General features: G+C 57.8%; 48 protein-coding genes and 1 other RNA gene (1 of these 49 running past the window's edge). 37 read left to right on the top strand and 12 right to left on the bottom strand.

Annotated elements, in window-relative coordinates; translation table 11 throughout:
- The 3 genes in view from F568_RS0119690 to F568_RS0119680 are tightly spaced (at most 11 nt apart) and all read right to left on the bottom strand, a layout consistent with a single transcriptional unit that may run on beyond the window.
- Positions 1-452, bottom strand: partial view of a sensor histidine kinase gene (locus tag F568_RS0119690; RefSeq protein WP_019020489.1) — the beginning only. It extends 913 nt beyond the left edge of the window; the window shows 452 of its 1,365 coding nt (coding positions 1-452); it begins with the start codon at positions 450-452; its stop codon lies beyond the left edge, outside the window.
- Complete coding sequence (locus tag F568_RS0119685; protein WP_019020488.1) at positions 449-1,111, bottom strand: response regulator transcription factor; 663 nt, start codon at positions 1,109-1,111, stop codon at positions 449-451. Before F568_RS0119685 ends, F568_RS0119690 begins: the two co-directional genes overlap by 4 nt.
- Positions 1,112-1,122: 11 nt before the next feature.
- Positions 1,123-1,719: a helix-turn-helix domain-containing protein gene (locus F568_RS0119680; protein WP_019020487.1), complete on the bottom strand. Its 597-nt coding sequence runs from the start codon at positions 1,717-1,719 to the stop codon at positions 1,123-1,125.
- Positions 1,720-1,939: 220 nt separating this feature from the next.
- Here F568_RS0119680 and F568_RS0119675 point away from each other — a divergent pair, with 220 nt between their 5' ends.
- Genes F568_RS0119675 through F568_RS0119665 form a run of 3 tightly spaced genes read left to right on the top strand, consistent with a single transcriptional unit; the run spans position 1,940 to position 4,901 of the window.
- Positions 1,940-2,926, top strand: coding sequence for a Bug family tripartite tricarboxylate transporter substrate binding protein (locus tag F568_RS0119675; protein WP_026300668.1), 987 nt, complete (start codon positions 1,940-1,942; stop codon positions 2,924-2,926).
- Positions 2,926-3,378, top strand: coding sequence for a tripartite tricarboxylate transporter TctB family protein (locus F568_RS0119670; RefSeq protein ID WP_019020485.1), 453 nt, complete (start codon positions 2,926-2,928; stop codon positions 3,376-3,378). The genes F568_RS0119675 and F568_RS0119670 overlap by 1 nt, the downstream gene beginning before the upstream one ends.
- Positions 3,378-4,901, top strand: a complete 1,524-nt coding sequence (locus F568_RS0119665; RefSeq protein WP_019020484.1) for a tripartite tricarboxylate transporter permease — start codon at positions 3,378-3,380, stop codon at positions 4,899-4,901. Before F568_RS0119670 ends, F568_RS0119665 begins: the two co-directional genes overlap by 1 nt.
- 82 nt (positions 4,902-4,983) lie before the next feature.
- Here the strand turns inward: F568_RS0119665 and F568_RS0119660 are convergent, their stop codons facing one another.
- Positions 4,984-7,002, bottom strand: a complete 2,019-nt coding sequence (locus F568_RS0119660) for a hypothetical protein (protein ID WP_019020483.1) — start codon at positions 7,000-7,002, stop codon at positions 4,984-4,986.
- Positions 7,003-7,026: 24 nt separating this feature from the next.
- Complete coding sequence (locus F568_RS0119655; RefSeq protein ID WP_019020482.1) at positions 7,027-8,250, bottom strand: ATP-grasp domain-containing protein; 1,224 nt, start codon at positions 8,248-8,250, stop codon at positions 7,027-7,029.
- 306 nt (positions 8,251-8,556) lie between these two features.
- Between F568_RS0119655 and ffs the strand changes: the two genes are divergently transcribed.
- The 7 genes from ffs (at position 8,557) to F568_RS0119625 (ending at position 13,695) form a co-directional block, all read left to right on the top strand.
- Positions 8,557-8,653, top strand: an RNA gene (gene ffs, locus F568_RS24585) — signal recognition particle sRNA small type.
- Positions 8,654-8,793: 140 nt separating this feature from the next.
- Positions 8,794-10,815: a DNA polymerase III subunit gamma/tau gene (gene dnaX, locus F568_RS0119650; RefSeq protein ID WP_019020481.1), complete on the top strand. Its 2,022-nt coding sequence runs from the start codon at positions 8,794-8,796 to the stop codon at positions 10,813-10,815.
- 25 nt (positions 10,816-10,840) lie between these two features.
- On the top strand, positions 10,841-11,167 hold the full coding sequence (locus F568_RS0119645) for a YbaB/EbfC family nucleoid-associated protein (protein ID WP_019020480.1): 327 nt from the start codon (positions 10,841-10,843) through the stop codon (positions 11,165-11,167).
- On the top strand, positions 11,167-11,772 hold the full coding sequence (gene recR / locus F568_RS0119640) for a recombination mediator RecR (protein ID WP_019020479.1): 606 nt from the start codon (positions 11,167-11,169) through the stop codon (positions 11,770-11,772). The genes F568_RS0119645 and recR overlap by 1 nt, the downstream gene beginning before the upstream one ends.
- A gap of 36 nt (positions 11,773-11,808) precedes the next feature.
- Positions 11,809-12,954 (top strand): ribonuclease D, encoded by a 1,146-nt coding sequence (gene rnd / locus F568_RS0119635; RefSeq protein WP_019020478.1) that lies wholly within the window; start codon positions 11,809-11,811, stop codon positions 12,952-12,954.
- A 1-nt stretch (position 12,955) separates the two neighbouring features.
- Complete coding sequence (locus tag F568_RS0119630; protein ID WP_019020477.1) at positions 12,956-13,246, top strand: YcgL domain-containing protein; 291 nt, start codon at positions 12,956-12,958, stop codon at positions 13,244-13,246.
- Entirely contained in the window at positions 13,246-13,695 is a 450-nt protein-coding gene (locus F568_RS0119625) for a YcgN family cysteine cluster protein (RefSeq protein ID WP_019020476.1), read from the top strand. The genes F568_RS0119630 and F568_RS0119625 overlap by 1 nt, the downstream gene beginning before the upstream one ends.
- A 59-nt stretch (positions 13,696-13,754) precedes the next feature.
- Here F568_RS0119625 and F568_RS0119620 read toward each other — a convergent pair whose 3' ends face one another.
- On the bottom strand, positions 13,755-15,815 hold the full coding sequence (locus F568_RS0119620; RefSeq protein WP_019020475.1) for a S9 family peptidase: 2,061 nt from the start codon (positions 15,813-15,815) through the stop codon (positions 13,755-13,757).
- Between the two features lie 47 nt (positions 15,816-15,862).
- On the opposite strand from F568_RS0119620, the gene F568_RS0119615 reads away from it, so the two are divergent.
- The 9 genes from F568_RS0119615 to F568_RS0119575 all read left to right on the top strand — a co-directional run bounded on the left by F568_RS0119615 (position 15,863) and on the right by F568_RS0119575 (position 28,423).
- Positions 15,863-16,291: a hypothetical protein gene (locus tag F568_RS0119615; RefSeq protein WP_019020474.1), complete on the top strand. Its 429-nt coding sequence runs from the start codon at positions 15,863-15,865 to the stop codon at positions 16,289-16,291.
- Between the two features lie 9 nt (positions 16,292-16,300).
- A complete protein-coding gene (locus tag F568_RS0119610; protein WP_019020473.1) occupies positions 16,301-18,103 on the top strand; it encodes a vWA domain-containing protein in 1,803 nt (600 codons plus the stop codon).
- Entirely contained in the window at positions 18,096-18,905 is an 810-nt protein-coding gene (locus F568_RS0119605; protein ID WP_019020472.1) for a class II glutamine amidotransferase, read from the top strand. Before F568_RS0119610 ends, F568_RS0119605 begins: the two co-directional genes overlap by 8 nt.
- A 157-nt stretch (positions 18,906-19,062) precedes the next feature.
- A complete protein-coding gene (locus F568_RS0119600) occupies positions 19,063-20,718 on the top strand; it encodes an AMP-binding protein (protein ID WP_019020471.1) in 1,656 nt (551 codons plus the stop codon).
- Between the two features lie 96 nt (positions 20,719-20,814).
- Entirely contained in the window at positions 20,815-24,834 is a 4,020-nt protein-coding gene (gene hrpA, locus F568_RS0119595) for an ATP-dependent RNA helicase HrpA (RefSeq protein ID WP_019020470.1), read from the top strand.
- Between the two features lie 49 nt (positions 24,835-24,883).
- Positions 24,884-26,011 carry a beta-ketoacyl-ACP synthase III gene (locus tag F568_RS0119590; RefSeq protein WP_019020469.1) on the top strand — a complete coding sequence of 376 codons (1,128 nt, stop codon included), beginning with the start codon at positions 24,884-24,886 and terminating at the stop codon, positions 26,009-26,011.
- Positions 26,008-26,742 (top strand): MlaA family lipoprotein, encoded by a 735-nt coding sequence (locus F568_RS0119585; protein WP_019020468.1) that lies wholly within the window; start codon positions 26,008-26,010, stop codon positions 26,740-26,742. The genes F568_RS0119590 and F568_RS0119585 overlap by 4 nt, the downstream gene beginning before the upstream one ends.
- Before the next feature lie 12 nt (positions 26,743-26,754).
- Positions 26,755-27,930: a PP2C family protein-serine/threonine phosphatase gene (locus F568_RS0119580; protein ID WP_019020467.1), complete on the top strand. Its 1,176-nt coding sequence runs from the start codon at positions 26,755-26,757 to the stop codon at positions 27,928-27,930.
- The gene (locus F568_RS0119575; protein WP_019020466.1) at positions 27,917-28,423 is read left to right on the top strand and encodes an STAS domain-containing protein; all 507 of its coding nucleotides are present in this window, start codon (positions 27,917-27,919) and stop codon (positions 28,421-28,423) included. Before F568_RS0119580 ends, F568_RS0119575 begins: the two co-directional genes overlap by 14 nt.
- An 81-nt stretch (positions 28,424-28,504) precedes the next feature.
- Here F568_RS0119575 and tal read toward each other — a convergent pair whose 3' ends face one another.
- Together tal and F568_RS26150 are read right to left on the bottom strand one after the other, a co-directional pair.
- The gene (gene tal, locus F568_RS0119570) at positions 28,505-29,440 is read right to left on the bottom strand and encodes a transaldolase (RefSeq protein WP_019020465.1); all 936 of its coding nucleotides are present in this window, start codon (positions 29,438-29,440) and stop codon (positions 28,505-28,507) included.
- 66 nt (positions 29,441-29,506) lie between these two features.
- Complete coding sequence (locus tag F568_RS26150; RefSeq protein ID WP_019020464.1) at positions 29,507-31,180, bottom strand: methyl-accepting chemotaxis protein; 1,674 nt, start codon at positions 31,178-31,180, stop codon at positions 29,507-29,509.
- A 329-nt stretch (positions 31,181-31,509) separates the two neighbouring features.
- Between F568_RS26150 and F568_RS0119560 the strand changes: the two genes are divergently transcribed.
- The 8 genes from F568_RS0119560 to pstB all read left to right on the top strand — a co-directional run bounded on the left by F568_RS0119560 (position 31,510) and on the right by pstB (position 41,163).
- Positions 31,510-34,125, top strand: coding sequence for a sensor histidine kinase (locus tag F568_RS0119560; protein WP_019020463.1), 2,616 nt, complete (start codon positions 31,510-31,512; stop codon positions 34,123-34,125).
- A gap of 2 nt (positions 34,126-34,127) precedes the next feature.
- Complete coding sequence (locus tag F568_RS23395; RefSeq protein WP_019020462.1) at positions 34,128-34,520, top strand: response regulator; 393 nt, start codon at positions 34,128-34,130, stop codon at positions 34,518-34,520.
- 190 nt (positions 34,521-34,710) lie between these two features.
- On the top strand, positions 34,711-35,898 hold the full coding sequence (locus F568_RS0119550; protein WP_019020461.1) for a Bcr/CflA family multidrug efflux MFS transporter: 1,188 nt from the start codon (positions 34,711-34,713) through the stop codon (positions 35,896-35,898).
- Positions 35,891-36,613, top strand: a complete 723-nt coding sequence (locus F568_RS0119545; RefSeq protein WP_019020460.1) for a sulfite exporter TauE/SafE family protein — start codon at positions 35,891-35,893, stop codon at positions 36,611-36,613. Before F568_RS0119550 ends, F568_RS0119545 begins: the two co-directional genes overlap by 8 nt.
- A gap of 97 nt (positions 36,614-36,710) precedes the next feature.
- Positions 36,711-37,724 carry a PstS family phosphate ABC transporter substrate-binding protein gene (locus tag F568_RS0119540; RefSeq protein ID WP_019020459.1) on the top strand — a complete coding sequence of 338 codons (1,014 nt, stop codon included), beginning with the start codon at positions 36,711-36,713 and terminating at the stop codon, positions 37,722-37,724.
- A 113-nt stretch (positions 37,725-37,837) separates the two neighbouring features.
- A complete protein-coding gene (gene pstC / locus F568_RS0119535; protein ID WP_019020458.1) occupies positions 37,838-39,094 on the top strand; it encodes a phosphate ABC transporter permease subunit PstC in 1,257 nt (418 codons plus the stop codon).
- 21 nt (positions 39,095-39,115) lie between these two features.
- On the top strand, positions 39,116-40,282 hold the full coding sequence (pstA, locus tag F568_RS0119530) for a phosphate ABC transporter permease PstA (RefSeq protein WP_019020457.1): 1,167 nt from the start codon (positions 39,116-39,118) through the stop codon (positions 40,280-40,282).
- A gap of 29 nt (positions 40,283-40,311) precedes the next feature.
- Positions 40,312-41,163, top strand: coding sequence for a phosphate ABC transporter ATP-binding protein PstB (pstB, locus tag F568_RS0119525; RefSeq protein ID WP_019020456.1), 852 nt, complete (start codon positions 40,312-40,314; stop codon positions 41,161-41,163).
- Between the two features lie 86 nt (positions 41,164-41,249).
- Here pstB and F568_RS0119520 read toward each other — a convergent pair whose 3' ends face one another.
- The gene (locus F568_RS0119520) at positions 41,250-42,443 is read right to left on the bottom strand and encodes an acetyl-CoA C-acyltransferase (RefSeq protein ID WP_019020455.1); all 1,194 of its coding nucleotides are present in this window, start codon (positions 42,441-42,443) and stop codon (positions 41,250-41,252) included.
- 131 nt (positions 42,444-42,574) lie between these two features.
- Between F568_RS0119520 and F568_RS0119515 the strand changes: the two genes are divergently transcribed.
- From F568_RS0119515 to F568_RS0119500, 4 genes are all read left to right on the top strand, one after another.
- Entirely contained in the window at positions 42,575-43,162 is a 588-nt protein-coding gene (locus F568_RS0119515; protein WP_051088010.1) for a TetR/AcrR family transcriptional regulator, read from the top strand.
- Between the two features lie 170 nt (positions 43,163-43,332).
- Positions 43,333-44,094: an SDR family NAD(P)-dependent oxidoreductase gene (locus F568_RS0119510; RefSeq protein ID WP_026300666.1), complete on the top strand. Its 762-nt coding sequence runs from the start codon at positions 43,333-43,335 to the stop codon at positions 44,092-44,094.
- A 142-nt stretch (positions 44,095-44,236) separates the two neighbouring features.
- Positions 44,237-46,051, top strand: a complete 1,815-nt coding sequence (locus tag F568_RS0119505) for an acyl-CoA dehydrogenase C-terminal domain-containing protein (RefSeq protein WP_019020452.1) — start codon at positions 44,237-44,239, stop codon at positions 46,049-46,051.
- A 154-nt stretch (positions 46,052-46,205) separates the two neighbouring features.
- Complete coding sequence (locus F568_RS0119500; protein WP_019020451.1) at positions 46,206-47,288, top strand: AI-2E family transporter; 1,083 nt, start codon at positions 46,206-46,208, stop codon at positions 47,286-47,288.
- Between the two features lie 461 nt (positions 47,289-47,749).
- Here the strand turns inward: F568_RS0119500 and trxA are convergent, their stop codons facing one another.
- Positions 47,750-48,073 (bottom strand): thioredoxin, encoded by a 324-nt coding sequence (gene trxA, locus F568_RS0119495; protein WP_019020450.1) that lies wholly within the window; start codon positions 48,071-48,073, stop codon positions 47,750-47,752.
- A 274-nt stretch (positions 48,074-48,347) separates the two neighbouring features.
- Between trxA and cysB the strand changes: the two genes are divergently transcribed.
- Positions 48,348-49,319, top strand: coding sequence for an HTH-type transcriptional regulator CysB (gene cysB, locus F568_RS0119490; RefSeq protein WP_019020449.1), 972 nt, complete (start codon positions 48,348-48,350; stop codon positions 49,317-49,319).
- A gap of 63 nt (positions 49,320-49,382) precedes the next feature.
- Here cysB and F568_RS0119485 read toward each other — a convergent pair whose 3' ends face one another.
- Positions 49,383-50,003, bottom strand: a complete 621-nt coding sequence (locus tag F568_RS0119485) for a phosphoadenosine phosphosulfate reductase domain-containing protein (protein WP_019020448.1) — start codon at positions 50,001-50,003, stop codon at positions 49,383-49,385.
- 176 nt (positions 50,004-50,179) lie between these two features.
- Entirely contained in the window at positions 50,180-51,529 is a 1,350-nt protein-coding gene (gene pabB / locus F568_RS0119480; protein ID WP_019020447.1) for an aminodeoxychorismate synthase component I, read from the bottom strand.
- Between the two features lie 118 nt (positions 51,530-51,647).
- On the opposite strand from pabB, the gene F568_RS0119475 reads away from it, so the two are divergent.
- The 5 genes from F568_RS0119475 to prpD all read left to right on the top strand — a co-directional run bounded on the left by F568_RS0119475 (position 51,648) and on the right by prpD (position 57,030).
- Entirely contained in the window at positions 51,648-52,508 is an 861-nt protein-coding gene (locus tag F568_RS0119475) for an alpha/beta fold hydrolase (protein ID WP_019020446.1), read from the top strand.
- A gap of 138 nt (positions 52,509-52,646) precedes the next feature.
- Entirely contained in the window at positions 52,647-53,378 is a 732-nt protein-coding gene (locus F568_RS0119470; RefSeq protein WP_040476661.1) for a GntR family transcriptional regulator, read from the top strand.
- On the top strand, positions 53,375-54,265 hold the full coding sequence (gene prpB, locus F568_RS0119465) for a methylisocitrate lyase (RefSeq protein ID WP_019020444.1): 891 nt from the start codon (positions 53,375-53,377) through the stop codon (positions 54,263-54,265). The genes F568_RS0119470 and prpB overlap by 4 nt, the downstream gene beginning before the upstream one ends.
- Positions 54,266-54,320: 55 nt before the next feature.
- Positions 54,321-55,448 carry a bifunctional 2-methylcitrate synthase/citrate synthase gene (gene prpC / locus F568_RS0119460; RefSeq protein WP_019020443.1) on the top strand — a complete coding sequence of 376 codons (1,128 nt, stop codon included), beginning with the start codon at positions 54,321-54,323 and terminating at the stop codon, positions 55,446-55,448.
- A gap of 97 nt (positions 55,449-55,545) precedes the next feature.
- Entirely contained in the window at positions 55,546-57,030 is a 1,485-nt protein-coding gene (gene prpD / locus F568_RS0119455) for a 2-methylcitrate dehydratase (RefSeq protein WP_019020442.1), read from the top strand.
- The last annotated feature ends 641 nt before the right edge of the window (positions 57,031-57,671 follow it).

The raw sequence follows: 57,671 nt of genomic DNA, 5'->3' as shown, positions 1-57,671 counted from the left end.
CGGGTGTGTGCGACGCGAACCTCGAAGCGCTCCCGCTGGCTCCAGTCTTCTAGGCGGGCTTCCCGAACCCCTACGCGCAAGTGCTGGCCATTCCAGGTCACGTTGTCGTAATACAGCGATTGCTCGTCGCTGGCGCTCAGGCCGGGTAGGTTGGCGTTACCGGTAATGAACTCACCTTGGGCGTTGTAGAGTGCGTAGAAGACTCGCTCTTCAGCGTCGGTTGCCAGCATTTCCAGTGCGGCAGGTGCTAGGTCGAGCCATAGGCTTTCGTCCTGCCATTTGACCTGTTCCGCGATCGCTAGCGACGAGGCTTCCAACAGTCGATCGAACGCACGGTCGGCGGTATCGCGGGCGCCCAAGTAAGCTTGAAACAACATCAAGGCGCCCAAGCCTAGCAATGGCAGGAGCAACCACACCAACAAGCGTCGATAGAGACTGTCCTGGGCGCTCACACCGACTCCAGCAAATAACCCAAGCCACGAATCGTGCGCACTTCGACGCCACTGCCGCTAAGGCGGCGGCGTAGCCGGTGTACGTAAACCTCGATGGCGTTGCCGCCCATGGCTTCGCCGGCAAAGGCCTCCTCCGCGAGACGTGCCTTGTCGACGGGCTCGCCAGCGTGGCGCATCAGGTAGCCGAGCAGTCGCTGTTCTCGGGGCGGCAGATTGAGCCTCTCGCCATTCAGGGTAAAGCATTGGGTCAAGCTATCGAAATCGAGACTACCGACTTGCAGGGCCGTACTTCGGGCATGGCGACGGAGCAGGGCCCGCACGCGTGCTTCGAGTTCGTCCAGCGCAAACGGTTTGGCCAGATAGTCGTCTGCGCCGAGATCTAGGCCATGGACCCGGTCCTCTATAGCGCCACGGGCGGTCAGAATCAGTACAGGCGTTTCCTTGTCGTGCTGGCGTAGAGCCGCGAGAACCTCTAGGCCGTTGCACCCCGGTAGATTGAGGTCGAGCAGAACGAGATCCTGGCCATGACCCGGAAAGGACAATAGGCGGCGTGCCTCGTTGCCCTCGGCGATCGCCGTGACGTGATGACTATCCAGTCGCAGGACGTCGGATAGCGTTTCGGCAAGCAGTGCATCGTCCTCGACGAGTAGCAGTTGCATGGGAACCTCGCTTAGCGCTCGGCCGGGCGCCGTTTCAACTCGGCCAGGGCAACATTCAGGTGCCTGTCGGCCAGGGCGGGCGTGAGCCGGCTGCTCGGCCCCGAGAGGGTCAGCCAGAGCGGCGGCATCTCTTCGGCATGGGTTATTTGACGACAAACCATGATACCACCCGGGAAGTCCCAGGCAGGAGAGACCTCATGCTCAACACGCCAACGTTGGCCGGGGCGCAATTCATGACGCAGCGGGCTGTCGGAAACCGAGGCTAGCCGGCATTCGGCATGGCTGCCTGTGACCTCGACGAGCGCAGCGGTTTCTCCGCTGGCCTGTGCGAGCGACTCGAGTATCGGCTGTATCCAGGCCTCGAGTTGACGAGTGGGCAGGTGGCGGCGAGCCAGTCGCACCGGAGCGTGTCCCAGCCGATAGCAGCCGTCCTGGCCACGTTGCACATAATCGAAGCGCTCCAGCGAACTCAGCAAACGCAGCAAGGTGCTCTTGTAGTAGCCCGTCGCACTGGCCAGTTCAGCAAGCGTGAAGCGATCCTGAGTCGAGTCGAAGACATCGAGAACGGTTAGGGCGCGCTCTACGGATTCCACGCGATCCTGTGCCATTTTTAGGGCCTCAGTGACAAAAAAGACGGAACGATAACCTTGTTCAACTTTGGTCTAAGCAGGCCTGTTAAGCGTTGACGCCGGTAGGCAATGTCCCTAGCTTTCCACTCCAGGGAACGGAGTTCTGCCTTACAGAATTGTAAGGTTGCTGTCAGTTCCTGGCAAGCCAAGCGTCTTGTCATCGTTCGTTGCAACACACTTCGCAGATTGGGGAACGACAATGTCAATGAAAACGCCACTCAAATTTTTGGCCGCAGCGACCTTAACGCTCGGCACCAGCATGGCCATGGCTTTCGAGCCAACAGGCAAGGTGGAATGTATCGCTCCGTCAGATCCAGGCGGCGGTTGGGACTTCACCTGCCGGAGTGTGGGTAATGTACTGGAAGAGCTCGACCTGGTACCGGCCAGTGTCCAGACCATCAACATGGCCGGTGCCGGTGGCGGTGTTGCCTACGCTCACACCGTCAGCAAGCGAGCCGGTAACGAGAAGTTGCTGGTCGCAGCGTCTACCGCGACCACTACACGCCTTGCCCAGGGTCAGTTCCAGGGCCTGGATGCCGACATGGTCAACTGGATCGGTGCGCTGGGTGCAGATTATGGCGTCATTGCCGTATCCAAGGATTCCAAGTACCAGGATCTACCGTCGCTGATGAACGCGCTGAAGGAAGACCCGCGTAGCGTCAAGTTCGCCGGGGGTAGCGCCAAGGGTGGCTGGGATCACCTGAAAGTATTGATTGCTGCCAAGTCCGCTGGTGTCGATAGTCTGCCGCGCATTCCCTACCTGTCGTACAACAACGGCGGTGAGGCCATGACTCAGGTGGTCGGCGGTCACGTCGATGCTTTCACTGGCGACATCACGGAAGCCCAGGGTTTCATGGAGTCCGGTGACCTGCGCGTCCTGGCCGTCCTCGCCGATGAGCGCCTGCCTGGCGACTTCAGTGATATCCCGACTGCCAAGGAGCAGGGGATCGATGCTGTCGGTCCGAACTGGCGCGGCTTCTACATGCCGGCGGATATCTCGGATGATGCCAAGCAGTACTGGATCAACGCGATGGACACCGTCTACCAGAGCGAAGAGTGGAAGAACGTCATGCAGAACAATGGCCTGATGCCGTTCCACGCTACCGGTGCCGAGTTCGAAGATTTCGTCAAGAATCAGATCAACGATATTGAGTCGCTTTCCAAAGAAATCGGGTTGATCAAGTAATGACACTTAACGACCGCATCTTCGGAATACTGATGCTCGTCCTGGCCGTCGCGTACGGCTGGGGCGCCACGCAGTTCCCGGAGCCATTCGGTGGGGCCGAGTCGGTCGGCCCCGAAACCTTTCCCAAGGTAATCGCGGTAGTGCTGGCGCTGTCCAGCCTCTACCTGATCGTCAAGCCGGACCCCGACAATGCCTGGCCCAAGGGGCGCATCGTCCTGGAACTGGTCATCGCCGTGCTGGTGCTGATTGCCTACACGCTGCTGCTGGAGCCGCTCGGCTTCATCGTGTCCACCCTGCTGGCGGTGGGGACGCTGTGCTGGCGCATGGGCGCCGCACCGGTGCGTGCGTTTGTCACCGGGGGCGTGGCGGGTGTCGTGGTCTTTCTACTGTTTACCTACGCACTCGATCTGGCGTTGCCACTGGGTGTGCTTAGCGTGCTGGAGGGAAGTTGATGGAAACCCTCGGGTATCTGATGGACGGGTTCGGCGTTGCCCTGCAGCCGCACAACCTGATGTTCGCGCTGATGGGGGCCTTCCTGGGTACCCTGATCGGCGCATTGCCCGGTCTCGGGCCGGCCAACGGGGTCGCCATTCTGATTCCGCTGGCCTTCACCCTGGGGCTGAAGCCGGAAACGGCGCTGATCATGCTCACGGCGGTATACGCCGGGGCGATGTACGGCGGGCGTATCTCCTCGATTCTTCTGAATATCCCCGGTGACGAGCCGGCGATGATGACCTGCCTCGACGGCTACCCGATGGCCCAGAAGGGCAAGGCGGCCGAAGCGCTGGCGATTTCGGCGATCGCTTCGTTCATGGGCAGCCTGATCGCCACGGTCGGCCTGATCATGCTGGCGCCGCTGCTGGCCAGGTTCGCGCTGACCTTCGGGGCGGCGGAGTATTTCGCGCTGTTTGTGCTGGCCTTTGCCACGCTGGGCGGCATCACTGGCAAGAACCCGGTCAAGACCATTCTGGCCGCCGCGATTGGCCTGATGATCGCCACTGTGGGCATCGATTCCACCGGCACGCAGCGCTACACCTTCGGCTCGCTGCATCTCTACGAAGGCATCGATTTCATTATCGCCATCGTCGGTCTGTTCGCGATCTCCGAGCTGCTGTTCTTCATCGAGGACCGCGCTGGCGGCGGCAAGGGCCCGATGATCGTCAACAAGCTCAAGCTCTCCTGGCGGGAGGTCCTCGCGATCATGCCGACCAGCATCCGTGGTGGGGTTCTCGGCTTCATCGCCGGGGTGCTGCCGGGGGCCGGGGCCTCGCTGGGCAGCTTCATCAGCTACACGCTGGAGAAGAAGATCCTCGGCAAGAAGGGCAGCTTCGGTGAAGGCGACCCGCGCGGCGTGGCGGCGCCCGAGGCCGGTAACAACGGGGCGTCTTCCGGGGCATTGGTGCCCATGCTGACCCTCGGCGTGCCGGGTAGTGGCACCACTGCCGTCCTGCTGGCACTGCTGATCTCGATGAACATTACCCCCGGGCCGTTGATGTTCACCCAGAACGCCGACATCGTCTGGGGCGTGATCGCGGCGCTGCTGATCGGCAACTTCCTGCTGCTGTTGCTCAACATTCCGATGGTGGGCATCTTCGTCAAGCTGCTGTCGGTACCGCCGATGTACCTGCTGCCGATCGTGACCATGGTGGCCTTCGTGGGCATCTACTCGATCAGCAACTCGGCGTTCGACCTGTACTTCATGGTGGCCTTCGGGGTACTCGGCTACTTCCTGCGCAAGCTGGAGATTCCGCTGGTGCCGATCATCCTCGGGTTGCTGCTGGGGCCGGAGATGGAGAAGAACCTGCGTCACACGCTGGACATCGCCGATGGCGACTGGACGGCGCTGTGGGACAGCGGTCTGGCCATCGGGCTGTGGGTCGTGGCGATCGTCGGATTGATCCTGCCGGTCATCGTCGGGCCGATCCTGCGTCGTCGCATGCAGGCGGCGGCCGGGCACGGCAACCAGACAGACTGAGTCGGTAGTCGAGCCGGCTAGCCTGGCCTGCGAGGCGAATCCCCCGGTAGCGCAAGCTATCGGGGGATTCACGTTTAGGGACTCAAGTCTCGCCTGTGCTTGCCTGCAATCCACCGGGTGGTTGACGGTCGGCGCCCCAGCTTCGCTGGATCTTGCCAATTACGGTCTCGATGCTTTGGGGGTCGATGTTCGTGGGCGTACCGGGTTCGAGTGGATCATAGTGGAAAATGTACAGGCGCGAAGCGAAGTCCTCAAAGGGGAGTGAAGCTTCGCCGAAACGTTCTCCATTGCCTGAGGTGCTGACGACGACCCCATCCCCCCAATCCTGACCGCTGTCGTTATTGGGGTTGAAGAAATACATCCGCATGACCTGCTGGGGGTCAAGGCTGACTCGTAGCAGCGTGATGGCATGCCAGCCGATAAAGCGGGCGGCGCTGTCGGTGATGGCGATGCCCGCCGGTTGTGGGTGAATCAACGGCTGATTGCCGTTATAGAAAGGATGATAACTGGCATAAAAGTAGCGCAGGAAGTCATCGAGGCCATGCAATTGCCCGGTGGCGATATCAACGGCGATGCGGAAGCCGCGCCCGGCCCACCAGCCATGGAACTCCGGGTTGATCCAGCGATGGGGATCCTCGTCCCGTCCGATACAGCGCCGGCCCATTTCCGCATAGATGCGATCTAGGTGTGGCACCACCAACAGGGATACTGGGTCCAGATCGATAGGTAGCTGCTTGGCGACACCATCGGGGTTTTCCCGTGATGAGACTGGCTGACCTTCGAAATGCATGATGATTTCATCGTCTCGTGCAGCCCAGGCCACCATCTGCAGCAGATAGTCGGGGTCGTTGTAGGCCCACATCGACAATGCACGTGCTGACTGGCAGGTTGGGTTGTTGCCTTGGCCGACACCCAATGGCTGGCCGAGCATGCACAGAACGCCTTCCATGAGGCGAGCGGCAGGGGAGAGCGTATCACCGAACGCGATATGTAGGCGTTGCTGCGAATAAGGGGATAGCGGCAGAGCGACTTGGCGCCACAGAGCGGGAGCGACCGGAGGCTGGTAGAGAATGCCTCGCTCAAGCAACAGAGCGAGGCCATAGATGGCCTGTGGCGACTGTGGGTGCACGGCAAGGTCGATCATGGCATGTACCAGTTCCCGGTAGCACAGCAGGCAGTCGCGTCCGGTGCTGGAGAGCCCCATGGCCTCGCTCAACAAATGATCGCCCCGTTCAAGCAAGAAACGCATCAACTGCGAGTGATAGGGGGAGACCAGGCCGGTATCATGCATTGCCCGGGCAAAGCCGGTGGCCTCGTATTGCAGGGCCGCGTTGTCCATCGATTCGAGGCGTTGCTGGTAGGTATCGAGCCCCGGATCCTCCCGACAGCCGTTGGTTGTCCCGAACAGGCTGCTGATTAAGCGATCCGCTCCTTGTCCACTGCTACCCAGTTCGATGGCAGGGTTAGCCTGGCAGGCGGCAATTTGCAGGATCATTTGCTTTACGGCATCCACCTGGATGGGACGCTGCTCAAGGATGCGCCAGATCTCGTCGATCAGCTTGTCGACGATGTGTTCGTAGCCGATGCCATCGGCTAGATACTGGAACAAGCGTCGAGTCAGCAGTGCCAGGCTGCCCTGGCGCGTCCGCTCAGCCTCGCTGGGCGGCATGAAAAGAAGGTCCAGGTTAAGCGCAAGAACCTGGGTCAGGTGATGGTGGGCCTGCTGTTGTGAAATCGAGGGGTGAATGTAGTTGCCCCGAGCGACAGCCAGCATTCGCAGTTCGCTCAAGGCTTCCAGCATGACAGTTTCGGTCGCAGGTGCTGTAAGGGAGTATTTGGCCAAGGCAGGCAAAAGAATTTGCGGCTGCGACCAATCCGAACCTTCGAAAATTCCGGCGCTTTCCAGCGAGGGCATGCGGCTTTCTAGAGCCTCGCAGCCACCTTCGACCATAACCACACGCCTTGCTGCGTGCAGGACACGCCCGCTCTTGAGCGACTTGGCGAATGAGCTGGTCTGGGCCAGGGCTTGTGCAGCATCGTCCAGCTTGGCCAGTAGTGGGGGCAGCTCGCCCCCACTGTCGGTACGGTCTTCGGTAGTCAAACAGGTTCCTTTTTTCACCAATGGTCAGACATAGAAATCAAGTTCTTCCTGACGCTTGAGGAGATCGCGCATCTTGTGCGGCTCGTCACCGAAGAAATATATCAGACCCCAGTGTGTTCCGAAGGCCGTACGTTTGGTGACGGTTTCCTCGAGGGGGGTGGTGAGTTCGTGGGATTCGAAATACTCGTGCTGCTCGGTTTCCTCGGGAATTTCCAGTCGGCTGACGACACGCCGCCGAGGGTAGACCCCGAAGCATCCTGCATAGCCCTTGGCATCGACCACTTCGCGCGGGAAGAAGGCGGTGATCTCCTCCTCGGTAGTCTTGGGATCGAACATCAATACCATCGCCTGGTAGGCGTTGAAGCCATAGGCACGCTCGAGGAGTTCGAAGACCTTGAATCCAGGTGGCCGGTAGGCGACTTCGCCGAAGTACATTTCGCCATCGCTAGTGACGAAGTATTCAGGATGGATGAAGCCGAACTGAATATCGAACGTCTTGATCAGCTTTTCGATCTGAGCCGTGATCTGCGGACGGTACTTCTCTAGCTCCGGGGTGGCGGGAACGAATACCGAATAGCCCAGCGTCACGTACTCGGAAATGTTGAGGAAGCGAATCTTGCCGTCATGAATCCAAGCCTCGACGGCGAATTCCCACCCATCCAGGTGACTCTCCATCAAGACAGGAAACTCTTCCTCGGGAATCATGTCGATCTCGTCGGGGGTGCGAATGACACGGTGTCCCAGACAGCCCGCCTTGTCGAAGGCTTTAAGGTGAATCGGGTCGTTAGGATCGCCGTCGAGTTTGAGCAGGGTCTGGTTGACGCGTTTGAGGAAACGCACCACATCCTCACGATCATGAGCTTCCTCAAAGATGCCGACACGAATGCCGCCCAACTGGGCACGACGTTTCATCAATGCCTTGTCGCGGAACAGGATGGACTGACCATACAGGCGTGGATTGTCCATGAGTACCGAGTTAATGGCGCCGGCCCACTCTACGGTCTCCTCGAATAGCGGAATGGCAACGTCGACTTGCATATCCTTTAGCGTCTCGGCAATTTCCATTGAACGGTCATTGAGACGCTCAAAATTCCAAGGAATATAAGGAATATTATGTTGTTCGCAATATTCCTGTGCCCAGTCGGGGGCCACGATGACGTAGCGACGATCAAACCTTTCTAGAGCCTCAATGGCGTTGAGACTCCAGCCGAGCATAGCGATGTAGCCTTTGTTCGGATCCTTGTCCATCAGTTCGCTCCTGTTTAGTTAATATTATAAAAAGCAGAAATATTCCGTGCTTTTTAATAATAAGATAAGGGTAGCAGTCGCGAAGATGAATAAAGTGTCAAACTTATAGTTATTTATATCTAATATCAGTTTTTCGTATGTTTACCGAGGATACAGCCTGTCTTATCGAGAAGGGGGGAGGGATGCTTGATGCGCCTCCTCTGTACTGGTATAGTGCTGCCTCGTTCCACAACGCATTGATGCACAAGCGCTTGTGGGGCTTGTCTCGCCGAAACGCGTTTTCGTGCAGGCATGTTTGTGGTGGCCCATCGGTCCTCCCGCAACGCTAAACCGCGAACCCCGCCAGGCCCGGAAGGGAGCAACGGTAGTGGTGGCTGCGTGTGCCGGGATGTGGCTGGTGGGCCGCCTCCATTTCTGGCCGCTTCCTACCTGGCCATGCTTTTCGCCTCTCCCCAAGCCGTTTAGAATAGTGCGTTTCGTTCACTATCATTGATGGGCTGCCGTTGGCATGCCTGGTCCAAGAGCCGAGGACATTCCTGCCGCATGAGCTATCAGGTACTGGCCCGCAAGTGGCGCCCGCGCACCTTTCACGAACTAGTCGGTCAGGAGCATGTACAACGTGCGCTGGTCAATGCGCTTGACCAGGGGCGGTTGCATCACGCCTATCTGTTCACCGGCACGCGGGGGGTGGGCAAAACTACGTTGGCGCGTATCCTCGCCAAGTGCCTCAACTGTGAAAGCGGCGTCACCTCTTCACCTTGCGGCCAATGCAGCACCTGTCGTGAAATCGACGATGGCCGTTTCGTCGATCTGATCGAAGTCGATGCGGCATCACGCACCAAAGTCGAAGATACCCGAGAGCTGCTCGATAACGTGCAGTACGCGCCAACGCACGGTCGCTACAAGGTGTACCTCATCGATGAGGTACACATGCTTTCGACCCATAGTTTCAACGCGCTGCTGAAGACGCTTGAGGAGCCGCCACCCCACGTCAAGTTCCTGCTGGCGACCACCGATCCGCAGAAGCTGCCGGTCACGGTGCTGTCGCGTTGTCTGCAGTTCACGCTCAAGAACATGCCGCCCGAGCGAATCGTGGAGCATCTGGCCAAGGTGCTCCAGGTGGAAGGGGTGCCGTTCGATGAGAGTGCCCTGTGGTTGCTCGGCAAGGCCGCTGACGGTTCCATGCGTGACGCCATGAGTCTCACCGATCAGGCGATTGCCTTTGGCCAGGGGGAAATTGCACGCGCCGACGTCGCTGCCATGCTTGGCACGCTTGACCATCGCCATATGCTGGCATTGGTCGAGGCGTTGGCCGAGGTCGATGCGGCACGTGTGTTGTCGGAAATCGCGAGCCTGGCCGAGCAAGGGCCGGACTTTGCCGGCGTGCTCGATGACTTGACTGGCGTATTTCATCGTCTGGCCATAGCTCAGATGGTGCCAGAGGCTCTCGATAACGGTCACGGTGACCGGGACGAGTTGTTGGCGCTGGCAACCCGTTTCACGGCCGAGGATGTGCAGCTATACTACCAGATTGGGTTGCAAGGGCGCGCCGATATGGAGAGTGCCCCTGATGCGCGTACGGCATTGGAAATGACGTTGCTGCGCATGCTGGCCTTTCGCCCACAAGGCGTACCCAAGCCAGCCCAGACGCCATTGCCTCTGCGAGGGCAGCCGCAGGAAACGCCGCCGCGCGATGGTGCCAGCGTTGCGGAGCGCCCGTCTGTCCAGGGTTCTCAGCCTGCTCAGGCAGCCCCGGACCCTTCGCAGGCTACACCGGATGCGCCGGTATCGGAGTCAACGCAGACTAGCGTTCGGGAAGTGCGCCAGCCCGTGCCTGAGAGCAAGCCAGTTGCGAGTGATGAGTTGTCCGATGGCCGTGCTGAGGAACCTCCACCGTGGGAATACGCTGAAGAGGTCGAAACAGACCCTCCATCACATGAATGGAGCAATCCCAGCGCCGAAGATCAGTCAGCGGTTGCCGTAGCCGAGGCGGCGCCTGTCGCAGAAACACCGGTTCCAGTAACGCCGGTTCCCGAGGAAGCTGTGCCGTCACCCCCGCCGGCGGAAGTGGCATTAGGCTCATCGGAAGCCGCGACGATGGCCACCGCACCTGCTTCGTCCACAGCTTCTAAGCCGCAGGGAGTCACCCAGCTATCCGGACCGGGGTTGCTCGATCATGCCGCTTGGCTCGACCTGTTTCCGCGTCTGAGCCTGGCCGGGCTGACCCGCAATCTGGCAGCGCACTGCATTGTCGACCATGATGACGGCCAGGTCTTGCAGTTGCGCCTGGCGCCGAGTCAGGCGGCGATGAATGCCGAGGTACATGTCGAGCGGGTTCGACAGGCTCTGGCCAATGCTGGTCTGGAGCGACGCGTGCTCATTGAGCCCGCCGAGCTTCCCGAGGGCATCGAGACCCCCAAGGCGCGCAGTGATCGAGAGGCTACCGAGCGTCATGCTGCAGCGGTTGAAGCGTTGCGTGATGACCCGCATATCCAGCAGCTGGAACAGGCTTTCGGTGCGCGCCTGCTCGTACAGACCGTTTCGCCCCAAGGGCAAGCGGAGTGATCCATGACACTAACGAGGTGACAGCATGTTCAAGGGCGGAATGGGCAATCTGATGAAGCAGGCCCAGGAAATGCAGGAAAAGATGCAGAAAGTGCAGGAGGAGATCGCCCAGTCCGAAGTGACGGGTGAGGCCGGAGCCGGCATGATCAAGGTGGTAATGAATGGCCGTCACGATGTCAGCAAGGTCGAGATCGACCCTGGTATCATGGACGAAGACAAGGAAATGCTAGAAGACCTGCTGGCGGCAGCAGTCAACGACGCGGTGCGTAAGGTGGAGACCAGTTCACGGGCCAAGATGGAAGAGGCCACGGCCGGGCTCAATCTGCCGCCTGGTTTCAAGATGCCGTTCTAATGAGCTTTTCACCTCTTGTCGACCGATTGCTCGAATCGTTGCGGGTGTTGCCGGGAGTTGGGCCTAAGACCGCCCAGCGTATGGCCCTGCATCTCCTCGAGCGGGACAGGGAAGGTGGGCGCCGGCTAGCCAGCGTGCTTGAACAAGCATTGGAGCGTGTCGGCTATTGCCGCCGTTGCCGCACCTTGACCGAGGAAGCGCTGTGCTCAATCTGCAGCAGCTCCCGGCGTGACGCCTCGTTGCTGTGTATAGTCGAGTCGCCAGCCGACTTGCTGGCCATCGAAGATGCCGGTGGGTATCGCGGTTACTATTATGTTCTGCATGGCCACTTGTCTCCCCTGGATGGAATCGGGCCCGAGGATATCGGGCTCGATCAGCTCGATGCCCGCCTCGACGAAGGAGGCATCGAAGAAGTGATACTCGCCACCAACCCGACTGTCGAAGGTGAAGCGACGGCACACTATATTGCTGAGCAGATACGCGAGCGTGGCTTGCGGCTGTCACGACTGGCCTATGGCTTGCCCATGGGGGGTGAGCTGGAGTATGTCGATGGCGGTACGCTGAGCCGGGCCTTCAATGGGCGCCAGCCGTTTCTTGGCGACTGATGCGCTGCAACAAGAACCGAACCAGACGATGACGCGATGCCTGTTGAACCCGAAATACAGTGGGTGGATACCCCCGACACCTTGAGCCATGCCTGCGACGAGCTAGCGAAGGCATCGTACTTGGCCATGGACACGGAGTTCATTCGCGAGTCGAGTTTCCATCCAATTCCTGCCCTGATCCAACTGACGGGGGGCGGCAAGGTCTACCTGATCGATCCTCAGGCACTGGAAGCGAGCGATGCCGTGCGCCACCTGTTGGGTCAGGAAGGGCCGGTTAAGTTATTGCATGCTTGTAGCGAGGATCTGGAAGTCCTGTCCAAGTGGTCCGGTGTCATCGTGCAGCCGATAATCGATACCCAGCTTGCCCAAGGCATGCTGGGTGAAACGCCGTCCATGGGATACCAGCGCTTGGTTGAGCACTGGACAGGGGACGTGCTGCCGAAGGATGAGACCCGTTCCGACTGGCTGGAGCGGCCATTGAGCGAGGCCCAATGCCGCTATGCGGCTTTGGATGTCGTTTACCTGTTGCCGATCTGGCAGTTGCAGCGTCAGGCGTTGGAAACCAAGGGCCGCCTGGCATGGCTACAGGCCGATTGCGATGAACTCGTGAGCCAGGCTCAGCGTAGCGCCGAGAACGACGGTGAATGGTATCGCCGACACCGTCAGTTGTGGCGGCTGGACCCTCGCTCGATTGCTGCCTATCAGCGGCTGACGGCCTGGCGAGAGGGGGAAGTGCGCCACCGCGATATGCCCCGCAACTGGCTGGTCAGCGACAAGGTGCTGTTTTCCATCGCCGAGGCCTTGCCGGCCAATCGCTATGAGTTATCGCAGGTCGAAGGCGTCAAGCCCAGCCTGATCAAGCGCGAGGGTGACGCGCTGCTGGCCATTTTACGTGATGTGATCCATCTCGAGCCGGAACAGTTACCGGCGGCCTTGCCCTCGCCGATGTCGGGAGCGTTCAAGCGTCGTCTCAAGGCGCTCAAGGGTTGTGTCAGTGAGGCGGCGGAACGGCTGGGGGTTGCGCCGGAGCTATTGGCGCGTCGACGCGACCTGGAAGCCTTGGTCGTGGCTGATCTGGAGCAACTGCCGCTGCCGTTACCTGACGGATGGCGGGGCGATCTGCTTGTTGAACCGTTCGAGAAGGCGCTGGGCGCCTTGGCCACTGAGGCCGAAAGGAACTGACATGCGCAAGATGCTGTGTGAAATCTTCAAGAGTCCCTTGAAGGACGAGATGTATCTGTACATTGACAAGCGACGCGGTCTGGAAGACGTGCCGGAGGCGTTGCTCGAGCGATTTGGCCGGCCAGTGTCAGTAGTGACCATGATCCTGACCGAAGATAAGGCGCTGGCACGTGCCGACGCGAGAAAAGTCATTGCAGCAATCGATGAGCAAGGATTTTACCTGCAAATGCCGCCAGCCAAGGAAGACTATCTGCTGGATCTGTATCGCACTCCGACGCAGGCCAAGTATTGATGCGTGAGCGATTCTGGGAACGTTATTCTTTAACGGAACTGAGCGATAGTGAGTGGGAGGCGCTATGTGATGGCTGCGGTCAGTGCTGTCTACTCAAGCTCGAGGATGAGGATAGCGGTGAAATCGTAACCCTTGACTTGGCGTGTCGGCTACTTGATATACGGCAATGTCGCTGTAGCGATTATTCAAACCGTTTCGCACGTGTACCGGGCTGTACCAAGCTCAGTCTGGACAATTTGCCGGCCTTTCGCTGGCTCCCTGAGACCTGTGCTTACCGACGGCTGCATGAAGGGCGTGGGCTGGCGGATTGGCATCCTCTGGTTTCAGGTGATTCAGGTAGCGTACAGCGTGCGGGCGTCGGTGTGGCACGCTTCGCCATTCCCGAAGAAAGCGTGCCCGATGAAGAACTCGAAGACCATATCATCGCTGTCTTGCCTATTGGCGACTGACTGAGTCCACGAGGGGGCTCACCCATTCAGCATGGGTGAGCCAGTGGTTCACGATACTTTTAAAGTGCCTGTTCAGCCTTTCCCAGAGCCCATAGCACGAAGGCGTCCTGACGGGCGACATCGCGCCATGCCTTGAAGCGCCCCGACGCACCACCGTGTCCGGCGGCCATATCAGTGTGCAGCAGAACCGGCCCTCTTGCCGTTCCTAGTTCGGTCAGACGGGCATAAAGCTTGGCGGGCTCCCAGTAGGGTACTCGAGAGTCATGCCAACTTCCTTGTAGGAAGACACTGGGGTAGGGGCGGGCTGCCAGGTTGTCGAGTGGGGAATAGTCACGAATGCGGCGACGTGCAGCAGGCTCGTCGGGATTGCCCCATTCGGTGTATTCCGCAGTGGTCAGCGGCAGGTCAGGATTCTCCATGGTGCGCAGAACATCGACGAAAGGAACGTCAAGTATCGCAGCGCAGAAGGCTTGGGGATCGAGGTTGAGGCTGGCGCCGACCAGTAGCCCGCCGGCACTGGCACCGTAAGCAGCAATGCGTTGATCGTCGGCTAGGCCGGTATCGACCAGGGCGTCACGAGCGGAAAGAAAGTCGCGAAAACTGTTCTCCTTGTGCTCGAGTTTTCCCGCTAGGTACCAAGGTTCGCCACGATCGCCGCCACCGCGGACATGGGCGACGGCAAATGCGATGCCGCGCTTGAGTAGCTCGAGACGCGCCACTGAAAACCAGGGGTCAAGAACCTCGCCATAGGCGCCATAACCGTAAAGCAGCGTGGGCAAGGGGTGCTTGCCTAGTAAATCGGCGCGGGCCACGACCGAGACCGGGATGCGCTCGCCATCGTGCGATGTCGCCCAGATGCGCTGACAGACGAGTGCTTCGGGAAGGAGGTCGCCATGGATCGGCATGCGCTTCAGTACTTTGCGTGTATCGCTATTCAGGTCATGTTCGACCCAGCGTACCGGGAGAGTGAATGACTCTTCGCGAAGACGCAGTCGCCGAGACGAAAAGTCGGGTGTGTCGCCCAGCATCAGGCTGCACGGTGTATCGGCCAACGGCAAATAGCGATCTCCGTGTATGCCATGCTGGTCGTCGATCTCGATGACACGCAGCAGTACCTGAGCCTGTTCGTGGTCGCGCTCGGTGAGGACCAGGCCCCAGTCGAAGGCATCAATGCCCTCCAGGGTGTGATCGTGTCGATGATCGATTAAGGGCTGCCAGTGACCGGGCGTATCTTCGTCGGCGATGTCGAGCTGAAAATGTGGAGCGGCGCGGTTGTGGATGACGTAAAAATACCCAGGCCGGTGCTCGATGCTGTATTCCACGCCACTTTCGCGGGGGCGAATGCAGCGAGGAGAAGTGGCTGGCGAACGCGCTGGGATCAGGTGACATTCCGAGGTGTCTTTGGACGCAGTCTCGAGAACCAGCCAGGCTTTCGAGCGAGTCTTGCCCAGCCCGACCCAGAACTCCGGGTCGGCCTCTTCAAAAATACACACGGGATCCCTGTCGTCTCGTGTCAAACGCCAGACACTCGAGGGGCGCTGTGTGGCATCGTAACGCGTGAAGAATAGGGTGCGGTTATCCTCGGCCCACGTCAGATCGGGGCCGATGTCGGTCATTATTCGCTGCGGCTCGCCCTCGGGCAGACGACGCAGATAGAGTTCGAAGTATTCGTCGCCTCGGCGATCTTCGGTCCACGCCAGCCAGCCTTCATCCGGTGAAATGGCCAGGTCGCCGAGCTCCAGATAGTGATGCTCGCTGGAGCGCTGCTCGAGATCGAGCAGGCACTCCCTCTGGTCAGGGGACTGGTTGGGGTGACGCCACCAGATCGGATAGTCGGCATCCGCCGCAGTCTCGCTCCAGTAGGTGTAGCGCTCCAGTGGCGTCCGCAATCCTTCGACGGCCAGTTCGCGACGTGCCAGATGGCCTTGGTAAAGCGCTTCCATCAGGGGCTCGAGTGGCCTCAGCGCCTGATCGCTCTCTACGTTGGCGGCTTCTAGAAAACGTCTGACTTCGGGATCGTCCCTGTTTTCCAGCCAGTGCCAGTCGGGATCGTCGGCACGCGCGAAGCGAGCTACAGGAGATTCGTGATTCGACGAAATGATCGGCGGCTGTGCTTTCATTGGGTGCGGTGTACCATGATGGGCAAATGAGTTAAGGAAATAAGCAAATGCTGATATCCGATTCCATACCATTACTATGGCTGTGCTATGTGGCATTGTCGCTCGTCGTCCTGGGGACTGGCTACCTTGCCATTCGCTGGTTACCTCGATTGCCGAAATTTATCATTACCGGAGTGGTGGCTGGTCTGGTGTGGATGCCTGCCGGTTTCACGTTGACCCGGTTGGAGGGAGATTCCTCCTACAACGGGCTTGCACCAGCCATCGTAGTGGCCAGTGTGGCATTCCTGCAGCATGACGGCGAGGCCGTACGTAATGCGCTGGCTTTTTTGCTACTGGGTGCCGGTATCGGTGCCGCGTTAGGCGCGATGCTGTGGGTATGGCTGAGACGTCGCGATGCCGTCGCTAATGATGCCGCAGGGGATAGCGAAGATCCGGTGGGGGCCGTTCAGGATCGCCGAGAGCCGGTGATAAGGTAAGGATATTCGATGCGAAGATTGATCGCTGCGATAGTCATCTCGTTGCTGGCTTGGGCCGGCCAGGGGTGGGCTCAGGAACGACCAGATGTCCGCTTGGTGGTGGATGTCTCGGGTAGCATGAAACAGAACGATCCCAACCGTCTGAGCGGCAGCGCACTGGAGTTGCTGGTTTCCTTGATGCCGTCGGGAGCGAGTAGCGGTCTGTGGACCTTCGGCAGCGATGTGTCCAATATCCTGCCTACATCCAGGGTCGACGAAAGCTGGCGTCGGCGAGCCTTGGCGTTGAAGCCGGCGCTGGTCGACTACCAGCAGTATACGGATATCGAGCAAGCTATCCGCACGGCCGCCCAAGCCGATCCTGCGTCGGGGGAAAGGCATCTGATCCTGTTGACCGATGGCGTGGTCGATGTTCCCGCGCCACGAGGCGACAAGCAAGCGGCTGATGCCGCCTCACGGCGGCGCTTGCTTGAAGAGCTAGCGCCTGAACTGGCCAATCGGGGCGTAGTGATACATACGATCGCCTTCTCTCCGGGTGTCGACATGTCGCTGGTCGAGCAACTGGCTACCATGACCAGTGGACTTGCCACCGTGGCGGAAAATCCCGAAGCCCTGTTGCGTGCTTTTCTCGATGTACTCGACCGCATCTTTCCGGTCGACCAAGTGCCGTTGCAGGAAGGTCGCTTCACCATCGACGATAAGGTCGACTCCTTTTCCGCCTTGCTATTTCATGAGCCTGACGCGCCTGCGTTAACGCTAATCGGACCAGACGGCCAGCGATATACCGCCAAGGATCATCCCGATACGATCCAGTGGCAGGCTCAGGATCGTTTTGACGTGATTACCGTGCCTTCTCCCGGCGCGGGCGAGTGGCGCATCGAAGGCAATATCGGAGGTGACAGTCGCATCAATATCGACTCATCCCTGACGCTGCGTACGAGCGAAATGCCGACCACCCTCTACCAGGGCTTTCAAACGCCGATCGAAGCCTGGATGGAATCTCGGGGTGCCCCGCTGACTGAGGAGGAAGCTGACGGTCTCGATATCACTGCCGAGTTGCGCACAACAGAAGATAAGGTCATCGAGTCGGTGCCGCTGGAGCGGGAAGGTAGCCATTACCAAGGTTCGCTGCCTGCATTGGAAACCTTGGGCAATGCACGTCTATCGGTAACTGCCCAGGGGCGCGGGTACGTCCGGCAGATGCATCAAGCGGTCAATATTCTACCGGCCATCGATGCCCAGCTTGATGAAGACGTCGGACGTATCAGCCTGCGCTCCGAACACCCACGTATCGGAGTGGATAATACTCAGATCGAGGCGCAGCTTCAGGGAGAGTTGCTCGAAGTCGCTCCGGTCGGCGACAAGCGCTGGCGTATCGATCTGCCTCAGATCGATCCCAATGTCAGCGTTCCAGTCACGCTCTCGGCCCGCGTAGAGCTCGACGGAGAAACGCGTATCCTGACGTTGCCCAACTTACAGCTCAACGCCGATGCCAGTACCGGCCTGGAAAGCGTCGGTTTCGACAATGGCCTGAATGGCCAAGCGCTGCCGGGGGAGGAGGCGCTGGCTCCCGAGCAGCCATCATTGGCGGACCGCTTCAATACGCTGCTGAGTCGGGCGGCCAATGCGTTGCCACAACAGGCGCAGGATTTCTGGGAAGAGAATCCCAGGTTACAACAATACTTTCAGGAACACCGTCTGGCCCCTTGGTTCTGGCTACTGGCCGTGATCGTTGTCATAGTGCTGCTGATCGTTCGGCGTCGGCGCGTGTCCCAGCGGCGCCGGACCACTCATCGGGAGGAGCCGCATGTGTGAGCTGCTGGGCATGAGCGCCAATGTGCCCACCGATATCTGCTTCAGTCTGACCGGCTTCCTGCATCGTGGGGGTGGCACCGGCCCGCATCGTGACGGATGGGGAATCGCCTTTTACGAAGAAGGCGGCTACCGTGATTTTCGCGATCCGCACCCGTCGGTCGACTCGCCGATTGCCCGCTTGATTCGTGATTACCCCATCAAGTCCCATGTCGTAATCAGCCATATTCGGCAGGCCAACGTGGGCGGAGTGCGCCTGGCCAATACGCATCCTTTTACACGCGAAATGTGGGGGCGGCAGTGGTGCTATGCGCACAATGGCCAGCTAAATGGCTGGGAAACGCTTGGCCTGCCGTTCTATGCTCCGGTTGGCACGACTGATAGCGAACATGCATTCTGCTGGTTGATGGGTGAATTGAGGCAGCGCTTTCCCTCGCCGCCGGAGCAACCCGAGCGGCTCTGGGAGGCGCTGCATGAGCTTTGTGAATATCTGCGGACATTAGGCGTCTTCAATCTGCTGCTGTCGGATGGGCATTACCTGTATTGCTACTGCTCGACAAAACTGGCCCATATCACGCGGCGAGCCCCATTCGGCAAGGCGCAACTCAGTGATACCGAGTTGGTGGTCGATTTCATCGAACATACCAGCTGCCATGATGTCGTTTCGGTGATTGCCACCGAGCCGCTGACCGATAATGAGCGTTGGACCCGTATGGAGCCTGGCGAGATGCTGGTATGGAGGCATGGTGAGATCCAGGCACGCTTGACAACCCGTGTGGAGGATTCTCCCTTGGTTGCCAGGTGAACGGGCGTTTCAATCGTTTGTTTTACAGCGGGTCGGCCCTGTTATAAGGTGCGATCAGCACTTTGGATTCGCTTTCAAGCGAACAGCGCTGTCAGACACTGACGCTCAAGATAACAAGAAACCGGTACCGATCGGTTCACTGCGGAGATAAAAGTCCATGAGCCAGCACGCCACTGCTCCCATCCTTTCTGGACCCGCCCTCGCCGGGCTGGAGGATTACGCCTCGGTCATGGATGTGTTCCATGCCTCGGTCAGGCGTTTCGCCGACAAGCCGGCCTTTAGCTGCATGGGGCGTACGCTGACCTATGCCGAGCTGGATCGACTGTCCGCTGATTTCGCTGCGTGGCTACAGCACGAGACCGACCTCGAGCCCGGCGATCGTATCGCCATACAATTACCCAACCTGCTGCAGTTTCCGATTGCCGTTTTCGGCGCCCTGCGGGCCGGCCTGGTAATCGTCAATACCAACCCGCTCTATACCGAGCGAGAGATGCAGCATCAGTTCAAGGATTCGGGGGCCAAGGCCATCGTGATCCTGGCCAACATGGCCGATAAGCTGGAGCGAATCATCGCGCGCACCGACATACGCCATGTGCTAGTGACGCAAATTGGCGATATTCATGGCTTTCCCAAGCGCCTGGTGATCAATGCGGCGGTCAAGTACATAAAGAAGATGGTGCCACGCTATTCGATACCGGGCGCGGTCGACTTTCGACAGGCGCTAGCCAAAGGGCACGGCCTGGACCACCGGGAGACCGTTCGACAGCAGGGCGATGTAGCCGCGTTGCAATATACCGGGGGGACGACCGGTCTGGCCAAGGGAACGATGCTCACTCACTGCAATCTTGTCGCTAACATGCTGCAGTCGCGTGCGGTAATCTCCGATGTACTGGGTGAAGGCTGCGAGACGGTAGTTGCGCCGTTGCCGGTTTACCATATCTACACCTTTACCGTGAATTGCCTGTTCATGATGGAAACCGGCAACCACACGATCCTTATACCTAATCCGCGCGACATCGATGGCTTCATCAAAACGTTGAAGACCGTGAAATATACCGGTTTCGTGGGTCTCAATACGCTCTTTAACGCATTATGCAATCGCGAAGACTTTCGCGCCCTGGATTTCTCCTCGCTAAAGTTGACGATTTCGGGAGGTATGGCTCTGACCAAGCCCGTGGCCAAGCGCTGGGAGGAGGTGACCGGATGCCCGGTGGCTGAAGGCTATGGCATGACTGAAACCTCACCGGTGGTGTCGTTCAATCCACCACGTGCGATCCAGTTGGGCACTATCGGCAAACCGGTGCCAGGCACCTCGGTAAAGGTTGTCGATAGTGATGGTGAAGCGTTGCCTTACGGTGAGCCCGGAGAGCTGTGCGTCAAAGGCCCGCAGGTCATGAAGGGCTACTGGAACCGCCCCGAGGATACGGCGGTGACCCTTGATGCCGAGGGCTGGATACGGACCGGTGATATTGCTGTGCTGCAGGAAGATGGCTACATACGTATTGTGGATCGCAAGAAGGATATGATCATCGTTTCGGGGTTTAATGTTTACCCCAACGAGATCGAGGATGTGATGGCTGGCCACCCCGACGTGATCGAAGCCTGCGCCGTCGGCGTGCCCGACGAAACCAATGGCGAAGCGATCAAGCTCTTTGTCGTGTCGCGCAATGAAGCACTGGATGCCGAAACGCTGCGCCAATGGTGTCGCAAGCAACTGACCGCCTACAAGGTGCCCAAGTTGATCGAGTTCCGTGACGAGTTGCCCAAGACCAATGTCGGCAAGGTTCTGCGCCGCGAGCTTCGCGACAGCTGAGCGTCGATTGGCCGCGAGCGCGGCGATGGCGGTACAATAGCCTGTCCGCCCCGGTGACCCGGGGCGGACAGGCTATTTTTACGATGCGAGGATGAATTGAGCCCGACCTCACCCCCGACCCAAGTCCTGAAGGAACTTGAACAGCGTCGCTCGCGCCTCGATGCGTGCCTGCTTCGCGATGCCCACGATCAGGCTCGTCGCATTGCACGCCTGCGGCAGCGAGCGCGTGCCGGCAAGCCGATCGATCGGGCACTACGCGATATCGATGCACGAGTGTCGTCTTCACAGGCAGCATTGGAAGCTCGTCGGCAATTGCCAGTGACCCTGCGCTATCCCGAATCGCTGCCGGTCGCGGAAAAACGCGAGGACATTCTCGCTGCGCTCCGCGAGCATCAGGTCGTGGTGGTAGCCGGCGAGACCGGATCGGGAAAGACGACTCAGTTACCTAAACTCTGTCTGGAACTCGGATTGGGCCGGCGTGGCCTGATCGGCCATACCCAGCCGCGCCGTCTGGCGGCACGCTCGGTAGCCACCCGCCTGGCCGAGGAGCTCGAAGTGCCGCTGGGTGGTCAGGTCGGCTATCAGGTTCGCTTTACCGATCAGACCAACGAGCGCACGCTGGTCAAGCTGATGACTGACGGTATCCTGCTAGCCGAGACACAGCACGACCCTGATCTTGAACGCTACGAGGCAATCATCATCGACGAGGCCCACGAACGTAGCCTCAACATCGATTTTCTGTTGGGTTATCTCAAGCGCCTCATCGAGCGTCGTCCCGACCTCAAGATCATCATCACATCGGCGACCATCGATGTGGAGCGTTTCGCGGCGCATTTCGCCATGTCAGACGGAGAAGGCGAACGCCGCCCGGCTCCTGTGATTCAGGTTTCGGGACGAACCTATCCCGTCGAGGTGCGCTACCGGCCACTGGTGCGCGAGGTGGACGACGAGGAAGACCGTACCCTGCAGGAAGGGATCCTTCACGCCATGGAGGAAATCGAGGCCATCGAGCGCGAGAAGCGCTGGTTCAGTGGGCCTCGCGACGTGCTGGTGTTCCTGCCGGGTGAGCGCGAGATTCGCGAGACGGCCGATACCTTGCGGCGGGCCGACCTGAAGCACACCGAAATCCTCCCGCTGTATGCGCGGCTCTCCAACGCCGAGCAGAATCGCGTGTTCCAGACACATAGCGGACGCCGCATCGTGCTGTCGACCAACGTCGCCGAAACCTCGCTGACGGTGCCGGGCATCCGCTATGTCATCGATCCTGGCCTGGTTCGCATCAGCCGCTATAGCTACCGGGCCAAGGTCCAGCGTCTGCCCATCGAGCCGGTGAGTCAGGCCAGTGCCGATCAGCGTAAGGGGCGCTGCGGTCGCGTCGCCGAAGGGTTGTGTATTCGTCTTTACAGCGAAGAGGATTTTCTCTCCCGTCCCGAATTCACCGAACCTGAGATACAGCGTACCAACCTGGCCTCGGTCATTTTGTCCATGCTCTCGCTCAAGCTGGGGGACATTGAGGAATTCCCGTTCGTCGATGCGCCGGACTCTCGGTTCATCAAGGATGGTTTTCGTCTGCTGTTCGAGCTTGGTGCCGTAGACGAGGGTAACCGGCTGACAACCACCGGGCGTCGGTTGGCACGGCTACCCATCGATCCTCGGCTGGCGCGGATGGTGCTGGCCGGGGCCGAGCGTGACTGCCTGCGTGATGTCCTGATCATCGTCAGTGCCTTGTCGGTACAGGACCCGCGTGAGCGTCCAGCTGAGAAGCGACAGGCAGCCGACCAAGCTCACAAGCGCTGGGATGATGTCGACTCGGATTTTGTCGCCTGGCTCAATCTCTGGATAGGCTTTGAATTGGCCCGGGACGAGTTGTCAGGTAACCAGCTGCGCCGGTGGTGTCGTGATAATTACATCAATTATCTACGTGTTCGTGAATGGCACGACACCTACCGGCAGTTGCGCCAGCTTTTGCGTGACATGGACATCGAGGTGCCTTCGGCACCGCCAGCGAATGAGCGGGCCGAACCTGACGAAGCGGTTTCTCCCGATCAACGGCGTCATCATTATGGTCAGCTACACCAGGCCTTGCTGACAGGCCTATTATCGAATATTGGCCAGTTCATCGAGAATCGTGAATACCTTGGAGCACGTAACCGGCGCTTCATGATTCACCCGGGCTCCGGGCTGGCCAAAAAGACACCTAAGTGGCTCATGGCGGGGGAGCTCGTGGAAACCACCCGGCTGTTTGCCCGTGAAGTGGCACGTATCCAACCGGAGTGGATCGAGCCATTGGCCACCCACCTGACCAAACGATCCTACAGTGAGCCACACTGGGAAATGAAGCGTGCCCAGGTCGTCGCCTATGAACAGGTCACCTTGTTCGGCCTGCCGATCGTGGCGCGGCGAAAGATCCATTACGGGCCGGTGGCACCCAGTGAGGCACGGACAATTTTCATCCGACGGGCACTGGTGGAAGGGGAGTACCGCACCAATGCCCAGTTCTTCTCCCACAACCGGGACCTGATCGATGAGGTGGAAAACCTTGAAGATCGAGCCCGCAAGCGCGATATTCTAGTTGATGAGGAAACGCTGTTCGATTTCTATGACCAGCGCTTGCCCGAAGACATCATCAACGGCAAGGGGTTCGAGCATTGGCGTCAGCAGGCCGAGCGTGATGACCCGGATATATTGAAGTTCGACAAGGCGGCGCTGATGGCGCGTAGCGCCGAAGATATCAGTGCCGTCCAGTATCCTGACGAGCTGGTGCTGAGTGGCGTTCGCTATCCCTTGAGTTATCACTTTGCGCCAGGGGCTGAAGACGATGGGGTGACGATGACCGTGCCGGCTGCCATGCTGCCGCAGCTGCCACGCTACCGTCTCGAGTGGCTGGTGCCGGGGCTGTTGCGTGAAAAGTGCATAGCGCTGCTCAAGTCGTTGCCCAAGTCGGTGCGGCGCCAGGTGGTGCCGATTCCCGACTGGGTCGATGCGGCGCTGGAAGCGCTGTCTCCTGGCAATGTGCCCCTGACCGAGGCGCTGGGAGAGTTCCTGCGTATCAAGACGGGGTTACGCCTATCGGGTGACGATTGGCGAACCGAACACCTCGAGCCGCATCTGCGCATGAACCTGCGCGTGGTATATCATACCGGCAAGGTGCTCGGTCAAGGGCGCGATCCGGCTGCGCTGGAGCGGCGTTTCAGCGCCGAGGCGAGTGCCGGCGCGCAGGCGTTGGGCGAGACTGTGGATGCCCGTCAGGATGTCGATGATCTGCCTGAAACGCCCTTGGCCGAATCCAGCACTACCAGCCAGGCCGGCATTCGTGTCAAGGCGTACCCTGCCTTGGTGAAGCATGACAAGGGCGCGAGCTTGTCGATACGCCTGTTCGATCATCCCGACAAGGCACGCGAGATGCATCGACAGGGCATCAAGTGTTTAGCGATACAGCGCCTGCCGGGTCAGGCCAAGGCGATCAGGCAACTTAAGGGCGTGGACCGCTGCGCACTGTTGTTCACCAAGGTAGGCAGCAAGACACAATTGCTCGACGATCTGGTCTCAGCGGCGTTCCTGCATGAGATCGCTTTCGATCCGCTACCGCGTTCGCGCGATGACTTCATTCAGCGGCTGGATGAACGGCGCGCTGACTTGGTGCCTTATGCCGAGACGCTGGTCGAGACGCTGCTCAAGGCGCTGGAAGGGCACTTGGCAGTGACACAGGCGTTGAAAGGTAATCTGAATCTTGCACTGGCCTTGGTATACAGTGATTTGAAGGCCCAGATGCAGCGCCTGGTTCATCCTGGCTTCATCAGTGAAGCCGGGGAATGGCTCAAGGAATACCCACGCTACATGGAAGCGGCAAAGATTCGACTGGATAAGGCGCCGCGTGAGCGCATGCGCGACCAGATGCTAATGCAGGAAATCCACGGTTTCGAGACGCGCTGGAATGACCGCCGGCAAAGCGAGCAACGCAGCGGCTGGGAGGATCCGGCACTGGTTGAATTCGGCTGGTGGCTGGAAGAGTTTCGCGTATCGCTATTCGCACAGCAGCTGGGAACGCGTTTTCCCGTGTCCGCCAAGCGCCTGGAACGGCGTTGGGCGGAGATTGCCGGGCGACGCAGCGAATGACGTCTGGTAAGACGTGGCGGGTGGCAACAACCACCGCGAGGAGATAACCATGACAAACGCTGTGATTACCGGCACGGGCCTTTACACGCCGGAGCACGCTATCGATAACGATACCCTGGTGGCGGCGTTCAATGCCTGGGTGGACCGGGAAAATACCCATCACGCCGATGCTATCGCGCGGGGAGACAGAGAACCGCTGGCTTATTCCAGCAGTGAGTTCATCGTCAAGGCTTCGGGTATCCATAGCCGGTATGTGCTCGACGCCAAGGGTATCCTCGATCCAGAAAGAATGCGGCCGTGTCTGCCTCAGCGCCGCAACGATGAAATGTCGATCCAGGGCGAGATGGGAGTTGCCGCCGCCCGGGCGGCACTGGATCGTGCCCGGGTGGATCCTGCCGAGATCGACATGCTGATTGTCGCATGCTCCAATCTCGAGCGGCCTTACCCCGCCATGGCAGTAGAATTGCAGGCGGCCCTGGGAACGGGGGGCTATGCTTTCGACATGAACGTTGCCTGCAGTTCTGCTACGTTTGCCATCGAAGCTGCCAACAATGCTATTGCCAGCGGTAGCATACAGCGTGCATTGATCGTCAGCCCGGAAGTCTGTTCTGCGCATCTCAACTTTCGCGATCGCGATAGCCATTTCATCTTCGGTGATGCATGCACCGCCATGGTCATCGAAGCACGTGACCAGGTCAGGGCCGACATCGGTTATGAAATTCTGGGCACCCGCTTGTTGACCCGCTTTTCCAACGCCATTCGCAACAACGCTGGTTTTCTCAATCGTGTTACCGACAGCGATCCGCTAGCGCAGGACAAGCTATTCGTGCAAGAAGGCCGCCGGGTCTTCAAGGAAGTCTGTCCTTTGGTAGCGCAGCTCATTACGGAGCATCTGGAAACCCTGCGGCTATCAGGTAATGATCTGGATAGGTTGTGGCTGCATCAGGCAAACCGGCACATGAACGATCTGATCGCCCGCAAGGTGCTGGGCTTTGGCCCCTCGGAGTCACAGGCGCCGGTCATTCTCGACCGGTACGCCAATACCAGTTCGGCGGGCTCGATTATAGCCTTCCATTTACACCGTGATGATCTCCCGCCGGGCGCGTTGGGCGTGATTTGCTCATTTGGTGCCGGCTACAGTGCCGGCAATGTGATCGTACGCAGGATGAACGAATGAAAACGTTAGCAGTGGCCGTCGCGGCCGGCTTGATGCTGGGCGGCTGCGCCGGCCAGGCCCAACAGACCGCCGCCAACCCCATCGATCCCTGGGAGCCCTTCAATCGGCAGGTGTTTGCGTTCAATGATGCGCTAGATCGCTATGCGCTCAAGCCGGTGGCACAGGGCTATGACACGATCACCCCCGAGCCGGTGCAGACCGGCGTCGGCAATTTTTTTACGAATCTTGGCGAGATACGCACCATTGCCAACAGCGTACTGCAGTGGAAATGGGCGAATGCGGGGGTGGCCTCGAAGCGCTTCGTGCTTAATACGACGTTAGGACTTGGCGGGTTGCTGGATCCTGCCACGGAACTGGGCTGGACGGCGCGAGAGGAGGATTTCGGCCAGACTCTCGCAACCTGGGGGGTGGGCGAAGGTCCCTTTGTCGTGCTGCCGATCCTGGGTGGGCGTACCCTGCGTCATGCCGGTGGCCTGCCGGCCGACTGGTATGCCGATCCGGTGACCTATGTCGAAGAGGATGCTGTACGTTATGGTGCGCGCGGGCTTGAACTGATCAACTACCGAGCCAGCGTCCTGGACGAAGAGGCATTGATTCGCGGGGATCGTTACAGCTTCCTGCGCGATACTTACTTGCAGACACGTCGCTTTGAGGTCAACGATGGCGAAATGGGAGCGGATCCGTTCGCGAGTGACGATTTCGAATTCGATGACAGCGACTTCGCCGAATAGAGGCCTGCCGACATGGCCAGTTCGCGCACCCTGATCGGCTTGCTTGACTTGCCCGGCGAAGAGCGAGATGCCTTGGCCGAGGCCATTGCCAAGGGGGGACTCTCGGTTGCTGTCGCCGATCGTGTCGACGCATTGCCGGCCGAGACTACGTTGATCGTGGCGCATGTGCGTGCGGTACCCGCACAGGACTGGCCGACATTGTCCCGGCGCCTGCCCACGGTCGTGGTCAGTGAGATGCGTCTCGACGGGGATTTGCTTACGGCAGTGGATGCGGGGTTGGTGGATTATCTGGTCCACCCTCTGCAACATAGTGACGTGCTGCGTCGGCTCATTATGCGTACTCTGGAGCATCACCAGTTGGCGGAAGAGCATGCTCGTGACCGAGCTAGGCTCGCCGAACTCAACGAGAATCTGGAGACGCATCTGGCCATGCTGCGGCTCGACCAGCAGGGCGGTAGTCAGATCCAGCGCCGATTGCTCCCGCCGCAGCCGTTAAAGATCAATGGTGTCGAATGTGAGTACTGGCTGGCGCCATCGTTGTATTTGTCGGGCGATTTTCTCGATTATCAACGCTTCGATGACCGGTATAGCGTGTTTTACTTCGCGGATGTGTCGGGCCATGGCGCCTCGTCGGCCTTCGTGACGGTTCTGCTGAAATACCTGAGTAATCGATGGTTGAGCGAGTGGGATGGGATGTCGCCCGAAACACTGGCCTCACGTTGGTTGGCCCAGCTCAATAATGAGCTTATCGAGACTAGTATTGGCAAGCACGCCACCCTGTTCGTGGGAGTCATCGACCGTGAATGCCAGCATATGTATTACTCCTTGGGCGCGCAGATGCCCATGCCCCTCTTGATGTCTGGCGATAGCTTCCAGGTAATCGAAGGGGAAGGAATGCCGGTCGGTTTGTTTCCTAAAGTTACTTATCCTGCCTATGATGTTACGCTGCCAGAGAACTTCCGGCTTTGGCTGTGTTCGGACGGGGTATTGGAATGTCTGCCGGGTGGCACGTTGGATGAGCGACTCGTTGAGCTGCGACAGCGCGTAGCCCAGTGCCAGGATGTTGCGGCCTTGCGGACCAGCCTGGCCGTGGACCGCTCGGTGGACGATGAAGATACGGAACGTCAAGAACTGCCGGATGATTTGACCATCATGTTATTGAGCGGATTTGACCATGACGAGCGGTGAGGGACGAATCAAGGCGGCGTACGAAGCCGGTGTGTTCGTGCTCAAGCTGTGCGGTGACGTACGACTCACGCTATGCGCAACGCTGGACAACGAGGCGCAGCGTTTGGCCGATATGCCTGGCTTGAAAGCGGTAATCGTTGATCTGCGTGAAGCCACCAACGTCGATTCCACCGCGCTGGGCTTTCTTGCCAAGGTAGCCATGGCAGTCCAGGGTCGCCTATCTCACCCTCCGACCATAGTGGCCGACCATCCCGATGTTCGCCGTATGTTGGATGTCATGGGCTTCTCACGCTACTTTACGCTGGTACGTGCCCCGCTCGTCGAGCCATCCGAACTGGATGAACTACCTCGGGTACAAGCTGACGAAACGGGGATGCAGCAACGCATACTTGAGGCGCACCGGATTCTGATGCGCATGAACGAACATAATCGCGAACAGTTTCAGCCATTGGTGGAACTGCTCGAGGCTCAGGAAAGCAAACCGACGCACTGAAGCAGCGCAAGACGCGCAAAAAACGCCCGGCTGAAGCCGGGCGTTTTTTGGTTTGGCAGGGCAAGAATAAGCCTTGCCTGGCTAGCGGCGTAGCTCGGCCAGCAACTCTTCGAGCTTGCGCTGATCGCCCATGAACTTGCGTATGCCTTCGGCCAGTTTCTCCGTGGCCATGGCGTCCTCGTTCATTTCCCAGCGAAATTCACTTTCAACGAAGGGTTCGGGGGGAGAGGTCTCGGCTTCCAGTGCCGTGAGCTGCCGTTCCAGTGTTCCCTCACTCGTGGCTAATTCCTCGAGCAGTTGCGGCGAGATGGTCAGTCGGTCGCAGCCTGCCAGTGCTTCGATCTCTCCGCTGTTGCGGAAGCTTGCTCCCATGACCACTGTCTTGTAGCCATGCCCCTTGTAGTGCTCATAAATGCGCTTGACCGACTGGACACCTGGATCGTACTGGCCGGTGAAATCGGCGTTGGGCTCCTTTACCTTATACCAGTCGAGAATGCGCCCAACGAACGGCGAGATCAGAGTAACGCCCGCGTCGGCGCAAGCTTGGGCCTGAGCAAAGCTGAACAGGAGAGTAAGGTTGGTGTGAATGCCTTCGCGCTCAAGTTGCTCGGCGGCTCGGATGCCTTCCCAAGTGGAAGCGACCTTGATCAGGATACGATCCCGCGAGATGTCGCGTCGTTCATAACGCTCGATCAGCGAGTGGGCACGAGCCAAGGTAGCCTGGGTATCGAAGGAGAGTCGGGCACTCACTTCCGTCGAGACGTAGCCTGGCACCAGCTCGCTGATCTCGGCCCCGACCTCGACGGCCACGGCATCGACGGCATCGTCGATATCGGTGCTTTCGCGTGCCAGCTCGGCCATCCTTGCGCGCCGGCTCTCATGCTGAGCGGCCTGCAGAATCAGCGACGGGTTGGTTGTGGCGTCGGTGGGTGAGAAGCGCCGAATGGCGTCCAGATCGCCGGTGTCTGCGACGACTGTAGTCATCGATTTGAGTTGGCTCAGCTTGTCCTTTGCCATGTCTTGCAGTTCCTTGGTTCGTGACGGTCACTCACTTTATCAAGCGTGTCACGGTGCGCCTAGCAGTCAGGCGTAGGTCAACATCGGCGATTCCGAGTCTCGGGGTTCGTCGGTACTGCCAAGTAGCCTTTGGCTCGGCGAAGCCAGCTCGTTACGGGATGTACCCTCGCTATCGGCGCTTCGCTCGGCCAGCCGGAAGTGGGCCACACTATCTCGCATTGCGATGGCAGATTGCTCCAGGGCCTGTGATGCTTCGGCGGCTTCCAGCACCAATCGGGTATTCTGCTGGGTGACACGCTCCATCTGATCGATGGCCTGGTTGACCTGAGCGATGCCGTGACTCTGTTCGGATGATGCGTTGGCGATTTCTTCCATGATGTCGTTGACGCGCTGGATCTCGGCCACGATGTCTTCCATGGTATTCCCGGCCCGATCCACCAAGGCTGTACCATTTGCCACCTTTTCGGAGGAAGCTTGAATCAGTTCGCGAACCTGGCTGGCCGCAGTGGCGCTGCGTCCAGCCAATTCACGCACCTCACCGGCGACGACGGCAAATCCACGTCCTTGTTCCCCGGCGCGGGCTGCCTCGACAGAGGCATTGAGTGCCAGAATATTGGTGTGGAAGGCAATTTCGTCGATGACGCCAATGATCTCGGCCACTTGCCGTGCGCTGTGGTTGATGTCTCGCATGGTATCGACGACGTTGCTCATGACGTTACCGCCTTGTCGCGCTGTATGAGCGGCATTGGCGGCCAGCCGGCTGGCCTGGCGTGCGTTCTCGGCATTCTGAGTTACCGTTGAGGTCAGCTCGTCCATGCTGCTGGCCGTCTCCACCAGGGCGGCCGACTGCTGTTCGGTGCGCGACGAGAGATCGTTGTTGCCGCTAGCGATGTGGTAGGCACCGTCATGCACCTCCTGGCTGCTATGGCGTATATGGGCCACCGTCTCGGCCAGGCTATGCTGCATGGCGCTGAGGCCCTGATAGAGCTTGCCGATCTCGTTGTGGCCTCGGTGCTCCACCACCTCGGACAGATCGCCGTTTGCCATACGCTCGAAATGGTCTCCGACCCGGCGCAGGGGGCGGATTACGTTACTGGTTACGCCCCAGAGCACCAAGCCCATCAGTGCGAGAGCGAGAGCAACGGCAACGGCAATGGCGCGATCCATCCAGCCACTGGATTGATGGAATTGATCAACCAGCGCATTGCCACTGAGTTGAGAAGCAAGAACGAACTCGTCGGCACTTTCCATAAAGGCCTGGCTCATCTCGCTGACTCGGGATTGTCCTGAGCGATACCCGGAGAAGTCACCGTCCTCGAGGACCATGAGTTGTAGAGAAAGGCCAGTATTCAGCAGTGACTGGAAGCGTTGGGTCAGTGTGTCGATGGCCTCTAGCTGGCTTTGTTGAGCTGGTACGGACAAGAATCGCTCGAAAGCGGCATCGGCACTTTGCATTAACGACTCGGCGTGTTTGATAACCGGCCCGGGTTGGTCGAACGAAGGTACGCGAATCAGCTCGGCAGCACGATCCATCTCCACTCGGGCGCGGAGCATGTCGATGTAGGCGTGATTGAGCGCTGTGGTCTGCTCGACATTGAGCTGGTTCAGTGTGCCGAACGCCTGGCGACTGAAGTGATTCGAGTAGAGGCCCATAGCGCCGACAATAATCAATAGCAAGCTGAACGTTGCCAGAATCAGTGTCCAACTGAAACGAACAGACATGTTGTCGAGTGCTTTCATTATATTCCCCGCGTGGTTTCTTATTGTCTGCCATGGCATGGTTGTCATGGTTGAGACATGTGTTTTTCATGTCTAGCAAAGGTTTATTGCACTTTGAGGAAACCCACGGAGTCCAAATGGAGCCAATATCGTTTGGATGTGTTGCCGGTATGTCACAATGCCGGACACGACTGCTCAGATAAGTAGGTAATCAACCCGTGTCGTCAACCGATCACGACGTCCGACAGAACTTGTCAGCGAGGCTTTTCTGTAATGAGGGCGAGCTCGCGCAATGTTGTCGCGAAAAATCATGGACGCAGACACTTCTGGGCCCAGTAGAAAACTGGTCGATGAGTTTGCGTACCACTGCCGGGCTTGTCGTCGCATCGCCAACGCCCATGATCCTGCTCTGGGGTTCGCAGCTCGTGCAGATTTATAACGATGGCTATCGCGAGGTCATGGGCAACAAGCATCCACGGGGGCTGGGGCAGCCAAGACGGGAGTGCTGGCCCGAGATATGGGAATTCAATGCCCCTATTTTCGAAAAAGTGTTTGAGCGTGGGGAGTCGCTCACGTTCGAGAATCAACGATTGGTGCTTGAGCGAAACGACACTCCTGAAGAAGCGTACTTTACGCTGTCGTTCAGTCCTGTTCTTGATGATAACGGCGATATTGGTGGGGTATTGGCCACGGTACTTGAGACAACCGCCCAGATGAAACGTGCAAGGGTGGAGGAAGCGCTACGTGAAAGCGACGAGCGCTATCGCCTTGTTGGGCGCGCAACCAACGATATTATCTGGGACTGGAACCTGAAGGATGACAGCCTCGAATGGAACGAGGCCATCGTTTCCCGGCTTGGTTATTCAAAGGCGGAGCTTGGGTCGACCATCGAGTGGTGGTACGAAAACATTCATCCTGAGGATCGCAGCCAAGTCTTACGGGGTATCCATGCCGCCATCGACGGTGGCATGGAAACTTGGAGCGACGAATATCGCTTTCGAAACCAGGACGGCACGTACGGGGCATTTCTTGATCGCGGCTACATCGCCCGGAACAGTGCCGGCCACGCCTATCGCATGATCGGCTCCATGCTTGACCTCACCGAGCGACGCCGAATGGAAGAAGCGTTGCGTGACAGTGAACGGCGAATTGCGCGTGTGCTAAAAATCGAGACGGTCGGTGTGCTGTTCTTCGATATGCAAAGCACCTTCCTCGAAGCCAATGACACGTTTCTGCGTATGACCGGGCTGCGACGTGAGGCCTTGCAACGTGGCGAATTGAGCTCAGAACTTATCACCTTACCTGAATGGATGCCTCGAACTTTGCAGGCCTTCAAAGAACTGAAGGCCAATGGTCGTTTTACACCCTATGAAAAAGAGCTGGTGCGCCCTGATGGAACGCGCTGGTGGGGCTTGTTTGCAGGGGCACAGCTCAGCGAGAACGAGTGCGTAGAGTTCGTGATCGATATCACGGCGCACAAGCACGCCGAACAGGCACGCTATGAAAGCGAAACCCGCTTTCATGCCATTGCCGATCTGGCCCCCGATATGCTCTGGCAGGCTGATCCCGGTGGGCAACGAGTGTGGGTCAATCGTCGCTGGACGGAATATACCGGCCAGTCATCCCAGGAGGCGAATGGTTATGGCTGGATGGAGGCTATCCATCCGTATGATCGGAACGCTGTTCTGGATAAGTATCGGCATGCGGTAGAGACTGGCATGCGCTTTCGCGATGAACATCGTATGCGTCGTTCCGATGGCAGCTACGGGTGGTTTCTGGTCGAGGCTGTGCCGATATGCAACGACGATGGCGATATTACCCACTGGTTCGGATCGGCCAACGATATTCATGACCAGCGCATGACGATGGACCGGCTTGAGGAGCTGGTTGCCGAAAGAACGCAGTCCCTTGCCGAAAGTGAAGAACGTTTCCGTCTGCTGGTGACTACCTCTGCACAAATCATCTGGAGTACCGATGCCACGGGACGCAAGGCCGAGGACTCGCCTTCCTGGCGAGCTTTTACTGGACAAGATGCTGAGAGCTGGCTGAAGGGGGACTGGAAGCGTGTAGTTCACCCGGACGATGTGGCATCGATTGAACGAGCTTGGCAGCGTTCCACCCGCTCTGGACAGCCCTACTTAGTGGAGTATCGCCTTTGGCATGCGCGCAGCGACAATTGGCGCTGGGTTGCGGCCCGTGGTATTCCCCTTCGTGACGGTGTAGGCAAGATCGTGGGTTGGTTTGGCACGAATACTGATATCGACGAACGCAAGCGGGCGGAAGAAGAAGTACGTCGTATGGCATACAGCCTAACGATGGCTGAGCAGGAGGAGCGTCGCCGGGTATCGCAGATTCTCCACGACGACCTGCAACAATTACTGTATGCCTTGCAGATGAAGTTGCGTATGGTCAGCAACCGGCTGACCCTTGACCGGCAGATGGCGTTTGCAGACATGGTTGAGGAAACGCGGGAACTCATCAAGCAGGCGATTGGTACCACGCGTCAGTTGACCGTGGACCTCAGCCCCCCGATTCTCAAGACAGAAGGCTTGGCCGATGCTCTGGAGTGGCTGCAACGACAGATGCTTGAGTTGCACGGCCTCGACGTTGAACTGATAACCGGGCGTACCATGCCCGCTCTCGACGAGGATCTTCGCGTGCTGCTCTTCCAGGTCGTGCGAGAGTTACTGTTCAACGTAAAAAAGCATGCCGGTGTTGATCGCGCTACCGTTGAGCTGAAACAGACTCAGCAGGACCTGATCATCCGTGTCGAAGATCAAGGGCTGGGGATGCACAAAGCAACGGGGGCTGAACGTCAGGGAACCGGCTTCGGATTGTCGAGCGTGCGGGAGCGGCTACGTCAGGTCGGGGGGCGTATGTACATCGAGTCCTCTTTAGGCAGGGGGATGCAGGTGATCATTCGCGTGCCCTGTAACACGCTAAGTGTCGGCAACATCAAGGAGTGATTATGGCTCGGATTTTCGTGGTTGAAGACAATCCGCTGATGCGGGATATGTTGACCGAATTCCTCGCGCTGGAGGCGTCTCTTGAGGTGGTGGGTGTTGTTGAAAGCGCAGAAGCTGCCCTCGAGCGATTTCCTGTCCCTTCACCGGACCTGGTGCTCATTGACATGTCACTGCCAGGCATGAGCGGCATGGAGTTGATCAGAAAACTTCATGAGCAGCAGCCTGGCTTGCCTTGCGCCATGCTGTCGGGACATGGAGAAAAACACTACGTCGAGCAGGCGTTCGATGCCGGTGCCAGCGGCTACATTCTCAAGGGGGAGCCGGATGAACTGCCGCTGGCAATCCAGCAGATACTCGCTGGCGAAGCGTTCGTCAGCCAAGAGCTACAGCGTTAGCCCCAGGGGTCGCTTCGCGTTCTCTACGTGCTTTCATGGCCCTAGTCCTTTTTTGAAGCCCCGTTGCCTTGGGTTTCTTCCTGTTTGCCGTGTGCAAGGGGGGGGGTGGTACGCGCGCCCTGACATCTTCGCTGTTATGATTAGCCCCCTTATGGTCTTGGTTCCTGTCGCTGGACCAGCAAGGAGGCTTATGCATCAGTTTGATTCTCGACGCATCGCATTACTGGTCGCGGCAAACACGGCTCTCGCGCCGCTGGCTATCGATGCCTATCTTCCGGCAATTCCGGCGCTCGCCGAAAGCGTAGGTGCCAGTGTTCACCTTACCGAGTTATCGGTCAGTGTCTTCCTGTTCGGTTTCGCATTGGGTCAACTTGTCTTCGGGCCTTTGTCCGACCGGGTAGGACGACGGCCGGTTCTTTTTGGAGGCATTCTGACGTTCATGCTTGCCAGCCTGGCCATCACCCAGGTCGAGTCGCTGGAAATGCTTTGGGCGTTACGTTTCATTCAGGCCTTGGGGGGAGGGGCCTCGGTGGTCAACTCCTCGGCTATCGTGCGTGACTGCTTTAGTGGGCGCGAGGCTGCCAAGGTCTTCTCGACCATGGTAATGATCATGTTGCTGGCGCCTCTGGTGGCCCCAGCCTTGGGCAGCGCGCTGCTGTATCTGGCCGATTGGTGGCTGATCTTTGCCTTTCTTAGTGCATATGCTGCATTCGTACTGTGGCTGCTTAGCCGCTATCTTCCCGAAACGCGTAGCGCCGATGCCGAGGTCGCCGGGCCAAGGCAGATATTGGCCAATTATCTCGCCGTACTTCGCCACCGTGAAGCAATGGGTTACATCAGTGCCGTGGCCATGTCGTTTGCCGGAATGTTTGCCTTCATTACCGGGTCGCCGTTTCTCTACATGGACTACTACGGGGTATCGCCGGCTGTTTATCCCTTCATCTTCGGTGCCAATATTATCGTCATGGCTGCGTCGAACCGGCTGAACATTCGGCTGCTCAAGCGGCGCGCCCCACAGCAGAACCTATTGTGGGGGCTGGGCATCCAACTGGTGACCGGGCTTCTGCTGGTACTGGTGTTTGCTACCGGACTCGATGCGCTGGCCGTTGTCGTACCGCTGATGACACTCTTTGTTGGTATGCAGGGGTTGATCAGCCCGAACGCCATGTCTTCCATGCTGGATAATTTTCCTGGAATGAGCGCCACGGCAACTGCATTGATGGGCAGTATCCAGTTTTCCTGCGGCGCATTGGCTGGGGTGCTGGTCGGTGCGTTCGAGATTCCCAGTGCCTGGCCAATGGTACTTACCATGCTGGGGGCCGCCCTGTTGGGTAATTTTAGTGTCCGGGTTCTTTCGGGATCGGCGTTGCGTGGCTGAGTGGATAGGTGTGTCTGGCTGGGTCTGGCTCGGGTGCGCAGGCAGTCTGTTCCTGGGGGCCTTTGTTCAGCGGGCTACCGGGTTCGGCCTGGCGGTTATTGGCACTCCCTTGATTCTAATGATGGAGCCGCGCCTGGTGCCGACCGTTCTCGTCATGTTCGGTCTACTTGTAGCGCTAATGATGATCGGGGCCTATCGACGGGAAATCCGCCTGAATGCGGTGGGGATGGCATTGGTGGGGCGAGTGCCAGGTACCGCACTGGGCGTCTGTCTGCTGTTGGTGGCTCCACTGGCTGTTCTGGAAAAGCTTATCGCCTTGATCGTATTGTCGTCAGTGGCAGTCAGTCTGCTTAATGTCAGCCTGCCCTTGAACCGGCTTAACCTGTTCGTCGCTGGCATCGTCTCGGGCATCTTCGGAACCGTGTCGGCCATCGGCGGGCCGCCTATCGCACTGCTTATGCATCGTCTGCCTGCGGATTCGGCGCGTGCAAACCTGTCGGCGTTCTTCATCGTAAGTGCCACGATGACATTATTGGCCTTGCTTCTTGCCGGCAGAATTCAGCTTTGGCATTTGGGAATGGCAGCTAGCTTCTTGCCTGCTGTGGTGCTAGGTAACTTGCTGGCGTCACGTATGGCTCATCGCCTCGATCGGAATACCCTCCAGTGGTCTTCGCTAATATTGAGCATCATCGCAGCCTTGGGTCTACTCTTTTGACTAGGCTGTTCGTAGCGGCTGTCATAAAGCTGTCATCTTCATTGGGCATCTTGTGTCTCGCGAAGGTTGATCACTCTCATCGACAGGAGTTACCCGCATGAATCGCATCCTCAAGACTACCGCTGTCGCTGCCGCCGTGATGGGCGTCATCGGGGTCGCACAAGCGCGTGAGCAGGTCCGTATCGTCGGTTCCAGTACGGTGTATCCGTTCGCCAGCTACGTTGCCGAGGAATTTGGCGCTACCACGCAGTATCCCACGCCGGTCATCGAGTCGACCGGTTCCGGTGGCGGCCTGCGTCTGTTCTGTAACGGTGTCGGTGAAGGTACCCCGGATATCACCAACGCCTCGCGTCGCATGAAAACGTCCGAGTTCGAGCGTTGTCAGGAAAATGGGGTGACCGACATTACCGAAGCCAAGATTGGCTACGACGGTATCGCCTTCGCCCAGTCCAACAGCAACGAGCAGATCAACCTGACTCGTGAACAGATCTTCAAGGCCTTGGCTGCGAAGGTGCCGCAGGATGGTCAGCTCGTCGACAATCCCTACAAGAACTGGAGCGATATCGACTCCTCACTGCCTGACCGCAAGATCACTGTGTACGGTCCGCCGACCACTTCCGGCACGCGTGATGCGTTTGAAGAGCTGGTCATGGAAGCGGCATCCGAGGATATGGAAGCTTACGGTGGCGAAGCGTATACCGATATCCGTTCCGACGGTGCCTATATCGATGCCGGTGAAAACGACAACCTGATCGTGCAGCGCCTCACGGAAAACACCGATGCCTTCGGTATCTTCGGTTACTCCTTCCTGGAAGAGAATGCCGACTCCCTGAGCGGGGCTTCCGTCGATGGCGTTGCTCCGGAGCCTGAAGCGATCAGCTCTGGCGACTATCCGGTGTCACGCTCCATGTTCTTCTATATCAAGAACCAGCATGCCGAAGAAGTGCCGCCGATGCATGAGTACGCCAACTTGTTCATGAGCGAGCAGATGATCGGTCCGATGGGCTACCTGAAAGGCATCGGCTTGATTCCGTTGCCGGAAGAGGATCGTGCCGAAGCACGTCAGGAAGTCGAGAGTCACGCTAAGCTAGAGCTGTCCGACCTTAAGTAATCGGAAAACAGTGATGACCGGGCCGGTAGCGTACGCTGCCGGCCTGAACCTGTAGCTAGGTGTTGGCGGCTATCGCAGCTCATTGCAGGCCGCTTCACTTCAAGAGAGTTCAGATGCAGACCAACCAGATTTTCCTGCTGTTCTGTGGGGTGCTGCTCGCCCTGGGGTTGGCCGCCTTTTTCATGGCCCGCGCCAAGGCGACGCGTACGCGCGCCAGCGGAACGGCAATGTATGCCCAGCCTGACCAGTACGCTTGGTTTTCGGTGCTCATCACGGCGGGCCCCGCCGTGTTGGTTAGCGCCGTAGGCGCCTTTGCCATGCTGTTGCTTGGTGCTGAAATTCCCACGCTTTATCTCCTTGCGTCCAGTCTCGCCATCGCTGCGATCGGCCTGTTGCTAGGATTGAAGCAGGTTCGCCCGGACTTCCATGCGCGTCAGGCGATCGAACGTGTGATCCAGGGCATCCTGGCGGCTGCCGCCATGGTGTCGATCATCACAACGCTAGGCATCCTTCTGTCGATCGTCTTCGAGGCGGTACGCTTTTTTCAGATGCAGAGTTTCTGGGAATTCATCACCGGAACGATCTGGAACCCGGGAGCCAGCTTTCTAGCGGCGGCAGGCCGTGGGGATGAGGCCGGCAGCGCGGCTCAGTTCGGTTCGGTGCCGCTCTTTGTCGGTACCTTCATCATTACCTTGATTGCCATGATGGTGGCGATACCGGTCGGGCTTTTTTCGGCGATTTACATGGCAGAGTTCGCGCCGGATCGTATTCGCACCCTGGCCAAGCCGGTCCTTGAAGTGCTGGCCGGCATTCCGACGGTCGTTTATGGATTCTTCGCTGCAATTACCGTGGCACCCATCGTAGTGGATATCGCTGGCGTGCTGGGGCTGGACGCTTCGTACAGCAATGCCCTGGCTCCCGGCCTGGTCATGGGAATCATGATCATCCCGTTCATCTCGTCGCTGTCCGACGATGTCATTACCGCTGTGCCTGACAGTATGCGCCAAGGCTCGCTAGCGCTGGGTATGACCAAGGCGGAAACCATCAAGAGCGTCGTGCTGCCTGCCTCGCTGCCCGGCATCATCTCTGCCTCGCTACTGGCCGTATCCCGTGCCTTGGGTGAGACCATGATTGTAGTCATGGCGGCGGGCATGCGTCCCAACCTGACGGCAAACCCGCTAGAAGACATGACCACCGTGACGGTGCGGATCGTGGCGGCACTTACCGGTGATCAGGAGTTCGAAAGTGCCGAGACGCTGTCGGCCTTTGCGCTTGGGCTAGTGCTGTTCGTGGTGACCCTTGCCCTGAATATGGTGTCGGTGATCATGATTCGCCGTTTCCGTGAAAAGTATCGTTCCAATAACCTGTGACACCGGAGTGGGTCCAAACGCATGAGTCAATCCTTCGACGAGATCACAGCCCAGCTTAAGCGGCGTCATCGTAAGTCGGCCCGTTTGAAGTGGATGTCGATGGGAGCGCTGATCCTGGCAGCGACGTTTCTGGTCGTTTTCATCGGCGATATGCTGGTCAAGGGACTGCCAGCCTTTCAGCAGGCGCAGATCCAGGTAGAGGTCAGCTACACCGAGCAGTCGATGCAGATCCCCCCGGCGGCAGTCAGCGACGAGGCGCGCAGCTTGGTCAGCCGAGGTTATCTGCGCCTGATTCCCGGACGGATGCGTGACAACCCCGAGCTGATGGGGACGACACGCATGGAGTGGGTGCTGGCGGATTCCGAGGTGGATCAGTACCTCAAGGGGCATTACACGCGGCTGAGTGAGAGCCATAAACGTGCCGTGGACCGGCTTAAGGAAGCCGGCCGGGCGGAGCTCAAGTTCAATACCCGCTTCTTCACTTCGGGTGACTCAAAGATGCCCGAACTGGCCGGCATTGCATCTGCCGCGGTGGGGACTGTATTGACCCTTATCGTCACCATGGCTGTGTGTTTTCCGATCGGGGTCATGACCGCAGTTTACCTGGAGGAGTTTGCCCCGGATAACCGCCTCACTCAAATCATCGAGATAAATATCAACAACCTGGCTGCCGTACCGTCGATCCTGTTCGGCCTGCTGGGCTTGGCCATTTATATCAATTTCTTCGGGGTGCCACGCTCCACACCGTTAGTGGGTGGTCTGACTCTGGCCCTGATGACGTTGCCGGTCATTATCATTGCCACACGCACCGCGCTGCGTAGTGTGCCGGATACCATTCGTCAGGCGGCGTTCGGTGTCGGTTGTTCCCGCTGGCAGGTGGTGCGCGATCACGTCCTGCCGTTGTCCTTGCCGGGCATCATGACCGGCTCGATCATCGGGTTGGCCCAAGCGATGGGAGAGACCGCTCCGTTGATCATTATCGGTATGGTGGCATTCATTCCGGACGTGTCGACGTCATTCTCCAATGCAGCGACGGTCATGCCCGCCCAGATATTTACATGGGCCGGTGAACCAGAGCGCGCTTTCACCGAAAAGACGGCGGGAGGCATTCTCGTATTGCTGGCCGTGCTGATCTCGCTGAACGCCTGCGCCGTCTGGATGCGCAAGAAATTCGAGCGTCGCTGGTAAGCCGGCGACCATTAACGGGATAAATACTGATGAATCAACAGACCGCCCAGATCGATGCGCACTCCGCGCCGAACCATGAGCGCTCCCCGGGGCAGCCGGTAAACCATAACGAGGATGCCAACCACGCCCTGAGCATTCGGGTCCGCGATCTCAACCTGTGGTATGGCAACAACCAGGCGCTCAAGAACATCAACATTGACATCTATCAGAAGAATGTCACGGCATTGATCGGCCCGTCGGGCTGTGGCAAGTCTACCTTCCTGCGTTGCCTGAATCGCATGAACGACCTGATCAGGAGCGTGAGAGTTCAAGGATTGGTCGAGATGGACGGGCGTGACGTCAATGACGCAAAGATGGACGAAGTCGCGCTGCGTCGGCGGGTTGGAATGGTCTTTCAGAAACCAAATCCGTTTCCCAAATCTATCTACGAGAACATCGCTTACGCACCGCGCATGCATGACCTGGTGAGCCGCAAGGCGGAACAGGACGAGCTGGTGGAGCAGGCATTGCGAGATGCCGGACTGTGGAACGAGGTCAAGGACAAGCTGCAGGAGCCAGGCACATCACTGTCGGGTGGGCAGCAGCAGCGCCTGTGTATCGCACGTGCAATCGCCGTGAAGCCCGATGTGATTCTAATGGACGAACCGACATCGGCGCTCGATCCGATCTCTACGGCGACCATTGAAGATTTGATGGACAAGCTCAAGAAACAGTTCACCATTATTACGGTGACCCACAATATGCAGCAGGCGGCGCGGGTCGCAGACTACACGGCATTTTTCCATCTTGGCGAAATGATCGAGTACAACGACACGCGAATGATGTTCTCCAACCCCCACACCAAGAAGGCCGAGGATTACATCACTGGCCGATACGGTTGAGGTGCAGAAAGGCCGGCAATATGCCGGCCTTGTTATTGTTGCCTTGCGTGACGCTTGTGATGCGAAGATGAACATCCAGGATTCGGTCACTCAAGCAATTCAATCGCCACGGCTGTTGCTTCGCCACCGCCAATACACAGGCTGGCGATACCACGCTTACCGCCACGCTGGCGAAGCGCATTGAGCAGGGTGACAATGATTCTTGAACCCGTCGAGCCGATCGGATGCCCTTGGGCGCAGGCGCCACCAAAGACATTGACCTTGTCATGAGGGATACGGAGATCATCTATGGCCATTAATGTCACGACGGCAAAGGCTTCGTTGATTTCGAACAGGTCGACGTCATCCACGTGCCAGCCGAGGCGCGTCATTAGCTTGCCAATGGCATCGACCGGGGCGATGGTAAACTCGTTGGGGTGCCGGGAGTGCGTGGCATGGCCGAGAATGCGGGCCAATGGCGTGGCGCCTTGGGTCTCGGCGGCGGCCTGACTGGCCAGGATCAGGGCCGAGGCGCCGTCAGATATTGAACTGGCGTTGGCCGCCGTGATCGTGCCGTCCTTGGCAAAAGCCGGGCGCAGTGTTCGAATCTTGTCCAGACGGGCGGAGAAAGGCTGTTCGTCATGGTCGACCACATTCTCACCCGCGCGCGTGGTCACCGCGGCCGGGCTCATTTCCGCTTCGAGTAATCCCTTTTCCTGTGCAGTCATGGCGCGTTCCAGCGAGGCGATGGCGAAATCATCCATACGATCCCGGGTGTAGCCGCGCTCGTCGGCAATATACTGGGCGAAAGAACCCATCAAGCGACCAGTCTCGGCATCTTCCAGGCCGTCGAGGAACATATGATCCTTGAGCTCGCCATGCCCCAGTCGGTAACCGCTGCGGGCCTTTGTTAGTACATGCGGGGCGTTGGACATCGACTCCATGCCCCCTGCAAGAAGGATACTACCGCTACCGGCGCGGATCAGGTCGTGGGCGAGCATGGTGGCCTTCATGCCCGAGCCGCACAGCTTGTTGATCGTGGTGGCACCGATGCTATCCGGAATTCCAGCTTGCCGCATGGCCTGGCGGGCGGGGCCTTGCTTAACGCCAGCGGGAAGGACACAGCCCAGGATACCCTCATCTATGGCATCGGCCGCGATACCGGCGCGTGCGATGGCGCTACGTATAGCGATTGCGCCCAGCTCGGGGGCGGTCAGGCTCGAAAGGTTACCCAACATTCCGCCCATTGGCGTGCGAGACCCGGAAAGGATGACGACATTGGAAGCATTAGTATTAGTCATGACTTTCTCCGGTCATTGTTCTTGATAGAGCGAGACCTTTCCAAGCGCGGGGGAGGGAGCACGCTCGATTGACCACGGCGTAGGGCTATGGTTTGCTCAGGGCTAACCAAGCAAGCGCTAGTGTTAATTCGATGACTTTAGTGAACGCCTCCAGCCGTCGCAAGGAACTGATCCGGATCGCTGCTCGTCTTTTCGTCGTAGAGGGCTTCGACCGGACGACGGTGCGAATGATGGCGAAAGACATGGGAATCAAGTCGGGAAGCCTGTTTCACCATTTCCGAGACAAGCAGGAAATACTCTGTGCAGTCATTGAAGAGGGTATGCATAACGCCTTGGCACTGGCGAATCATGCGTTGAGCGAAGCCCACGACACCCCTCGGGGAAGGCTCGATGCCATGGTGCGTGCGCATCTGGAAACCCTGCTCACGGATCGCAACGCCCATGTCGTGGCTCTTTATGAATGGCGGCGTCTCGATGATGAGTCACGATCCCATCTCGTTCACTTGCGCGATGCTTACGAAGCGTTATGGAAAGAGGTAATTGAAGACGCCTCGGAAGCCGGCTTGGTTTATGGTGATCCGTTATCGGCACGCCGTTTCGTTCTTGGGGCGCTCAACTGGACGGTACGTTGGTATGATCCTGAGGGACCGCGCTCTCCGGAATCACTGGCCCAAGAGCTGGTCACGATGATAACCCACTCTCCTGCATCGCCGGCCTGAGCTGAAGAGATGCCTTTCGCGTTCCATCCTGAAGATGAGATAGCGAGAGGATGCTGGAAAGAAGGCTAGCATTTACTTTACGTTAACGTAAACGATAGCTTGGCCAAGCGATATCTGCTTCTCACGGCTAAAGGTGAGTGGCACAGACCGCAGACAAGAGGGGAATGGAAATGCAGTTGGCAAACCATACATTTCTAGTAACGGGGGCGGCATCCGGACTGGGCGCCGCGACGGCAGAGCGATTGGTAGCCGGTGGTGCCAATGTCATACTCATTGACCTCAGTGAAGCCGTTGAGGATCAAGCGAGGCGCTTGGGCAGTTCCGCCGTGGCGATGCGCGGCGATGTGGTTAGCCCTGATGACATACAAGCGGCCGTGGATCGCGCCGTGGCCATGGGCGGACTGCATGGTGTAGTGCATTGTGCCGGCATAGTCAGTGTCGCTAAGTTACTCGATCGTGATGGCAATCCAGCCGAGTTGGAGGCGTTTTCACGAACGATCAGCATTAATCTCATAGGCACTTTTAACGTATTGCGGCTTGCGGCGGCGGCGATGGCAAAGAATGCGCCAGAAGACGACGATGGTGAGCGAGGAGTGATCATCAATACGGCATCGATTGCCGCCTACGATGGCCAGGTGGGACAGGCAGCCTATAGTGCTTCCAAGGCCGGCGTTGCCGGGATGACGCTCCCGTTGACCCGGGAACTGTCACGCCATGGTATCCGTGTCATGACGATTGCTCCCGGCATTTTTGAAACGCCCATGATGCAGGGCATTCCCGACGACGCGGTCGCCTCGCTGTCCTCGTTGGTGCCATTTCCCAAGCGGTTGGGCAAGGCGGGCGAGTTCGCAGCGTTGGCAGAGCACATCATCACCAACACTATGCTCAATGGCAGTGTGATCCGCCTCGACGGCGGTATTCGAATGCAGTAACCGGCTTACCAGGGGCAGGTAGGCGAGCAGATGAGCAGTTTCAAACGAACGCTTGACCTGAGGTGCCGTTTGGCCTAATTTCAAACGAATGTTTGAAGGCCGCGCGAGGCTGCCTTCCATGTCGAATGCCAGGAGAGATGACATGCCGAGTTATCAGGCCCCCTTGCGCGATATGCGTTTCGTGATGAACGAGATGCTCGATTACCCCGCTCATTATGCCCGCTTGCACAACGGCGAAGACGCGACTCCTGATGTAGTAGCGGCAATACTAGAGGAAGGGGGACGCTTCGCCCACGATGTACTCCTGCCGCTCAACCAAGTGGGGGATCGTGAGGGGTGTCTTCTCGAAGGAGGTGAAGTCAAGGCACCGAAAGGATTCAAGCAAGCCTATGCCCAGTATGTCGAAGGTGGATGGCCAAGCCTGGCGGCCGATCCCGCATATGGTGGCCAGGGTTTACCCCCCTCTTTGGGCATGGCGCTGTCTGAGATGATCTGTGCCAGTAACCTTGCCTGGGGCATGTACCCAGGGTTATCGCATGGTGCTGCCGATGCTCTGCGGCATCATGGCAGTGATGAACTGAAGACAGCCTATCTTGGCAAGCTGGTCGAAGGGGTATGGACGGGCACCATGTGCCTGACCGAATCGCACTGCGGTACCGACCTGGGGTTGATAAGGACACGAGCTACACCCAATGAAGATGGGGCTTATCGCATCACGGGAACCAAGATTTTCATTTCGGCTGGCGAGCATGATCTTGCCGAGAACATTGTTCATCTCGTGTTGGCCAAACTGCCGGATGCTCCCGAGGGGGCGCGAGGCATCTCGCTATTTGTGGTACCAAAATTTCTTCCCGATGCTCAGGGCAACCCTGGCGAGCGTAATGGTGTGGAGTGCGGTTCACTCGAGCACAAGATGGGCATTCACGGTAACGCCACGTGTGTCATGAACTTCGACGATGCCAAGGGCTTCTTGGTGGGCCCGCCCAACAAGGGCTTGGCCTGCATGTTCACAATGATGAACGTGGCGCGTATAGGTGTCGGTATTCAGGGTCTGGGCTTGATGGAAGCGAGTTTCCAAAATTCGCTGGCCTATGCACGTGACCGCTTGCAGATGCGCTCGCTCTCCGGTCCCAAGGCCACTGACAAGCCTGCCGACCCGATTATTGTGCATCCCGATGTACGTCGGATGCTGCTGACCCAGAAGGCGCTCGCCGAGGGCGGGCGCATGCTAGTGTTGTATACGGCGCAACTGGTCGACATCGTCGAGCAAGGCACGGATAGCGCCGAAAAGGAGCAGGCCGAATCCTTGCTGGGACTGCTGACTCCCATCGTTAAGGCCTTTCTCACAGAGTTGGGGTTCGAAGCGACCAACGAAGGCGTGCAAGTTTTCGGCGGGCATGGGTTCATCCAGGAATGGGGCATGGAGCAGTTTGTCCGCGATGCCAGGATTACTCGCCTTTATGAAGGCACTACCGGCATCCAGGCGTTGGATCTGCTCGGCCGCAAGATACTGATGAACCAAGGTGAAACATTGAAAGTGTTCACCAAGGAAATACATAAGTTCTGCCAGGCCGAAGCTGGCAACGCGTCCCTCAAGGAATTCATCGAACCATTGGCTCGCCTCAACGGGGAGTGGGGCGACCTCACCATGGCAGTGGGCATGAGGGCCATGAGTGACCGTGAAGAGGTGGGTGCTGCCAGTGTGGATTACCTGCTATATGCAGGGTATGTAACGTTGGCCTACTTCTGGGCACGCGCTGCACGAACAGCACAGCTAGCTCTGAAAGAGGGTAACGATGCATCCTCTGATTATTATCAGGCAAAGCTGGATACGGCACGCTTCTATTATCAGCGGCTGCTACCGCGGACGCGCGCCCATGCCGAAATGATCAGGGCGGGGGCCGAGCCACTGATGACTATGAAAGATGGGGCGTTTGGCTTGGGGTTTGAGGTTTGAAATACATCTAGTTCTCTCTGGGTCAGGTGCTCTGACCAGTCTCTTGCGGCGGGCCTTCGGCCCGCTTTTTTTACTGCTCCGTTCAGGGGCGATTGTAGTAACCTCGTCATGCCGTCATTATGCGGGTTAGAGTCATTTTGCCAGGAAGGCCTTCATGGACCATGATGTCGATCAAGAAAAGCGCGCCATTCCTTTTCATCTGCTACTGGCGCTGGCTGCGTTAGTTATTATCATTGCCGGGATGAAGCTGGGGGCCGAAATTCTGGTGCCCTTGGTGCTGTCGTTATTCATCGCCGTCATCTGTACGGCACCGGTACAGTGGTTGCATCGCCTGGGCTTGGGACGCAGCATGGCGGTGCTGGTTACACTTCTCATCCTCGGCTTGTGGGTAGTGCTGCTAGGGTCGTTGCTAGCAGGCAGCATTGCCACATTCATGGAGGTGCTGCCTAAACTCGAGGAGCAGTTACTCGCTCAGTACTACGCCTTGATAAGCTGGGCGCCAGAGCTTGGCGGATATCTTCAGCCGCATAGCATCACCAAATGGCTCGACATGTCGACCTTGTCGCAGTTTATTCCAACCGTGCTCGATAGTCTGGGCAGTCTTATTTCGCAGAGCTTACTAATCACCTTGTTGGTTGGCTTCATGCTGTTCGAGACCCTTCATTTCCGAGACAAAGTGCTGCTTGCCTTGGAAGACCCAGTGCCTAGCCTGATGCGGTTCAATGAGTTCAGTGCCAATCTCAAGCGATATTTGGCCATTAAAACGCTGATTAGCCTGGCGACAGGGGTGCTGATATTTCTTTCCTGTCTTGTGATCGGCGTCAGCTTCCCTCTACTGTGGGCCTCACTGGCGTTTTGCCTGAATTACATTCCCAACATTGGCTCAGCCTTGGCGGCGATCCCTGCTGTCTTATTGACCTTGGTCATGCCGGAAGGCGGGCCTTGGGATGCCTTCTTGCTGGCAATCGCTTACCTGGTTGTCAACTTTGTGATAGGTAACTTGATCGAGCCTCGTGTAATGGGCCATACATTGGGTCTTTCGACGCTGGTGGCTTTCCTATCCTTGGTTGTATGGGGCTGGATATTAGGGCCTGTAGGCATGTTGTTGTCTGTGCCACTGACCATGACATTGAAAATAGCGCTCAACAGCCATCCCGAAACACAGTGGTTGGCGCAGCTTTTAGGCGGAAGTTCAGAGCAGCGCCAAGCAAAACCTCGTTTTTTCAAACGGCAATGATGATTATTAAATATGGGCGGGGTTATATAGCCACAGGCAGTAGGAGGATAAGATCAAGCATAGATGGCTTTTCGTGTTGCCCATGGCCTGGTAAGCACGCTCGAATTGTTTTTGCTTTGAACTGCCCGGGGAGCTTTTATAATGTTCCAGAGCTATTGTCTAATGTTTAATGTTTAAAGGCTGTTGATTAAATGCTCGTTACCAAGCCGCCAAAAATAGGCCTGTTCTTCGTCGCTGACTTCGCTTCAGTATTTATTTGCAGTCATTTTGGGATTTGTAAGAGTTTTGGTTTTAAATGGAATAGCTGTGTTTAAAAGTGCTATTAATATTAGGTGCTTTTCGAGGGAGAAATGTGGCAGGGTAAAAACCAATATTTAATATTTGATCAAAAGCTTCATGACGGAAAAGCGAACGTCCTGTGTTAGGACGTTCGCTTTGTTTTATGGGATATAACGAGAGGATCAGGCGTTCTGGTCGATGAACTGGTTGAGCTGCGACTTCGACTGGGCGCCTACCAGCGAAGCGACCTTGGCACCAGACTTGAATAGCATGACGGTCGGGACACCGCGAACACCGTGTTCGGCTGCGATTTCCGGGGCATCGTCCACGTTGATGCTGACGACCTTGAGGTTGTCAGCTTTCTCGTCGGCCACCTCTTCGACGACCGGCGCCATCATCTTGCACGGACCGCACCAGGGTGCCCAGAATTTGAGCAGAACAGGCTTCTCAGCTTTGAGTACTTCCTGCTCGAAGTTGGCAGTAGTGACGTCGACATTGTTGGCCATGGGAAATCTCCAATTGCTTGCGCTTATCACTAGCGTAGTAGTGTAGTCGGCTGATGGTAGCGTTAGCCTGCCTGGCTGGCAAATGGACTCTACCAAGAAAGCCGATAGGTAGACGTTATTGCGGGTGCCTTGTATGGCGCCTCTTGCCGTCGGCCAGCGAGGCAGCTATGATGCTTTTATATTCCATTTTGTCATTATTTTCTAGTATTTTATTTCTTTTAAGAATTAAGGGCAGCTGCCAATCGGCTTTTTCGCCCTTGTGGAGTCAGCCGGCATGAAGTTACAGCAGCTACGTTATATTTGGGAGGTCACTAGGCATAATCTGAACGTCTCAGCTACGGCACAGAGCCTGTTCACGTCCCAGCCGGGCATTTCGAAGCAGATTCGCCTTCTCGAAGATGAACTCGGTGTTGAAATCTTCGCACGTAGTGGTAAGCATCTTACGCGAGTAACACCGGCGGGTCAGTCGATTATCGAGTTGGCAGGGGAAGTGCTGCGTACCGTCGATAATATCAAGCAGGTTGCCCAAGAGCATAGCGATGAACGGAAAGGAAGCCTTTCCATTGCGACAACCCACACCCAGGCCCGGTACGCGCTGCCGCCGCTGATCGGTGAGTTTACTCGCAAATATCCGGACGTAGCCTTGCATATGCAGCAGGGTACACCCAAGCAGATTGCTCAGATGGTAAGTGAAGGAGCAGCGGATTTTGCCATTTGTACCGAGTCGCTGGAGTTGTTCAACGACCTGGTGTTGTTGCCTTGCTATCGTTGGAATCGGTGCGTGCTGGTTCCCAAGGGGCATCCCTTGGCCGAACTTGAAGAATTGACCCTGGAAGCATTAGCCGAGTATCCCCTGGTGACTTACGTCTTTGGTTTTACAGGTCGCTCTCAGCTCGACGATGCCTTTCGTGGAAGGAACTTGACCCCTAATGTGGTCCTGACGGCGGCAGATGCTGACGTTATCAAAACCTATGTGCGTCTCGGGATGGGAGTCGGCATCGTAGCGCGCATGGCTATTGACCCCCAGGCGGACCAGGATCTGGTGCCTCTGGACGCTAGCCATCTCTTCGAAAGCTCGACAACCAAGATTGGCATTCGTCGGGGCACCTTCATGCGCAGTTTCATGTACGATTTCGTGGAGCGGTTCGCGCCTCACCTTACCCGTGACATCGTCGATGAAGCATTGGCGGCTGGCCCTCGACATGAGCAGGCGCTTTTTGCCGATATTGAATTGCCGGTACGTTAAGTGCACCCCAAAAGCCCTGCCATAGTCTAATGGCAGGGCTTTGGCCAAGCGCTGATATAAGCGTTAGTGCTGAAGGTGTAGGCCGCACTCGCGCTTCTCTTCCACCTTGGTGGGGTCGAAATAATCAAAGTTGTTGGGCAAGTCGTGTTTCTGCAGATACTGATACATTTCCTTGGCTGTCCAATGCAGCACCGGTGCCACCTTGATCAGACCATTATCGTTGACCGACACTGGCTGCATTTGAGCACGTTGCGCCGTGTCTTCAGCCCGAACTGCAGTAAACCAGACGTCAGGAGCCATTTCACGAAGGGCGCGTTCGAAAGGTTCGAGCTTAACTTCCTCGGTAAACGAGGCATGACGTGGGTCGTCGATTGTCGGTGCTGAACCCTCCAGTGCCTCACGATGGGCCCGCGAACGTCTAGGATGATAGATGCTCAGGTTCAGCGAGAGTCGCTTGGTAACGTCATCGGCAAACCGGTAAGTGGCTTCGGTGTTATAGCCGGAGTCCATCCAGACGATGGGAATGTCGGGCTGGACTCGGGTGACCATGTGCAGAATAACGGCCTCGAAGGGCCGAAAATTTGTTGTGCAGATGGCAAGTTTGCCGAGCCCCAGCGCCCAGCGCGTCAGAGCCTCGGGATCATTGCCGTATTGCTCATTGATTGAGTCGATGTTCAGGTCCATAAGCCCTCCAGAAGCGTGAGGGAAGCAGGCTTCCCAGAATGTGATTACCCTAGCAAAGGGCGTGCTTCTCGCCCCAATACTGTTTAGTTCGGTGCTTATATAGCTGGAATATAGGTGTCGAGAAGTTCTTAGTCAGAAATCTAATAAAAAAGCGGACGGTACCCATTCGGCCATAGCTACACATCTGAGAGAGCGTCCATCAGGCGTGCAATCTTGGCCAAGCTTTCCTGGTATTCCTCTTCTTCATCGGAATCGCTGACCACGCCTCCGCCGCCCCAGACATGGAGCTCCCCGCCATCCGCAATGATGGTTCGAATCGCGATTGAGGTATCCATCGTTCCCCGCCGATCGATGTAGCCAAGGCTGCCGCAGTAAGCGCTGCGTCGGCTGGGTTCTAGCTCATCAATAATCTGCATGGCACGCACTTTGGGAGCGCCGGTGATAGAGCCGCCGGGAAATGCGGCTGCCAGCAGGTCGACCGGTGAGGACGATGATTTCAGTTCCCCCGTGATCACGCTTACCAGATGATGCACATTGGCGTAACTTTCAAGCCCACAAAGCTGCGGTACCCTGACACTGCCTGCACGACATACGCGGCCTAGATCGTTACGCAGCAGGTCTACGATCATTACATTCTCGGCCCGGTCCTTAGTGCTAGTCGACAGTTCTGTAGCGAGCCGGGCGTCTTCTTCCGGTGTCTTGCCGCGCGGGCGGGTTCCCTTGATGGGACGAGTTTCCACTTGGCCTTGTCGGGTTTGCAGGAACCGCTCTGGAGATAGGGAGAGGATCGCCTTGTCATCCCAGGCCATGAAACCGGCAAAGGGAGTTGGGGTGGCGCGCCTCAAGGCCAGATAACCTTCCCAGACATCACCTTGGTAAGGTGCGCTGAAGCGCTGAGCCAAGTTGATCTGATAACAATCTCCCGCCTGAATATAGCGTTGTACTGATCGGAAGCGCTCGCCGTAACTCGCTTGATCCATTTCCGCGCGAAATGGCGCTGTAACGGAGAAGGCGGGTAACGTGAGTGGTGTGCGAGCCAGCCAGGCATCGACTTGCCGCCTGCGTTCCGGCGTGGCGACCAGCCACGCTTCCCGACGGACATGATCCTGGATCAAGGCCCAGTCGTAGAGACCCAGCCGGCTCCAGGGAAGCGAGGTCGTCACTTGGGTACGGTCCGGCAAAGTTTCCAGGACTCTACCAAGATCATAGCTCCAGTAGCCGATCAGCCCGCCAAGAAAGGGAAGATCGCTATCAGGCAGATCGACATCAAGACTTTCAAGTAGTGCCTGCTGAGCCTTGAACGGCTCCTGCGGCAAGCACAGGTCTTTATCGCAATGAACCTTGCCGTTAGTGTCGACTTCGAGCGTGGCGAGAGGGTCACTCGTCAGGATGTCGTAACGCCCGCCGGGCCCCTCCGGACGGCCGCTATCGAGGAGGACGGCGCCTTCTCGGTGCCGCAGGCGGGAAAAGCGTTCCAAAGGGTCGGCATGGTATGGCAGGGAAGCGATAACTAGTTTTGAGGTCATGCAAAGCGTTTCCTTCAGCAAGCGGAACATTCTAGGGGTCCAGGAAGAATTTGTCCGCCCCGCAGGTGAACGGGATAATGCCTAACTTTATTTGCCGATTGATCGATGGAACCTTTAGATGCATGCCGACTATCGCCTCGAACGTGGAAGACTCGAGCGCCAGGGCCAGTATGTGGCCTGGCGTCACCTGCATCGTAGTAATGGAGGTGGCCAGGGAACATTGCTTCTACTTCACGGCGCGGGAGTCGCCGGTGAATTGACATGGCAGCCCATGATTGGCCATCTCGAGTCATGGCGAGACATTATCGTGCCTGACTTACGAGGGATGGGGTTGACCCAAGACTCTGACGGTCAGGAGCGTGGTTTCACTTTAGAAGATGTCGCGACCGACATCGAAGCAGTGCTGCACGCTCGAGGCTGTGAGCGGCTGGATACCGTCGTTGGTTATTCATTTGGGGGGCTGGTCGCCATGCGTTTGAAACAGCGGATGGGAAGACGGATTGCACGCATGTGCCTTATCGAACCGGCTCTGCTCGAGCGTGAAGACCGTGCCAAGATGATCCAAGTACGTGAAGCTTACGCTGAGGCGGCGGAGCGGATCCGGCAAGCTGAGACGCCTGAAGCCGGCATCGTTGCCTTTCTCGATCTTATTGCTCCCAACCGCTCGCGTAATCCCCGGGCCGAGCGAATGTCGATTGCGCGCTTGGCCCACCGGCCGCTGGGGTTTGCCAATGCCCTGGACTGCGTGACACAAGCTGTACGGCACATGGATCGCGAGGCGCTCCTTAAAAATCAGGAGGCCGTTATCAGCATCGTTGGTGGCAAGAGTCCAGAAGCCATGAAAAATTATCATGCGCTATTGGCTAACTCACGTTCCGACTGGGTATATCGGGAGCTGCCTGGCACAGATCATTCCCTACCTTTCCAAAAGCCGCGACGCATCGCCTCACTGCTCATGGCGCATTTGACGCTAACGTAAAAGGATTGTCGACAACAGCTTGGTGGTTGCCACTTGCTTCTACGCCGAAAGGTGTAGAAGATCGGGAGCCAAGCGCTATTGACCGGTCAGCTAGTGCTGGCTAGAGTTCCCTCAATCACTTATTGTCGACAATCAATCATGAATTCCAATATGCAGGATGGTGTGCTTCCTGAAGTGCGAACCTTGGCTGAGCGGGTTTTCAATCAGCTCCAAGATGCCATCGTTCGCGGTGAGCTGGCACCAGGAACCAAGATTACCGAGCCGGGGCTGTCGAAAACGTACGGCATTTCTCGCGGTCCTCTTCGCGAGGCCATGCGACGGCTGGAAGCACATCGGCTGATCGAGCGCGTGCCTCATGTGGGAGCTCGGGTCGTCAAGCTGTCCATGAAAGAGTTACTTGAGCTTTTCGACGTGCGGGAGGCCATGGAAAGCATGGCGGCCAGGCTGGCCGCACGTCATATGAGTTCCGAAGAAATTGCGGGACTTCGCGAAGTGTTGGCATTTCATGAGCGGCAGGCCGACCTGCAGCGTGGTGAAGCCTACTATCAGCGGGAAGGGGATCTGGACTTCCACTATCGCATTGTTCTCGGCAGTCACAATCGCATGCTGATGACCATACTTTGCGACGATCTTTATTACTTGGTGCGTCTGTATCGTACCCAGTTCAGTGCCAGCGGCTCACGCCCGCAGCGCGCCTTTGTCGAGCACCATCGTATCGTCGATGCCATCGAAGCCGGAGATGAAGAGCTCGCCGAACTATTGATGCGTCGGCACGTAAGCGCCTCTCGAGAGAATGTGGCAGAGCGCTATGCCGAGGTGCTCAAGCAGGAAGAAGCCACGATCTCTCCCATCCAAAGGACAACCTCATGAACCAGCCCACGCCTGGGGCACGTTTTCGTGCCGCTCTCGATGCTCATCGCCCATTACCCATCGTAGGTACGATCAACGCCTACTCGGCCCTGATGGCTGAACAGGTAGGCCATCGGGCCATCTATCTTTCGGGGGGAGGGGTCGCCAATGCCTCGTTTGGCATGCCCGACCTGGGGATGACCACCATGAACGATGTCGTGGAGGATGCTCGCCGCATTACCGGAGCCAGCGAGCTGCCGCTGTTGGTGGACATCGATACCGGCTGGGGTGGTGCCTTCAATATCGCACGCACCATCAAGGAGATGGGGCGTGCCGGCGTCGCGGCCGTACATGTCGAAGATCAGGTAGCGCAGAAGCGATGCGGGCATCGCCCTAACAAGGCTATCGTGTCCAAGCAGGAAATGGTCGACCGCATCAAGGCGGCTGCCGATGCCAAGCTTGATCCTGACTTTTATCTGATCGCGCGCACCGATGCCTTTCAGAAAGAGGGGCTGAATGCGGCTATCGACCGTGCCAATGCATGTATCGAAGCGGGCGCCGATGCAATCTTTGCAGAGGCCGTGCACACGCTGGACGACTATCGCGCGTTTTGTGAAGGAGTTCATGCCCCAATCCTGGCGAACATCACCGAGTTCGGCGCTACACCGCTATTCTCGCAACAAGAACTCGGCGAGGTGGGGTGTCGTATGGTGCTGTATCCCCTGTCAGCGTTCCGGGCCATGAATGCTGCCGCTCTCCAGGTTTACCGCAGTATTCATGAAAAAGGCCATCAGCGGGAGGTGGTGGACCTTATGCAGACTCGTGACGAACTTTACGACTTTCTCGATTATCACGCCTTCGAGCGCAAACTCGATGCTCTATTTGCCGAGGAGAAAGGTACTGAGTAGCTGTCTGGCTGAACAACGATAACGACAAGCTCAACACGCCCATAGGAGACATGCCATGTCTGAGAAAGCGAACAACGGAGCCGGATTGCGCGGCCAGAGTGCCGGTAGCACGGCGCTATGCACGGTCGGCAAGAGTGGTTCGGGCTTGACCTACCGCGGTTACGATATTCATGACTTGGCAGAGCATGCCCGCTTTGAGGAGGTTGCCTACCTGCTTCTCAAGGGCAAGCTGCCCAATCGTCAGGAATTGAATGATTACGTTGCCAAGCTAAAAACGCTGCGTGGCCTGCCGACTGCGCTGAAAGCGGTATTGGAACAGATTCCTGCCGATGCCCACCCTATGGACGTGATGCGTACCGGGGCGTCGATGTTGGGTAATCTCGAGACAGAGGAAAGCTTCGGTGAGCAGCAGGATCGCAGCGATCGCATGCTGGCGGTATTTCCTTCCATCATCAATTACTGGTACCGCTATTCCCACGATGGCGTGCGTATCGAGACTGAAACTGACGATGAATCCATCGGCGGCCATTTCCTGCATCTACTGCATGGAAAACCGGCATCCGAGCTGCACGCCCGTGTCATGAATGTTTCATTGATCTTGTATGCCGAACATGAATTCAACGCCTCGACATTCACGGCCCGGGTCTGTGCCTCGACGCTTTCCGACATTCACAGTTGTGTCACTGGTGCCATCGGGTCGTTGAGAGGGCCGCTACATGGTGGTGCCAATGAAGCGGCGATGGCGATGATTGAGCACTGGCAATCGCCAGATGAGGCCGAGCGTGAAATTCTTGGCATGCTCGAGCGCAAGGAAAAGATCATGGGCTTCGGACATGCTATCTACCGTGAGTCCGATCCACGCAATGCCATTATCAAGCAATGGTCGCGGAATTTGGCTGAGGATGTCGGGGATGCACGCCTCTATCCGGTCTCCGAGCGTGTAGAGCAAGTCATGTGGCGCGAGAAGAAATTGTTCTGTAACGCCGACTTCTTCCATGCTAGTGCCTATTACTTCATGGGCATTCCTACCAAGCTATTCACACCGATTTTTGTCTGTTCACGCCTAACTGGCTGGTGTGCGCATGTTTTTGAGCAGCGCGCCAATAACCGCATCATCCGGCCAAGTGCCGACTACACCGGCCCCGACAAGCAACCCTGGTTGCCGATTGAGCAGCGCAACTGAGTTCGCCTGGGCCCGACACGTCGGGCCCATCGTCTAGCATCGATTCTTGTCTCAACTGATCGGCGGGTAGACACCGCCATACCAAGGAATGTTTTCGATGAGCGCCAATGTCGATATCAATCAACGCCCAGACTATGACATCGAGCTGCAGAAGATCGCTGACTATGTGCTTGGCTACAAGATAGAAAGCCAGGAAGCGCTGGATACGGCTCGTAACTGTCTGATGGATACGCTGGGCTGCGGTCTTCTTGCGCTACGCTTTCCGGAATGTACCAAGCACTTGGGGCCGGTGGTGGAAAACACGGTCGTGCCCCATGGGGCACGAGTGCCAGGCACTTCATTCCGGCTGGACCCGATGAAGGCTGCCTGGGATATCGGGTGCATCATCCGCTGGTTGGATTACAACGACACGTGGCTGGCCGCTGAGTGGGGGCATCCTTCGGATAATCTGGGTGGCATTCTTGCTGTCGCTGATCACCTGTCACAAAAGCGCATCGCATCGGGCAAGCCGCCGCTGACCATGCGTGACGTGCTCGAAGCCATGATCATGGCGCATGAGATTCAGGGTGTGCTGGCGCTGGAAAACTCCTTCAACCGTGTCGGGCTCGATCATGTCGTGCTCGTCAAGGTGGCTTCGACAGCTGTGGTCGCCAAGTTGATGGGGGCCGATAGGGAGCAACTCCTGTCCGCCTTGTCTCATGCCTGGGCTGATGGTCAGAGCCTGCGGACATACCGCCACGCGCCCAACGCGGGGTCCCGTAAGTCCTGGGCTGCTGGGGATGCGACGTCTCGCGGGGTACGGCTGGCCGATATCGCCATGCGTGGAGAGATGGGTATCCCGGGCGTGCTTACTGCACCGCAGTGGGGCTTCTACGATGTACTGTTTTCCAAGACCAATAAGGATCAGCAGATCAAGGATGAGAATGAGCGCAAGTTCAAGTTCACCCGTAATTACGGGACGTACGTTATGGAACACGTGCTGTTCAAGATTTCTTTCCCGGCGGAGTTCCATGCCCAGACAGCCTGTGAGGCGGCGGTCATACTGCATCCGCAGGTCAAGGACCGCTTGGACGAGATCGACCGTATCGTCATTACTACCCATGAATCCGCGATTCGCATCATTTCGAAGTCAGGCAAACTGGCCAACCCGGCAGACCGGGATCACTGTCTACAGTACATGGCGGCAGTACCCCTGGCATTCGGCAGCCTTGTGGCCGAACACTATGAAGATGAATTCCACTACGCCAACCCGATCATCGACGAGCTGCGCGAAAAGATGGAAGTTGTCGAGGACGAACGGTTTACCCGCGAGTACATGGAATCGGATAAACGTTCGATCGCCAACGCTATTCAAGTTTTCTTCAAAGACGGCTCGAGTACCGAGAATGTCGTGGTCGAATATCCGATCGGCCATCGTAGGCGCCGTCAGGACGGTATCCCTCTACTCGAGGCCAAGTTCAAGGCCAATCTGGCGACACGCTTCCCGGCCGGGCGTAGCCAAGCCATCTTTATGCTTTGCAAGGATCAGGCATTGCTAGAAGCCACACCGGTCAACGAGTTCATGGATATGTTCGTCATCTAACCCTGCTTCACCACGGCGGAGGCTTGGCACCCCCGCCGTGACAACAATATTAATTTTGCAGCTCGCATGGCAGGGCGTAATTGCTTGAACTACACTTTTTTTCTGCTGGGGGCTTGCCAGGTCACTTGGTGGGCCGTAAAGTACGCATCCGCTGCCAACGACGGGCATACGTGGTTGGCGGTGAAGGTGGCGCAAGGCGCTGTTTCTGTTGGGGTTTTTCTCGGTTCGCTGAGAAAGGGCAGTTGACAGACACGCCGCATTCGGTAGAATGCACCGCCACGGATCGGGGTTCGCCCGACAGGATCGAAGGCACGGGATTCAGGTGCTTCGGTTCGGCCAGCGCTCTTTAGAGATGATGGCCAACGGCGAAAACAGCGGCTTGACAGCGCGGCCCGGATCGGTAGAATACGCCCTCTCGCAACGAGGCAGCCCCGAGGGGTGAGGAAGTCAGCATGCAGTGCTCGCTTCCAGTTGCAACGCTCTTTAACAATCGATCAGGTAATTCATGTGGGCGCTTGTCGATGATGCGGTGACCAGTCACCGAAAATCAAGGCAAGCGACTCGTCAACAGATGAATTCGTTTGAACCTTGAGCCAAGTTTGGTCCGCTTAACGGACTATATGATTTTAAACTGAAGAGTT

This window comes from Modicisalibacter luteus DSM 23508 (genome assembly GCF_000378505.1).
GTDB lineage: Bacteria > Pseudomonadota > Gammaproteobacteria > Pseudomonadales > Halomonadaceae > Modicisalibacter > Modicisalibacter luteus.
This window is presented reverse-complemented; position numbering and strand designations above follow the sequence as displayed.

Bases quoted from the DNA above. Each gene is read 5' to 3' on its own strand.
- recR (WP_019020479.1), top strand. From the start codon at position 11,167: ATGAGCTTTTCACCTCTTGTCGACCGATTGCTCGAATCGTTGCGGGTG.
- F568_RS0119630 (WP_019020477.1), top strand. From the start codon at position 12,956: ATGCGCAAGATGCTGTGTGAAATCTTCAAGAGTCCCTTGAAGGACGAG.
- F568_RS0119580 (WP_019020467.1), top strand. From the start codon at position 26,755: ATGGCCAGTTCGCGCACCCTGATCGGCTTGCTTGACTTGCCCGGCGAA.
- F568_RS0119575 (WP_019020466.1), top strand. From the start codon at position 27,917: ATGACGAGCGGTGAGGGACGAATCAAGGCGGCGTACGAAGCCGGTGTG.
- F568_RS23395 (WP_019020462.1), top strand. From the start codon at position 34,128: ATGGCTCGGATTTTCGTGGTTGAAGACAATCCGCTGATGCGGGATATG.
- F568_RS0119520 (WP_019020455.1), bottom strand. From the start codon at position 42,443: ATGACTAATACTAATGCTTCCAATGTCGTCATCCTTTCCGGGTCTCGC.
- F568_RS0119560 (WP_019020463.1), top strand. From the start codon at position 31,510: ATGAGTTTGCGTACCACTGCCGGGCTTGTCGTCGCATCGCCAACGCCC.
- F568_RS26150 (WP_019020464.1), bottom strand. From the start codon at position 31,180: ATGAAAGCACTCGACAACATGTCTGTTCGTTTCAGTTGGACACTGATT.
- F568_RS0119675 (WP_026300668.1), top strand. From the start codon at position 1,940: ATGTCAATGAAAACGCCACTCAAATTTTTGGCCGCAGCGACCTTAACG.
- F568_RS0119625 (WP_019020476.1), top strand. From the start codon at position 13,246: ATGCGTGAGCGATTCTGGGAACGTTATTCTTTAACGGAACTGAGCGAT.
- F568_RS0119485 (WP_019020448.1), bottom strand. From the start codon at position 50,003: ATGGACCTGAACATCGACTCAATCAATGAGCAATACGGCAATGATCCC.
- F568_RS0119600 (WP_019020471.1), top strand. From the start codon at position 19,063: ATGAGCCAGCACGCCACTGCTCCCATCCTTTCTGGACCCGCCCTCGCC.
- prpC (WP_019020443.1), top strand. From the start codon at position 54,321: ATGTCTGAGAAAGCGAACAACGGAGCCGGATTGCGCGGCCAGAGTGCC.
- rnd (WP_019020478.1), top strand. From the start codon at position 11,809: ATGCCTGTTGAACCCGAAATACAGTGGGTGGATACCCCCGACACCTTG.
- F568_RS0119605 (WP_019020472.1), top strand. From the start codon at position 18,096: ATGTGTGAGCTGCTGGGCATGAGCGCCAATGTGCCCACCGATATCTGC.
- F568_RS0119680 (WP_019020487.1), bottom strand. From the start codon at position 1,719: ATGGCACAGGATCGCGTGGAATCCGTAGAGCGCGCCCTAACCGTTCTC.
- F568_RS0119505 (WP_019020452.1), top strand. From the start codon at position 44,237: ATGCCGAGTTATCAGGCCCCCTTGCGCGATATGCGTTTCGTGATGAAC.
- F568_RS0119500 (WP_019020451.1), top strand. From the start codon at position 46,206: ATGGACCATGATGTCGATCAAGAAAAGCGCGCCATTCCTTTTCATCTG.
- F568_RS0119645 (WP_019020480.1), top strand. From the start codon at position 10,841: ATGTTCAAGGGCGGAATGGGCAATCTGATGAAGCAGGCCCAGGAAATG.
- dnaX (WP_019020481.1), top strand. From the start codon at position 8,794: ATGAGCTATCAGGTACTGGCCCGCAAGTGGCGCCCGCGCACCTTTCAC.
- pabB (WP_019020447.1), bottom strand. From the start codon at position 51,529: ATGACCTCAAAACTAGTTATCGCTTCCCTGCCATACCATGCCGACCCT.
- F568_RS0119670 (WP_019020485.1), top strand. From the start codon at position 2,926: ATGACACTTAACGACCGCATCTTCGGAATACTGATGCTCGTCCTGGCC.
- prpD (WP_019020442.1), top strand. From the start codon at position 55,546: ATGAGCGCCAATGTCGATATCAATCAACGCCCAGACTATGACATCGAG.
- cysB (WP_019020449.1), top strand. From the start codon at position 48,348: ATGAAGTTACAGCAGCTACGTTATATTTGGGAGGTCACTAGGCATAAT.
- pstB (WP_019020456.1), top strand. From the start codon at position 40,312: ATGAATCAACAGACCGCCCAGATCGATGCGCACTCCGCGCCGAACCAT.
- F568_RS0119615 (WP_019020474.1), top strand. From the start codon at position 15,863: ATGCTGATATCCGATTCCATACCATTACTATGGCTGTGCTATGTGGCA.
- tal (WP_019020465.1), bottom strand. From the start codon at position 29,440: ATGGCAAAGGACAAGCTGAGCCAACTCAAATCGATGACTACAGTCGTC.
- F568_RS0119470 (WP_040476661.1), top strand. From the start codon at position 52,647: ATGAATTCCAATATGCAGGATGGTGTGCTTCCTGAAGTGCGAACCTTG.
- F568_RS0119685 (WP_019020488.1), bottom strand. From the start codon at position 1,111: ATGCAACTGCTACTCGTCGAGGACGATGCACTGCTTGCCGAAACGCTA.
- F568_RS0119475 (WP_019020446.1), top strand. From the start codon at position 51,648: ATGCATGCCGACTATCGCCTCGAACGTGGAAGACTCGAGCGCCAGGGC.
- F568_RS0119620 (WP_019020475.1), bottom strand. From the start codon at position 15,815: ATGAAAGCACAGCCGCCGATCATTTCGTCGAATCACGAATCTCCTGTA.
- F568_RS0119590 (WP_019020469.1), top strand. From the start codon at position 24,884: ATGACAAACGCTGTGATTACCGGCACGGGCCTTTACACGCCGGAGCAC.
- F568_RS0119540 (WP_019020459.1), top strand. From the start codon at position 36,711: ATGAATCGCATCCTCAAGACTACCGCTGTCGCTGCCGCCGTGATGGGC.
- F568_RS0119610 (WP_019020473.1), top strand. From the start codon at position 16,301: ATGCGAAGATTGATCGCTGCGATAGTCATCTCGTTGCTGGCTTGGGCC.
- F568_RS0119550 (WP_019020461.1), top strand. From the start codon at position 34,711: ATGCATCAGTTTGATTCTCGACGCATCGCATTACTGGTCGCGGCAAAC.
- F568_RS0119655 (WP_019020482.1), bottom strand. From the start codon at position 8,250: ATGGACAAGGATCCGAACAAAGGCTACATCGCTATGCTCGGCTGGAGT.
- prpB (WP_019020444.1), top strand. From the start codon at position 53,375: ATGAACCAGCCCACGCCTGGGGCACGTTTTCGTGCCGCTCTCGATGCT.
- trxA (WP_019020450.1), bottom strand. From the start codon at position 48,073: ATGGCCAACAATGTCGACGTCACTACTGCCAACTTCGAGCAGGAAGTA.
- pstA (WP_019020457.1), top strand. From the start codon at position 39,116: ATGAGTCAATCCTTCGACGAGATCACAGCCCAGCTTAAGCGGCGTCAT.
- F568_RS0119510 (WP_026300666.1), top strand. From the start codon at position 43,333: ATGCAGTTGGCAAACCATACATTTCTAGTAACGGGGGCGGCATCCGGA.
- pstC (WP_019020458.1), top strand. From the start codon at position 37,838: ATGCAGACCAACCAGATTTTCCTGCTGTTCTGTGGGGTGCTGCTCGCC.
- F568_RS0119585 (WP_019020468.1), top strand. From the start codon at position 26,008: ATGAAAACGTTAGCAGTGGCCGTCGCGGCCGGCTTGATGCTGGGCGGC.
- F568_RS0119515 (WP_051088010.1), top strand. From the start codon at position 42,575: ATGACTTTAGTGAACGCCTCCAGCCGTCGCAAGGAACTGATCCGGATC.
- F568_RS0119665 (WP_019020484.1), top strand. From the start codon at position 3,378: ATGGAAACCCTCGGGTATCTGATGGACGGGTTCGGCGTTGCCCTGCAG.